Genomic DNA, 56,695 nt, shown 5'->3' on the forward strand with positions numbered 1-56,695 from the left:
CGCGCCAAGGGACGGCCTTCCGGCAAGCGCTGAGCCCCGACGCCCAAAGGAACCCCCGTGACCTCCCAGAACACCGACCTGGCCCAGCTCCTCGACAGCCGGATCAGGGACGTGCCCGACTACCCGAAGCCCGGCGTGCTGTTCAAGGACATCGCGCCGCTGCTGGCCGACGCCGAGGCCTTCGCCGCCCTCACCAGGGCGCTGGCCGAGCGGGCCCGGGAACTCGGCGCCACCAAGGTGGTCGGACTGGAGGCACGGGGGTTCGTGCTCGCGGCCCCGGCGGCGTTCGCCGCCGGGCTCGGCTTCGTGCCGATCCGCAAGAAGGGCAAGCTCCCCGGCGAGGTCTTCGCCCGCTCGTACGAGCTGGAGTACGGCTCGGCCACCCTCGAGGTGCAGTGCGACGCCTTCGCGCCGGGCGAGAAGGTGCTGGTGGTGGACGACGTGCTGGCCACCGGCGGCACCATCGCCGCCTCGCTGGACCTGGTCCAGGAGGCCGGCGCCGAACTGGTCGGCGTGGTGGTGCTGATGGAGCTGGGCTTCCTGCCCGGCCGCGAGCGACTGCTCCCGCACCTGGGCGGCGCCCCGCTGGAGACGCTGATCACGGTGTGATCCGGCGGGCGGACCGCGGTGGGCGTCGGCCGGTCACGCGGGGTGGGTCGTGGTGTCGGTACCATGAAGATTCACCCCTCTCCACTAGGAGTGTCCTTGCCCGACGAGGTTGTGCCCACGGCTGACCAGAGCCGGCCCGCGCCCACCGGTGCCGCTCCGCTGCGGCCGCCGACGACCGCGCCGCGGCCCTCTCCCGGTGGAATGCGGGCCCGGCTCGCCAGGCTCGGCGGCCAGCGCAGCAGTACGGTCAACCCGGTGCTGGAGCCGCTGTTCCGCACCATCCGGGCCAACGACCCGAAGGCCGACCCCGCGCTGCTCAAGGACATCGAGCAGGCGTACGCGGTGGCCGAGAAGTGGCACCGCGGGCAGAAGCGCAAGAGCGGCGACCCGTACATCACCCACCCGCTGGCCGTGGCGACCATCCTGGCCGAGCTGGGCATGGACGCCCCCACCCTGATGGCCGGGCTGCTGCACGACACCGTCGAGGACACCGACTACGGCCTGGACACCCTGCGCCGCGACTTCGGCGACTCGGTGGCCCTGCTGGTCGACGGCGTCACCAAGCTGGACCGGGTCAAGTTCGGCGAGGCCGCGCAGGCCGAGACCGTCCGCAAGATGGTCGTGGCGATGGCCAAGGACCCGCGGGTCCTGGTGATCAAGCTGGCCGACCGCCTGCACAACATGCGCACCATGCGCTACCTCAAGCGGGAGAAGCAGGAGAAGAAGGCCCGCGAGACCCTCGAGATCTACGCCCCGCTGGCGCACCGGCTGGGCATGAACACCATCAAGTGGGAGCTGGAGGACCTCGCCTTCGCGATCCTCTACCCCAAGATGTACGACGAGATCGTGCGGCTGGTCGCCGAGCGCGCCCCGAAGCGGGACGAGTACCTGGCGACCGTGATCGACCAGGTCCAGGGCGACCTGCGGGGCGCCCGGATCACCGCCCAGGTGACCGGCCGGCCGAAGCACTACTACTCCGTGTACCAGAAGATGATCGTGCGGGGCCGCGACTTCGCCGAGATCTACGACCTGGTGGGCATCCGGGTCCTGGTCGACACCGTCCGCGACTGCTACGCGGCGCTGGGCACCATCCACGCGCGGTGGAACCCGGTGCCGGGGCGGTTCAAGGACTACATTGCGATGCCCAAGTTCAACATGTACCAGTCGCTGCACACCACGGTGATCGGTCCCGGGGGCAAGCCCGTCGAGCTGCAGATCCGCACCTTCGACATGCACCGCCGGGCCGAGTACGGCATCGCCGCGCACTGGAAGTACAAGCAGCGCGCGGTCGCCGGCGCCTCCAAGGTGCGTACCGACACGCCGACCCACGGCCGCCAGCACGACAAGGCCGACGCGGTCAACGAGATGGCCTGGCTGCGGCAGCTGCTGGACTGGCAGAAGGAGACCGAGGACCCGAGCGAGTTCCTCGAGTCGCTGCGCTTCGACCTGTCCAGCAACGAGGTCTTCGTCTTCACCCCCAAGGGTGACGTGATAGCCCTGCCCGCGCTGGCCACCCCGGTGGACTTCGCCTTCGCCGTCCACACCGAGGTCGGCTACCGCTGCATCGGCGCCCGGGTCAACGGCCGGCTGGTGCCGCTGGAGTCCACCCTGGAGAACGGCGACACCGTCGAGGTGTTCACCTCCAAGGCGGAGAACGCCGGCCCGTCCCGCGACTGGCTGACCTTCGTCAAGTCGCCGCGGGCCCGCAACAAGATCCGCGCCTGGTTCTCCAAGGAGCGCCGCGAGGAGGCGATCGAGCAGGGCAAGGAGGCCATCGCCCGGGCGATGCGCAAGCAGGGCCTGCCGATCCAGCGCATCCTCACCGGCGACTCGCTGGTCACCCTGGCGCACGAGATGCGCTACCCCGACATCTCCTCGCTGTACGCCGCGATCGGCGAGGGTCACGTCACCGCGCAGTCGATCGTCCAGAAGCTGGTCCAGGCGATGGGCGGCGAGGAGGGCGCGGTCGAGGACCTCGCCGAGACCGCCACCCCGCCGCACCAGCCGCGCGCCATGCGCCGCCGCGCCAAGGGCGACCCGGGCGTGATCGTCAAGGGCGTGGACGACCTCTGGGTCAAGCTGTCCCGCTGCTGCACCCCGGTGCCGGGCGACCCGATCGTCGGCTTCATCACCCGCGGCAACGGCGTCTCGGTGCACCGCGCCGACTGCGTCAACGTGGAGTCCCTCCAGCAGCAGCCGGAGCGCATGATCGAGGTCGAGTGGGCCGCCACCCAGTCCTCGGTCTTCCTGGTGGCCATCCAGGTGGAGGCGCTCGACCGCTCCCGCCTGCTCTCGGACGTCACCCGGGTGCTCTCCGACCAGCACGTCAACATCCTGTCCGCGGCGGTGCAGACCTCCCGCGACCGGGTGGCGATGAGCCGCTTCACCTTCGAGATGGGCGACCCGAAGCACCTCGGGCACGTGCTCAAGGCGGTCCGCGGCGTCGAGGGCGTGTACGACGTCTACCGGGTGACCTCCGCCCGCAGCAGGTAGTTCCTCCGGGTGCGCCCCGTCCCCGTCCCGCCGACACTGACGGGGACGGGGGCGGGCGGCACCGAGGAGGGCTCGTGGAGCGCAGGCAGCTGGTCGTCACCGCACTGATCGGCACCGTCCTGACGGCCCTGGCGGGCTGTGGCGGCGACGGCTCGGCGTCCCACGCCACCGCGACCGGGAGCGCACCCGTCAGCGGCTCCGCGGCCGCCGCGGGCGGCAGCGCCAACGGTGTGGAGAACCTGCCCGCCCAGGAGATAGTCCGGCGCTCCGTCCAGGCGCTCAAGGAGGGCCGCACCGCCCACGCCGTCGGCGCCCTGACCAGCGCCGGCCAGCGGATCGCCCTCGACCTCGCGCTCGACACCGACGCCAACTGCTCCGGCACCATGAGCCTCGGCACGGAGGGCGGCTTCGCGCTGGTCAAGGTCGGCAAGGACCTGTGGATCAAGCCCGACCAGACCTTCTGGGACGCGCACGGCGCCGCCTCGGTCGGCAAGGTCGCCGGCGACCGCTACCTGAAGACCACCGAGGACGACGCCGACTTCGGCGACGTCACCTCGCTCTGCGACCTCACTCAGCTGGCCGATTCGATCGGACAGAACGCCGGCGCCGTCACCCGCGGCACCCAGACCGTGCTCGGCGGGATCCCCGCCGTCACCGTCACGGGCGTGGACGAGGAGGGCGAGCCCGGCACGCTGTTCGTCTCCACCCAGGGGCGGCCGTACCCGCTGCGGATGGAGAAGAGCAGCGGCTCCGACAGCGGCGGCATCGACTTCAAGGACTTCGGGGTGCCGGTGCCGAGCGCGACGCCCGGTCCGGACCAGAGCATCGACGTCGACCAGCTGCGGCAGCAGACGCTCCCGTCGGGGCCGACCGCCTCGGTCTGAGCCGGGTCGGCAGGCTTTTTACCGGAGCCGGCCGATCCGGTCCGCCGCCCGCCGGCCTCGCCGGGAGCGGTTGGCGGCCGCGGCCGTGGAGACCGCGTCCGGCAGCCAGGACTCCACGTCCTCCATCTCGCCGATGCAGGGACCCTCCCGGTTCGCCTTCCGCAGTGCCTCGAACAGCTTGTCCTTGTCGCTGGCGACCTCCGACTCGAGCCGGGCCGGTGAGTCGATGCCGCAGGCGACCAGCAGGCCGAGAGCGGCAGGGCAGGCGAGGTGGTCGTGCAGTTGGGTGAGCTGGGCGATCTGGACGAACCGCTCGACCAGCACCGGCGAGGCGTCGAGGTACTCGGCCAGCGTGGCGCGCTGACGGGCCGTCGTGGTGCGGAGCAGGAAGTCCGCCGGAGCGCTGAGCCCGGCCTCGACGAGCCTCAGCCGGCACGAGTCGAAGATCGGCAGGTCGAGGAAGGTCGAGGCGGTGGCGGTGAGCGCCTGGTACTCCTCGCTGTCGTGCAGCGCGCGAAGGCAGGGATCCTTGCGGGCCTCGGCCAGGGCCTCGGTCGACAGCGCGATCCGCAGGTAGTGGATGGCGGTGCTCCTGGACATGGGATGGCTCCGCCGGTCGAGGGCGGCGAGGCGGGCGTACTCGTAGGCCAGCCGCGGCGCGGGTGCGCGTTGCATGAACGAGTGACGGTCCGACCGGACGTCGGTGAGTGCGGTGATCTCGTGCTGCATGGCCAGGCCGATGGGATGGATCTGCCTGGCGAGGATCGTCAGCTCGATGTCGTTCGTCCCGGCGTTCTCGCAGACGCGTACGAGCCGGTCGACGTTCCTGCTCGCGGCAGCGAGAGCCTGCAGGTCCATGTGGCCCGACACCACGCACCTGTTGATCCACTGCGAGGCGCTGCGGTAGAGCGCCCGGATCAGCAGCGTGTCCGGGCAGAACCTTTCGATGTCGTCCAGCTGGTGGTCCACGTCCTCGGCGAGTTCGCGGTAGACGTGGCTGTCGGGCGGGGTGCCGTCCTGGAGTGCCCACAGATGGTCGACGCGGGCGAGGACGTTGCCCGGATCCTCGTCGACGGCTCGGGCCAGCAGGGCTGTCCGCCCCTCGGGGTCGTCGATGAGCGAGCGACTGGTTGCGATCACCTGCAGGGTGACGCTCCGCCAGTTGGTGGCACCGCAGAGCTGGCTCCTGAGCCGGGGGTGCGACCGGCTCAGCCGGAGCAGGGTCACGGCGGCCGCGCCGGTGAGGAGCTGGGCCTTCGCCCGCTCCCGGGCCTCCTGGCCCTTGCACAACGGGAGGAACAGCTCGGCGCGGCTGAAGACCTCGCTGCCGGCGTGACGACCGTTGCGGGTGAGCGTCACGGTGATCCGGTTGTCGTCCATGACGGCGGCCCGCACCCGCCAGGTGAGGTCCGGCCGGATGGCGAAGAAGAGGCCGGAGAGAGCCGCGGCGACCTTCCCGGACGGCAGGGCGCTGAGCTCCTCGGTGCTGATCTTGCTGAGGTGCATGGAGCTGGTGACCGCCCGCAGCCGCATCGGCGGGGTGTCGATGCCGAGGTCATGGACCCGGGCCAGCAGGTAGTCGGTGGCGACCGGGTCGTTCTCCCCGTCCGGGGACTGGACGGACACCTGGAGCCGGAGGTTCTGGCCGAAGGCCGCGGCGGTGAGCAGGATTCCGTACAGCGCGAGGACCGCGTAGGTGGCGAGCAGCCGCCCGTCGGGGTCGTGCAGGACGAGCATGCGGAGCGCGAGGCCCAGGCCGCCGATGACCACGAGCGGGACCAGCAGGCGCCACCAGTAGAAGAACGCCCCCAGGACGAGGGGCCGCCAGCTGCAGAAGAGCCGCGCCAGCGTTCTCCAGCGCGACACCCGCCCGGCGGTGAACCGGTGGCGTTCATGGGTCCAGGCCGCCGCGACGATGATCGCCGCAGGGAAGACCGCCAGCGCCGCCAGGTCGGCCGGCCAGTCGCTGACGCTGCTCGGATCGAAGGGATGGAACATCTGGTAGATCGCGAACATCAGGGCGGACCCGATCAGCAGAAGGAAGCCGGTGACGCCCAGCGACAGCCGCCAGGGCCTGGGCCAGGCGATCGAGTCGACCTTCACCACGACAGCGGTGAGCAGCCCGCTCAGCGTCAGCAGGCCGAGCAGGACGATGCCGGCTGCGGCGAACAGCTGGGTCATCGGAACGACCCAGCGCTCGTAGAACAGATCCCACTGGGAGAGTGCCAGGTTCTGCTGACGGGCCGTGATCTCGTCGAGGCCGGCCGTCGCCTCGGCGTTCTCGGCGTCGACGGCCAGGGCCTCCCGGAACTTCCGCTCGGCCGCCGCGAGGTCGCCCGCGCGGAGCAGCTCCTGTCCGGCGGCGGCGGACTGGGCGGCGACCTGACGGTGTGCGGCGACCAGGGAGAGACCGAGCGACGCGCAGTTCGACGGCGTCGAGTCGGCCGTCTGGGTGTAGAGCGCCGCGGCCTGAGCGAGGTGTCCGGCCTCCAGCGACTGCTGGGCCAGCGCGCAGAGGGCGGTCGGGTCGGGGGCCGCGTGACCGGGGGCGGCGGACGCGGCGAGGGCCGCGGCGGCGAGCAGCACGGCGGCGGCCGTCCGGCCTGGGTGTCTCGGCATCGTGCACCTCGGGTCCGCAGGGCCCCCCGTCCACGAACGATAGGGGTGCCTGCTCCGCCCCGCTGGCCGGATGCGACCGGTCGGACGAGCGCAGAAGGGGCGCGGGGAACTGCGCTTGTCGGCCACGCTCCACGTGAGTGCATGGTCGGTCGCGCAGTTCCTCGCGCCCCTGATGGTGCGCCCTCAGCGGTAAGGTCTCAGCCGCTGAACTCCTGGAGGGACTTCTGCGCCTGGTCCAGCAGTGCCTGACGGCCCGCCAGCTCGGACTCCAGCTTGGCGACCTTGCTCGCGTTGCCGGCGGCCCGGGCCTTGTCGATGTCCGCCTGGAGCTTGTCCACGGCGGCCTGGAGCAGGCCGGTCATGCCGGCGGCGCGGGCCTTGGCCTCCGGGTTGGAGCGCTGCCACTCGGCCTCCTCGGCCTCGCGGATCGCGCGCTCCACCGCGTTGAGACGGCCGTCCAGCTTCGGACGGACCTCGCGCGGCACGTGGCCGATGGCCTCCCAGCGCTCGTTGACGTCGCGCAGCGCGGCCTTGGCAGCCTTGAGGTCGGTGATCGGCAGGATCGCCTCGGCCTCGACCAGCAGCGCCTCCTTGGCGTGCTGGTTCTCGCCCTGCTCGTGGTCGCGCTCGCTGAACGCGGCGGAGCGGGCCTGGAAGAAGACGTCCTGGGCGCCGCGGAAGCGGGCCCACAGCTCCTCCTCCGCGTCCCGCTGGGCGCGGCCGGCGGCCTTCCACTGGGTCATCAGATCGCGGTACGCGGCCGCGGTCGGACCCCACTCGGTCGAGTCGGAGAGCGACTCGGCCTCGGCGACCAGCTTCTCCTTGACCAGCCGGGCCTGCTCCCGCTCGCTGTCCAGCGCGGCGAAGTGCGCCTTGCGGTGCTTGGAGAACACCGAGCGGGCGTGCGAGAAGCGGTGCCACAGCTCGTCGTCGCTCTTGCGGTCGAGGCGGGGCAGGGCCTTCCAGTTGTCCACCAGGGCGCGCAGCCGGTCGCCGGCCTCCCGCCACTGGTTGGACTCGGCCAGCTGCTCGGCCTCGGCGACCAGCGCCTCCTTGGCGGCGCGGGTCTCGTCCTGGGCCTTGGCGCGGGCGGCCCGGCGCTCGCTCTGGCGGGTCTCGATCTCGCCGCCCAGGGTGTCGAGGCGCTTGGCGAGCGCGTCGAGGTCGCCGACGGCGTGCGCCTCGACGACCTGCGCGCGCAGGTGGTCGAGCGCCGTCTGCGCCTCCTTGGCGGCCAGGTCGGTCTTGCGGACCCGGTGCTCCAGCAGGCCGATCTCGGCCTCGAGGCCCTGGTACTTGCGCTCGAAGTAGGCGAGAGCCTCCTCGGGCGACCCGGCCTGCCAGGAGCCGACCTGGCGTTCGCCCTCGGCCGTCCTGACGTAGACGTTCCCCTGCTCGTCGACACGGCCCCACGGATCGCTGCTCACAGCGCCTCCTCCACATGACGCCGCGCCCAACGGGATCGCGGACGTCGTCCACAGTTGATGTGCGGCGGACCGATGGAGCCCGCCGTCCGATCCGTCGTGTTGTTTCGCCGAGGGTGACGGCCGACGGTCAGGGCACCCTATACAACAGCAACATAGGCGACCAGCGCCGGTGCTGTCCGCATCCGGCGCCGGTCGATTTCGCGCGGCGGTCGCCCCGGGCTCAGCCCTTGGCGGTGGTCACCGCGTTGAGCACGACGTTGGCGACCGGCGGACCGTCGGGGCCACCGCCCTGGACACCGCCGGCGGCGATGTTCTGGAGCACGTCCAGGCCGCCGGTGATCTTGCCGAACGGGGTGTAGCTGGGCGGCAGCTGGGTGTCCTTGTAGACGATGAAGAACTGGCTGCCGTTGGTGTTCGGGCCGGAGTTGGCCATCGCCAGGGTGCCCGCCGGGTAGGTCGCGCCGGTCAGGTTCTCGTCGGCGAACTTGTAGCCGGGCGAGCCGGTGCCGGTGCCCTGCGGGTCGCCGCACTGGAGGACGTAGATGTTCTCGGTGGTGAGGCGGTGGCACTTGGTGTGGTCGAAATACTGCTCGCCGGACAGGAACGAGAAGGAGTTCACCGTGTGCGGGGCCTTGGCGGCGTCCAGGGTGGCGGTGATCTTGCCGCAGCTGGTGTCCAGGGTCGCGGTGTAGGCCGCCTTGGTGTCGATCGACATGGCCGGCTCGGTCTGCCACTGCTTGCCGTTCGGCTGGCCGGCGGCGGGCGCGGTGCAGCCCTTGACCGGGGTCACCGCGGCGGTCGGCGCGGCCTGGGCGCTGCTCTTGCCCTTGTCGTCGGAGCTGAAGACGCCGCCCGCCGCGGCACCGACGACGCCGAGCAGGACGACGGCCAGCGAGCCGCCGACGATCGCGTTGCGCTGCTTCCGCTTCTTCGCGGCCTCGACGCGGCGCTCCATCTGGCGCTCGTACTTCTCACGGGCGAGCTGGCGCCGCCGCTGTTCGCTGGTGACCACGGGCCGTGTCTCTCCTACTTGGCAGGTGAATCGTTGCGGTGCGGATCATCGCACCCATTGGCGGCCAAGTGTAGGGACCTCGTGCGTAAGTGCGAGATCAGCCGTGAATGAGAATGCTCCGGTCGGGCGCACCTATCTGGTTCGCTCGCGGTGCCTCGCCGCCGGTAGGCTGCGGTGAGACCACAACTGACCGCCACCGAATCGATACGAGGACTCGCGTGTTCGTCGCCGGATTCCCCGCCGGGGCCTGGGGCACCAATTGCTACCTGGTCGCGCCCGCAGCCGGTGAGGAGTGCGTGATCGTCGACCCGGGGCACGAGGCCGCCGAGGGCGTCGAGGAGCTGATCCGCGAGCACCGGCTGAAGCCGGTCGCGGTGCTTCTCACCCACGGGCACATCGACCACATCGCCTCGGTCGTGCCGGTCTGCGGCGCGCGGAACGTCCCGGCGTGGATCCACCCCGAGGACCGCTACATGATGGCCGACCCGGCCCGCGGCCTCGGACGCTCGCTCGGTCAGCAGATCATGGGCTCGATCACGGTCGGCGAGCCGGACGACGTGCGGGAGCTGAAGGACGGCAGCGTCCTGGAGCTCGCCGGTCTGGAGCTCACCGTCGACCACGCGCCCGGCCATACCAAGGGGTCGGTGACCTTCCGGACGCCCTCGAGCGACGACATCCCACCGGTGCTGTTCTCGGGCGACCTGCTGTTCGCCGGCTCCATCGGGCGTACGGACCTCCCGGGCGGGGACAGCGCGGCGATCATGCAGTCGCTGGCCCGGGTGTGCCTGCCCCTCGACGACGCGACCGTGGTCCTCTCCGGCCACGGCTCCCAGACCACCATCGGCCGAGAGCGCGCCACCAACCCCTACCTCATGCAGGCGGCAGGTGCGCAGGGCGCTCCGGCCTTCCCGCGACGAGGAATGTGACGGAAGACGAAGTTGAGCACCTTCACCGCCCCCAAGGGCACCTACGACCTGCTGCCGCCGAGCTCCGCGACCTTCCTGGCGATCCGCGAGGCGATCGCCGCCCCCGCCCGGCGGGCCGGCTACGGCTACATCGAGACCCCGGTCTTCGAGGACGTGAAGCTGTTCTCCCGCGGTGTCGGCGAGTCCACCGACATCGTCACCAAGGAGATGTACAACCTGACCACGCGCGGCGGCGACGAGCTCGCGCTGCGCCCCGAGGGCACCGCCTCCGTGCTGCGCGCCGCCCTCCAGGCCAACCTGCACAAGCAGGGCAACCTCCCGGTCAAGCTCTGGTACTCCGGTTCGTACTACCGCTACGAGCGCGCCCAGAAGGGCCGCTACCGCCAGTTCTCGCAGGTCGGCGCGGAGGCGATCGGCGCCGAGGACCCGGCGCTGGACGCCGAGCTGATCATCCTGGCCGACGACGCCTTCCGCTCGCTCGGCCTGTCGAACTACTCGCTGCTGCTCAACAGCCTCGGCGACAAGCAGTGCCGCCCGGTCTACCGCGCCGCGCTGATCGAGTTCCTGGCCGGCCTCGACCTGGACGAGGACACCCGCCGCCGCGCCGAGATCAACCCGCTGCGCGTCCTCGACGACAAGCGGGAGTCGGTGCAGGCCCAGCTCACCGACGCCCCGATGCTGCGCGACTTCCTCTGCGAGGAGTGCAAGGCGTACGACGACAAGGTGCGCGAGCTGCTCACCCTCGCCGGTGTGGCGTTCACCGACGACCCGAAGCTGGTCCGCGGCCTGGACTACTACACCCGCACCACCTTCGAGTTCGTGCACAACGGCCTCGGCGCGCAGTCCGCGATCGGCGGCGGCGGGCGGTACGACGGCCTGTCCGAGATGATCGGCGGACCGGCGCTGCCCTCGGTCGGCTGGGCGCTCGGCGTGGACCGCACCTTCCTGGCCATGGAGTCCGAGGGGGTCGCCCTCGACCTGCCCGCCGCGACCGCGGTGTACGCCGTGGCGCTCGGCGAGGAGGCCAAGAACGTCCTCTTCGCCAAGGTGGTCGAGCTGCGCCGGGCCGGCGTCGCCACCGACCTGGCCTTCGGCGTCAAGAGCATCAAGAACGCCATGAAGTCCGCCGACCGTTCCGGCGCCCGCTTCGCGGTCGTCGCCGGCGACCGGGACCTCGCCGAAGGCGTCGTCCAGCTCAAGGACATGCAGTCCGGTGAGCAGATCCCCGTCGCCCTCGAGGCGCTCGTCACCACCCTGAAGGAGAAGCAGCTGTGATCCGCACGCATGACGCGGGCACGCTCCGCGCGGAGCACGCCGGCACCACCGTCACCCTGGCCGGCTGGGTCGCCCGCCGCCGTGACCACGGCGGTGTGGCCTTCATCGATCTGCGCGACGCCTCCGGCACCGTCCAGATCGTGGTCCGCGACCTGGAGTCGGTGCACGGGCTGCGCTCCGAGTACTGCGTCAAGGTGATCGGCGAGGTCTCCGTCCGCCCCGCGGGCAACGAGAACCCGGACATCCCGACCGGTGCCGTCGAGGTCGTGGTCGAGTCCATCGAGGTGCTCTCCGAGGCCGCCCCGCTGCCGTTCCAGGTCGCCGAGTACGAGCCCGGCTCGGTCAACGAGGAGGTGCGCCTGCGCTACCGCTACCTGGACCTCCGCCGTGAGGGCCCGGCCCGCGCGCTGCGCCTGCGCTCCAAGGTCAACCACATCATCCGCACGGTGATGGAGGAGAACGACTACCTCGACATCGAGACCCCGTACCTGACCCGCTCCACCCCCGAGGGTGCACGCGACTTCCTGGTGCCGGTCCGCCTGCAGCCGGGCCACTGGTACGCCCTGCCGCAGTCGCCGCAGCTGTTCAAGCAGCTGCTGATGGTGGCCGGCATGGAGCGCTACTACCAGATCGCCCGCTGCTTCCGCGACGAGGACTTCCGCGCCGACCGCCAGCCGGAGTTCACCCAGCTGGACATCGAGGCGTCCTTCGTCGACCAGGAGGACGTCCTGGCCCTCGGCGAGAAGATCGTCGGCCGGATCTGGAAGGAGACGCACGGGTACGAGATCCCCAACCCGCTGCCCCGCCTCTCCTACGCCGACGCGATGTCCCGCTACGGCTCGGACAAGCCGGACGTGCGCTTCGGCCAGGAGCTGACCGACCTCACCGAGTACTTCAAGGGCACCGAGTTCCGCGTGTTCCAGGCCCCGTACGTCGGCGCCGTGGTCATGCCGGGCGGCGCCTCGCAGCCGCGCAAGCAGCTGGACGCCTGGCAGGACTGGGCCAAGGCGCGCGGCGCCCGCGGCCTGGCGTACGTCCTGGTGGACGCCGAGACCGGCGAGCTGCGCGGCCCGGTGGCCAAGAACCTCTCCGAGGAGCACCTGGCCGGCCTCGCCGCCGCCGCGGGTGCCAAGCCGGGCGACGCGGTGTTCTTCGCGGCCGGCAAGAAGACCGCCTCGCAGGAGCTGCTGGGCGCCGCCCGCCTGGAGATCGGCCGCCGCTGCAACCTGATCGACGAGTCGCAGTGGGCCTTCCTCTGGGTGGTCGACTTCCCGATGTTCGAGCCGATCGAGGACGACAAGGGCGAGTTCCAGGGCTGGCACGCCGTGCACCACCCCTTCACCGCCCCGACCACCGAGTCGCTGGCCACCTTCGACACCGACCCGGGCAGCGCGCTCTCCAACGCGTACGACCTGGTGCTCAACGGCTCGGAGCTGGGCGGCGGTTCGATCCGTATCCACCAGCGCGAGGTGCAGAAGCGGGCGTTCGACGCGATCGGCCTCTCCGAGGAGGAGGCGGCCTCGCAGTTCGGCTTCCTGCTGGACGCCTTCAACTACGGCCCGCCGCCGCACGGCGGCATCGCGCTCGGCCTGGACCGCGTGGTCACCCTGCTCGGCGGCTACGACACCATCCGCGACGTCATCGCCTTCCCGAAGACGTCCACCGGTGGCGACCCGCTGACCGGTGCGCCGACGCCGATCACCCCGGCCCAGCGCCGCGAGGCCGGTGTGGACGCCACGCCGAAGTCCCGCGAGGCGAAGGCCGCCGAGCCGGAGCAGTCCGCCTGACCGGCTCCGCCGCATTGTGCCCGGCCCCGGCCGGTGTGACCTGCTTCACGGTAGGCTCGCACCGCCCGGGGCCGGCGTGCTGTACAGCGTCGTACAGACCGTGAGAGGGGTAGAGGAATGAGCGTGCGCACCAGAGTCGAGCTGCCGTCGGACGCCGCCGAGACCAGACGCGTCCACATGGCGGCCTTCCCCGGCCCCGAGGAGGCCGATCTGGTCGACGCGCTGCGCCGCGACGCCGCCGCGTGGCTGCCGGACCTCTCCCTGGTCGCCGTCGACGAGCGGGACGTGGTGATCGGCCACGCCCTGCTGACCCGGCTGGCGGTCGGCGACGGCCGGGCGCTGGCCCTGGCGCCGGTCGCGGTCGCGCCCGAGTGGCAGCGCAAGGGCGTCGGCACGCTGGTGGTCCGGGCGGCGCTGGACGCCGCCGACGCCGCGGGGGAGCGGCTGGTCGTGGTGCTCGGCGACCCGGGCTACTACGGCCGGTTCGGCTTCGGCCCGGCCTCCCGGCACAAGGTCAGCGGCCCGTTCGAGGTGGCCGAGGGGTACTTCCAGACCCTGCCGCTGGCGGCGTACGACGGCAGCCCGCACGGGGTGTGCCGCTACCCGGCGCCGTTCGCCGCGGTCTGAGCCGCCACCGGCCGAGCGGCCGGGCCGGGCGCCGGCTGCTGCACCGCGATGTGCTCCCGGCAGCTGCGCACGAAGGCCGCCATCGCCGGGGTCAGCGGGCGGCCGAGCGGCCAGTACAGGCCGACCCGGCTGGGGCTCAGCCCGCGCACCGGGCGGTAGACCACGTCCGGCCGGCCGGCGATCCGACTCATCGACTGCGGGGCGAATCCGATGCCCTGCCCGCACGCCACCGCCGCCAGCCACTCGTCCGCGTTGTGCGCCACCGCGCCCACCCGCGCCGGGCGGCCCCGCCGCTCCTCCGCCCCCAGCCAGTAGTCCCGCCAGTGGCCGGCCTCCAGCGGGATCGCCACGAACTCCTCGTCCAGCAGCTCGGCGAAGTCCAACTCCGCCCGCCCGGCCAGCCGGTGGTCGGCCGCCAGCACCGCCCAGCGGTCCTCGGTGCCCAGGTCCGCGCAGTTGTACCGGTCGGTGATCGCCGCCGGCGCGTGCCACAGGGCCAGGTCGATGTCGCCGCTCAGCAGCCCCGACGTCTCGTCGAACCAGTTGTTCTGCCGCATCCGGACCTGCCAGCCCGGCATCCGGCGGGCGAAGTCCTCCACCGTCGTCCGGCCCACCAGATTGATGGTCGAACCCTCGAATCCGACCCGCAGCACCCCGCCCGCCCGGTTGGCCGCCTGCCGGACCGCCCGCACCGTCCCGTCCCAGCCGCCGAGCAGCCCCGACACCCGCGCCGCCAACTCCTCGCCCGCCGGCGTCGGCACCATCCCGGCCCGCGAACGCTCGAACAGCCGCACCCCGAGCTGCTCCTCCAGACGGCGGATCTGCTTGGTCAGCGTCGGCTGGCTGACGTACAGCCGATCGGCCGCAGCCGTCAGCTGGCCCTCCTCGCAGACCGCCGCGAAGTAGCGCAGCAGCCGGGTGTCGACGTCCATGCCCCCAGGCTATGGAAGGGGTAATTGGACCCGGCGGGCAGGGTGCACCAGAGTTGTTCGGTCAACACGGGGGAAGCCGGCACCGGCGGTACGGGGGGCTGCCGGTTCCGGTCTCCGCTGTGCTCGCTGCCGTAGCCTGAGGCATCGTCAGTGCAACGGTGAGCGGAGGGCGCACGGTGGCGGACCCCAGGAAGAGGAACCGGCTGCCCAAGCGGCTGTACGAGACCGAGCTGCTGCGCCTGCAGCACGAGCTCGTGAAGCTCCAGGAATGGGTGCGCGCCGAGGGCGTCCGGCTGGTCGTGGTCTTCGAGGGCCGGGACGCCGCCGGCAAGGGCGGGGCGATCAAGCGGGTCAGCGAGTACCTCAACCCCCGCGTCGCCCGGATCGCCGCCCTCCCCGCCCCCACCGAACGCCAGCGCGGCCAGTGGTACTTCCAGCGCTACGTCGAACACCTCCCGGCCGCCGGCGAGATCGTGCTGTTCGACCGCTCCTGGTACAACCGGGCCGGCGTCGAACGGGTCATGGGCTTCTGCACCGACGAGGAGTACCGGCAGTTCCTCCACCAGTGCCCCACCTTCGAACGGATGCTGACCGAGGCCGGGATCCTGCTGCGCAAGTACTGGTTCTCGGTCAGCGACGTGGAACAGGAACGCCGCTTCCAGGACCGCCTCCAGGACCCCATGCGGCAGTGGAAGCTCTCCCCGATGGACGTCGAGTCGCTCACCCGCTGGGAGGACTACTCCCGGGCCAAGGACGACATGTTCGTCCACACCGACATCCCCGAGGCGCCCTGGTACGTCGTCGAGAGCGACGACAAACGGCGCGCCCGGCTCAACATGATCGCCCACCTGATCGCCTCCGTCCCCTACCGCGAGGTCGCCCGCCGGGCCGTCGAACTGCCGCCCCGCCCGCCCTCCCGCGGCTACCGGCGCCCCCCGCGCGACAGCCAGACCTACGTCCCCGACCACGCGGCGACGCTGAGCGTTTGACTGCGGGTCGGGGCGGGCGTGCGATGGAAGGTGGGCGGGGCGGGTGCCGGACGCCCGCGCCGCGGCGGACCTGGACGGAGGCGTTGCCATGTACGTCCGCACCATCTACATGACCGGTGACCCGGCGCTCGCCGACAAGACGCTCGAAGGGCTCAAAGCCGAATCGGTCGCCCTGCTCTCCGGCCAGGCCGGCTACCGGGGATTCAGCATCTTCTCCGACCGGCAGCTCGGCAAGATCCTGCTCGGCTCGTGGTGGGACACCGCACAGCACGAGCGGGACAGCTACGCCGCCCTGCGCGACCAGCGGCAGGAACTGCTGGCCGTTTTCGGCGGCACCATCACCGTGGACAGCTGGGAGGCCGCGGTCGCCCGCCGCGGCGACGCACCGCCCGGGGCGGGGTTCCGGCTGGTGCGGATCGGATTCGACCCGGCGGGGGTCGACCGGCTGGTCAACGCGGTCGAGACGACCGCGATCCCCGGGCTGGAGGCGATGGACGGGTTCGTCGGCGGAGCGCTGCTCATCGACCGGACGCGCGGCATCGGGAGCGTCGGTGCGATCTTCCGTGACCGTGCCGCGCTCGACGCCTCCCGCGGACCGCAGGCGCAGCTGCGGTCGCGGGCGTCGGAGGCGGGGGGCGCGCGGGTGCTGGGCCTGGAGGAATTCGACGTCGAACTCCTCGACCGACCGCACCTCAACCTGTAGGGGCTCGGGGAACTGCGAGGCCCGAGGGCAACCCCAGGGGCTCGGGGAACTGCGAGGCCCACCCCTGGTGGGGCGAGCCGGACGGCGGGCGGACGGGAGGCTGCCGGCCCGTGCCTTCCGCTGCGCGCAGTTCCCCGCGCCCCTTGTGGCTAGGTTGCGGAGCCGGCGGCGGAGCCGGTGGCGAGGTCGGGGCCCCAGCGGTCGAGGGATTCGGTGAGGTCGAGGGGGCCGGGCTTGGCGTCGGAGTCGGCGGCGGGCCAGTCCTCGCGGGGGACGCGCCACATCAGCTCGAACTCGTTGCCGTCCGGATCCTTCGCGTAGAAGGACTTGGACACCAGGTGGTTGGTCGACCCGACAAGCGCGCCGCGCTCGGCGAGCTTGCGGCCGATCGCGGCCAGTTCGCCGAGCGTCCCGACCTCCCAGGCGAGGTGGTAGAGGCCGACCCGGCCCTGTTCGGGGCCGGGGGCGTCGGCGCCGATCGCGAAGAGCCCGAGGTCGTGGTCGTTGAGGCTGCCAGGGGCGGAGAGGAAGGCGGCGCGGCCGGGGATCAGGTGGTCGACCTGGAAGCCGAAGACGTCGGCGTAGAACTCCACCGAGCGGTCGACGTCGCGGATCCAGAGCACCGCGTGGTTGAGACGGCGTACAGACATGCCACCACCCTAACCCGATCCAGTTCAAATTCGAACTACAGCCCGGAAGTGCCCCGGAAGTCCGTCGGCGGCCTCGCATAGGCTTTGCCCGTGGACGAACCCGACCTCTTCACCGCCGCCGCCGAGGAACGCCAGGCCGCCGAGCCGGGGCGGGCGCCGCTCGCCGTACGGATGCGGCCCCGCACCCTGGACGAGGTCGCCGGCCAGCGCCAGCTGCTGAAGGACGGGTCGCCGCTGCGCCGCCTGGTGGCCGGCTCCCGCGGCCCGGCCGCGACCAGCTCGGTGATCCTCTGGGGTCCGCCCGGCACCGGGAAGACCACGCTGGCGCATGTGATCAGCCAGGCCGTCGAGGGCCGGTTCGTCGAGCTGTCGGCGATCACCCACGGCGTGAAGGAGGTCCGCGCGGTGATCGACGGGGCCCGCCGGGCGGTGGGGATGAGCGGCCGCGAGACGGTGCTGTTCCTGGACGAGATCCACCGCTTCTCCAAGGCGCAGCAGGATTCGCTGCTGCCGGCGGTGGAGAACCGCTGGGTCACCCTGATCGCGGCGACCACGGAGAACCCGTACTTCTCGGTGATCTCGCCGCTGCTGTCGCGCTCGCTGCTGCTGACCCTGGAGTCGCTGACCGACGAGGACGTCCGGGCGCTGCTGCGCCGGGCAGTGGCGGACGAGCGCGGGCTGGCCGGCAGTGTGGAGCTGACCGCGGAGGCGGAGGACCACCTGGTGCGGCTGGCGGGCGGGGACGCGCGGCGGGCGCTGACCACGCTGGAGGCGGCGGCCGGGGCGGCGATCGAGAAGGGCGAGCGGGAGCTGACCCTGGCCACCACGGAGACGGCGGTGAACCAGGCGGCGGTCCGCTACGACAAGGACGGCGACCAGCACTACGACGTTGCCAGCGCGCTGATCAAGTCGATCCGCGGCAGCGACGTGGACGCCACCCTGCACTACCTGGCCCGGATGATCGAGGCGGGGGAGGACCCGCGGTTCATCGCCCGGCGGCTGATGATCTCGGCCAGCGAGGACGTCGGACTGGCCGATCCGACGGCGCTGCAGACGGCCGTGGCGGCGGCCCAGGCGGTGGCGCTGATCGGCTTCCCGGAGGCGCGGATCATCCTGTCCCAGGCGGCGATCGCGCTGGCGCTGGCGCCCAAGTCCAACGCGGCGTACCTGGCGATCGACGCGGCGCTGGCCGACGTCCGGCAGGGCCTGGCGGGCGCGGTGCCGCCGCATCTGCGGGACGCGCACTACGGGGGTGCGGGGAAGCTCGGCCACGGCAAGGGCTACCGGTACCCGCACGACCTGCCGGAGGGCATCGCCGCCCAGCAGTACGCGCCGGACGCGGTGCACGGCAAGGAGTACTACCGGCCGACCCGGCGCGGCGGGGAGGCCAGGTACGCGGACATCGTGGAGTGGACCCGGGGCCGGCTCAGGGGCGAGTAGACCACCTGTAGACTGTCAGGCGAGTGTCCCGGGTTCGGCGGGCGGACGTGAGTCCGGCCGACCGGCCGCACCAGCGGGGCACCGGTCCGAGGGGCCGTCGCAGGACGGCGCCTCCAGGAGCGTCGCGCACCGGTCATTCGGTGTCGCGGGCAGCCCACCACCTCTGCGGTCGGTGGGCCGTTCGTGTGCAAGCACATAGTGCCCGGCCTCGGAGAGCGGCTGACCACCCGGTGACGGGCGGTTTTTCTCCGGGTCGCGAGAAGCGGCCTCCGTCAACACCTGGTGAAGCCGTATTCGCAAAACCGAAAGAGGTAATGGTTCCATGGCGAACCAGAAGCGCCCCAAGGTCAAGATCGCTCGCGCCCTTGGCGTTCCGCTGACCCCGAAGTCCGTCAAGTACTTCGAGGCCCGCCCGTACCCGCCCGGCCAGCACGGCCGTGGCCGCAAGCAGAACTCTGACTACAAGGTCCGTCTGACCGAGAAGCAGCGTCTGCGCGCCCAGTACGACCTCAGCGAGAAGCAGATGGCTCGCGCGTTCGAGGCCGCCAAGAAGGTCGAAGGCAAGACCGGTGAGGCGCTCGTCGGCCTGCTCGAGGTCCGCCTCGACTCGCTGGTCCTGCGTTCGGGCATCGCCCGCACGATCTACCAGGCCCGCCAGATGGTCGTGCACGGTCACATCGAGGTCAACGGCAGCAAGGTCAACAAGCCGTCGTTCCAGATGAAGCCGGGCTACGTCGTCACGGTCAAGGAGAAGTCGAAGGAGAAGGTTCCCTTCCAGGTGGCTCGCGAGGGCGGCAACGCCGGCGAGGGCCAGACCCCGAAGTACCTCGAGGTCAACCTGAAGGCCCTGGCCTTCCGTCTGGACCGCGCGCCGCAGCGTCGCGAGGTTCCGGTCGTCTGCGACGAGCAGCTGGTCGTCGAGTACTACTCGCGCTGACCCGCGAGCGGAAGCCCCCGTACGGCCCTCGGGCCGTACGGGGGCTTCCCCGTTCCCGGGGTCCGGCGGGTCAGCGGGCCGGGACGGGGGAGGGCCGGGCCGGGGGCCGCGGGCCCGAGCGGCCCTCGCCGCCGGCGCCGGGCGGTCCGGGCAGTTCGCCGCCGAGCGCCCGGCGGACGGCCGCGTCCAGGCCGAGCCCGGTGCCCAGCCGGAAGGCGTCGGTGAACTCCTGGGCGGTCAGCCCCGCGCGGGCCCGCTGCTCGCACTCGCGGTGCGGCCCGCCGAAGGTGCGCGAGCCGAAGAACGGGGTGCCGACCGCCTGCCACAGCCGGTGCGCCGCGCCCTGCAGCACCCGGGCCTCGACCAGGTCGGCGTCCGGCCCCTCGGTCTCCAGCAGGGCCAGCACGTCCATGGCCAGCACGATCCCGAGCAGGTCGCGGAAGAGGTGGTTGAGCCGGACGCACTCCCGGGCGAAGGCGCGGGCCAGCCGGATCTCGCCGCCCGCCCACTTCGAGTACGCCATCGCGTAGAGCCCGTAGGCGTACGCCCACTGCTCCCCGTGCTCCTCGCAGATCTCCCGCACCCGGTCGATCCAGAGGTCGCCGCGCTCGGTGTCGCCGAGGAACAGGTACGCGACGCCCAGCTCGAACATCGCCATCAGGACGTTGCTGTTGAGCTCGCCGATGGTGTTGTAGTGCCAGAGCGCCTCCTCGAACAGCTCGGCCGCCCGCTGCGGCTCGTCGCCGATCAGCGCCGCGCAGCCCTGGCGGTGCACCGCGTAGGCCAGCGCCCGGTCGTCGCCGGTGTCCAGGGCCTGGCGGCGGCACTCCTCGAGGGCGGGCCGGGCCCGGACCAGGTCGCCCTGGAGGGTGGCCATGTACCCGGTGACCCAGAGCGCCTTGGCCCGCGCCCCGGTGGGTTCGGGGGCCAGCGCGAGGGCCCGGTCGAGCCAGTGCCGGCCCTCGCCGAGGTGGCCGGAGCCGACCCAGTAGAACCAGAGGGTGCCGGCCAGGACCAGGGCGAGCTGCTCCTCGCCCGGTTCGGTGAGGCAGAACTCCAGGGCGGCGCGCAGGTTGGCGTGGGCGAGCCGGGTGCGTTCGGCGGTCTCGGCCTGGCGCGGGCCGAACCACTCGACCTCGCCCCAGGTGGCCACCCCGAGGTACCAGTCGCGGTGGCGGCAGAGCAGCCGGTGCTCGTCGCCGCCGGCCCGCAGCCACTGGGCGCCGTACTCGCGGAGGGTGTCGAGCATCCGGAACCGGACCGCGGACGGGTCGCCGTCGCGCAGCAGGACGGACTTGTCGACCAGGGAGTCGACGAGGTCGAGGACCTCGTCGGCCTCCAGGCCCTCGCCGGCGCAGACGTACTCGGCGGCGTCCAGGTCGAAGCCGCCCGCGAAGACCGAGAGGCGGGCCCAGATTAAACGTTCCTGCATCGAGCAGAGCTCGTGACTCCAGCCGATCGTGGTGCGCAGCGTCTGGTGCCGCGGGGGAGCGGTCCGCCAGCCGCCGGTGAGCACCCGGAAGCGGTCGTCCAGCCGGGCCGTGATCTGCTCGACGGAGAGCGCGCGCAGCCGTCCGGCGGCCAGCTCGACGGCCAGCGGGATGCCGTCCAGCCGGCGGCAGAGCAGTGAGACCTCGGCGCGGTTGGCGGCGGTGATCCGGAAGTCCGGCAGCACGGCCGCGGCCCGGTCGGCGAACAGCGCCACCGCCTCCGCCTCGGTGCCCGGCGCGGCCGGCTCGGCGGAGAGCGGGGCCAGCAGTACCAGGTGCTCGCCCGGCACCCGCAGCGACTGCCGGCTGGTGGCCAGCACCTTCAGGCCGGGCACCGCGCGCAGCAGGACGTCCACCAGCTCGGCGCACGCCTCGACCAGGTGCTCGCAGCCGTCCAGCACCAGCAGCAGGCGGCGGTCGGCGAGCTGCTCGACCAGCACGTCCAGCGGCGGGCGGGCGGTGTGGTCGGTCAGCCGCAGGGCCTCCAGCACCGCGTGGCCCAGCAGCAGCGGGTCCTGCACCGCGCCGACCTCGGCCAGCCAGGCGCCGTCCGCGTGCCCGGCGGCCGCGGCGGCGGCCGCCCGCAGCGCCAGCCTGCTCTTGCCGACCCCGCCCGGGCCGGTCACCGTGACCAGCCGGGACTCCTCCAACAGGCCGTCCACCGCTCGGAGTTCGGCCTCGCGACCGATGAAGCGGGAGACCTCGGCAGGCAATCTGCCCCGGCCGGGCACCCCCGGCGACCCACTCGACATGACGCCCCCGTCACTGGGAAATGGAAACCGCAGGCCCGCGGTGCCGCGAGCCCCTCCCCCCAACGAGGTGACCGGGCGGAGGGTTACGCACCGTGTTCGCACGCGTTCGGACGCCGGGCCGGGCGTCGTTACCGACGTCGGGGCGCTCCGCGACTGGCCGTATCCGATAGGGTTCGGTTCCGAGGAGAAGAAGAGGCGAGGGAGCGCGCAAGGTGTCCGTGGGTGAGCTGGCCGGGCTGCTGGTGGCCGTCTTCTGGGCGGTGCTGGTGACCCTGCTCGCCGTGGTCCTGGTGCGGCTCTCCAAGGTCCTCCGCGAAGCCACCGTGCTGGTCTCCGCCGTCACCGAGCAGGCCGTGCCGCTGCTGACCGACGCCTCCGCCGCCGTGCGCAGCGCCAACGAGCAGCTCGAGCGGGTCGACGAGATCACCGCCAACGTCCAGGACGCGGCGGCCAACGCCAACGCCCTGTCCTCCACCGTCGCCGCCACCCTGGGCGGCCCGCTGGTGAAGATGGCCGCGTTCAGCTACGGCGTCCGCAAGGCCGTCTCCAAGCAGCAGGCCGGGGTGACGCTCCCGCAGCAGCCCGCCGAGCGCGACGCACTGGCCCGGATGATCCGCGCCGAGGTGCGCGCGGCGACCGCGCCCCGCGGCGGCCTGGTGTCCCGCATCCGGCGAGCCGTGAGGGGCTGACGACCGTGGTACGACGCATCTTCTGGATGGCGGTCGGCGCCGGCGCCGCCGTGTGGGCCATGAACAAGGCCAACGAGGCCGTGCACCGGATGACCCCTGACAGCCTGTCGGGCACCGCCGCCCGCGGCGCGCTCCAGCTCGGCGACGCCGCCAAGCGCTTCGCGCACGACGTCCGCGCCGGCATGGCCGAGCGCGAGGCCGAGCTGCGCTCCGACCTCGGCCTGGACGGCACCGCCGTGGTCGAGCCCCCGTCCCGCCGGCGAGCTCTGCGTGGCGAGCCCACCTACCGAGCTATCTCGGCGGCCCCGGGCTCCCCGGCGGCCGCCGTCCCCCAGACGCGAAACACCCCCCAAGCCATCGATGCGAAGACCCCGCGGCGCCAGGCGCTGCCGGGCAGCACGAACAACCGGAAGGACCACCACTGATGGAGTCGGCAGAGATCCGCCGCCGCTGGCTGCGCTTCTTCGAGGAGCGCGGCCACACCGTCGTACCGTCGGCCTCGCTGGTCGCCGACGACCCGACCCTCCTGCTGGTCAACGCCGGCATGGTGCCGTTCAAGCCCTACTTCCTGGGCGAGGTCAAGCCGCAGTACTCCCGCGCCACCTCGGTGCAGAAGTGCGTGCGCACCCTGGACATCGAAGAGGTCGGCAAGACCACCCGCCACGGGTCCTTCTTCCAGATGTGCGGCAACTTCTCCTTCGGCGACTACTTCAAGGAAGGCGCCATCAGGTTCGCGTGGGAGCTGCTCACCACGCCCGTCGCCGACGGCGGCTACGGACTTGAGAAGGAGAAGCTCTGGATCACCGTCTACAAGGACGACGACGAGGCCGAGCAGATCTGGCGCGACGTCATCGGCGTCCCGTCCGAGCGCATCCAGCGCCTCGGCATGAAGGACAACTTCTGGTCGATGGGCGTCCCCGGCCCGTGCGGCCCGTGCTCGGAGATCAACTACGACCGCGGCCCCGCGTACGGCGAGGAGGGCGGCCCGGCGGTCAACGGCGAGCGCTACCTGGAGATCTGGAACCTGGTCTTCATGCAGTACGAGCGCGGCCACGGCGACGGCAAGGACGGCTTCGAGATCCTCGGCGACCTGCCGAGCAAGAACATCGACACCGGCCTCGGCCTGGAGCGCCTCGCCGCCATCCTGCAGGACGTCGACAACCTCTTCGAGATCGACACCAGCCGGATGATCCTCGACCGCGCCGCCGAGCTCACCGGCCACACCTACGGCCGCGACCACAAGTCGGACGTCTCGCTGCGCGTGGTCACCGACCACTTCCGCACCGCGCTGATGCTGGTCGGCGACGGCGTCACCCCCGGCAACGAGGGCCGCGGCTACGTGCTGCGCCGCATCCTGCGCCGCGCGATCCGCAACATGCGCATGCTGGGTGCCACGGAGCCGGTGGCCAAGGAGCTCATCGACATCTCCATCAAGGCGATGGCTCCGCAGTACCCGGAGCTGGAGACCGACCGCAAGCGCATCGAGACGGTCGTGGTCGCCGAGGAGAACGCCTTCCTGCAGACCCTGAAGTCCGGCACCAGCCTGCTGGACGCGGCCATCACCGAGACCAAGCAGTCCGGCGGCGCGGTGCTCTCCGGCGACCAGGCGTTCAAGCTGCACGACACCTACGGCTTCCCGATCGACCTGACCCTGGAGATGGCCGAGGAGCAGGGCCTCCAGGTCGACGAGACCGGCTTCCGCCGCCTGATGCAGGCGCAGCGGGACGCCGCCAAGGCGGACGCCAAGAAGAAGAAGATGGGCCACGCGGACGTCGCCGCGTACCGCGAGGTGGCCGACAAGTCCGGCGCGTCCGTCTTCACCGGCTACACCGCCACCGAGGGCGAGGCCACCGTGGTCGGCCTGCTGGTGAACGGCGTCCCGGCGCCGGCCGCCACCGAGGGCGACGAGGTCGAGATCATCCTCGACCGCACCCCGTTCTACGCCGAGGGCGGCGGCCAGCTCGCCGACCACGGCCGGATCCGGCTGGACTCCGGCGCGGTCGTGGAGATCCGCGACGTGCAGCAGCCGGTCCCGGGCGTCACCGTGCACTCCGGCGGCGTGCTGTTCGGCGAGGTCGTGCTCGGCGCGTCCGCGTACGCGACGATCGACATCGACCGCCGCCGCGCGGTCTCCCGCGCCCACTCGGCCACCCACCTGACCCACCAGGCACTGCGCGACGCGCTCGGCCCGACGGCCGCCCAGGCCGGCTCCGAGAACGCGCCGGGCCGCTTCCGCTTCGACTTCGGCTCGCCGACCGCCGTTCCCGGCTCGGTGCTGACCGACGTGGAGCAGAAGATCAACGAGGTGCTGGTCCGCGAGCTGGACGTCACCGCCGAGGTCATGACGATGGACCAGGCCCGCAAGCAGGGCGCCATCGCGATGTTCGGCGAGAAGTACGGCGACTCGGTCCGCGTGGTCACCATCGGCGACTTCTCCAAGGAGCTGTGCGGCGGCACGCACGTCGGCAACACCGCCCAGCTGGGCCTGGTGAAGCTGCTCGGCGAGTCCTCGATCGGCTCCGGCGTGCGCCGCGTCGAGGCGCTGGTCGGCGTGGACGCGTACAAGTTCCTGGCCCGTGAGCACACCGTGGTCGCCCAGCTCACCGAGCTGGTCAAGGGCCGCCCGGAGGAGCTGCCGGAGAAGATCTCGGGCATGCTCACCAAGCTCAAGGACGCCGAGAAGGAGATCGAGCGCTTCCGCGCCGAGAAGGTCCTCGCGGCGGCCGCCGGTCTCGCCGAAGGCGCCGAGGACGTCCGCGGCGTGGCGCTGGTCGCCGCCCGGGTCGCCGACGGCGTGGGCGCGGACGAGCTGCGCAAGCTGGTGCTGGACGTGCGCGGCCGGCTGGGCTCCCGCCCGGCCGTGGTCGCCGCCTTCACCGTGGCGAACGACCGCCCGCTGACCGTGATCGCCACCAACGAGGACGCCCGCGGCCGCGGTGTGAAGGCCGGCGAGCTGGTCCGGGTGGCGGCGAAGACCCTCGGCGGCGGCGGTGGCGGCAAGGACGACGTCGCCCAGGGCGGCGGCACCGACGCGGGTGCGGTCGCCGCGGCGATCGAGGCCGTGCGGGCGCTGGTCGCGGAGCGCGCGAGCTGATGAGCGACGCGTTCGAGGAGAAGGTCTTCCGGCGGGGCCGACGGATCGCCGTCGACGTGGGTGACGCCCGGATCGGGGTCGCGTCCTGCGACCCCGACGGGCTGATCGCCACGCCGGTGGAGACCGTCCCGGCCGGGGGCCGCTCCCAGGCGCGGCTCAAGGAGATCGTCGAGGAGTACGACGCCATCGAGGTGGTGGTCGGCCTGCCCCGCTCGCTGAGCGGCAAGGAGGGGCCGGCCGCCGCCAAGGTCCGGGCGTACGCGGGGCGGCTGGCCGCGCTGATCGCCCCGGTCGCGGTGCGGCTGGTCGACGAGCGGATGACCACGGTGACCGCCGCCCAGGGCCTGCGGGCCTCCGGACGGTCGAGCAAGAAGGGCCGCTCGGTGATCGACCAGGCGGCCGCGGTGGTGATCCTGCAGAGCGCGCTTGAGACCGAACGGGTGAGCGGCCGCGCGCCCGGCGAGAGTGTCGAGCCGGTCGTCTGACCGGTCGGGGTTAGCTTCCCTCTGGGGGCCCGTGCGGACGCGTTCGCACGGGCCCCCGACCGTTGTCGGCCGCGGAGGGCTGCGTTGACCGATCCGTACACCACGCCCGGACTCACCCCCGGCCACCTCGGCGCGCCGGCGGCGGAGCCCGACGGCGCGCCGCCCGGACGGCCGTACGGGGTGGACGCGCCGGACCTCGGCCGAGCCCGTACCGGCGCGGCCTGCTGCCTGAGCGTGCTGGGCGTGCTCGGGGTCGCCGGACTCTTCGCCCTCGTGGTGCTGCTGCTCTGGCCCGCCGACACGCCGCCGGCCGCGGACTTCGCCGGGAACGGCACCGGCAGCGTCCAGGTCTCGGTCGCCCAGGGCGCCACCATCACCCAGATCGGCCGGACCCTGGAGAGCAACGGTGTGGTGGCCAGCATCCGGGCCTTCACCCTGGCCGCCGCCAGCAGCCCGGCGGGCGACCGGATCCAGCCCGGGACCTACACCCTCAAGCAGAAGATGTCCGCCGTCTCCGCGCTCAACGTGCTGCTCGACCCGAGCAACGCCAACGCGCTGACCATCCCCGAGGGCTGGCGCGCCACCCAGGTCTACGCCGCCGTCGACGACCGGCTGAAACTCGCCGCCGGCACCACCAAGGCCACCGCCGAGCAGCACCTGGCCGACCTCGGCCTGCCGGCCGCCGCCGGCGGCCACGTCGAAGGGTTCCTGTTCCCCGCCACGTATCCCGTCACCGGTGAGACCACGCCGCTCGCCCTGCTGCAGCAGATGGTCAAGGAGGCGAGTAGCCGCTACGGGGTCGACGACATGAACAGCGCCGCGCAGGCCAACGGTGTCACTCCCTACGGAGTGTTCGCCGTCGCCAGCCTCGCCCAGGCCGAGGCCGACAATCCGGACGACATGGCCCGGGTCGCCCGGGTGATCTACAACCGGCTGCGCCGCTCCATGCCGCTGCAGCTCGACTCGACCATCAACTACGCGCTCGGCCGGGCCACCCTCACCACCACCGACGCCGACACCAGGACCGACTCGCCCTTCAACACCTACCTGCACGGCGGGCTGCCGCCGACCCCGATCGGCAATCCGGGCCGTGACGCACTGCGCGCCGCCATGCATCCCGCGGACGGCGACTGGCTCTATTTCGTCACCGTCAAACCCGGCGACACCCGGTTCACCGACAGCGCGGAACAGCAGGCCAAGAACGTCGCGGAGTTCAACGCCTACCGCGCCCAGCAGAGTTCCTCACCCAGCGCACCGGGCCGCTGACGTCGGGTGGGCTGGGCTTTTTGCCATGCTGCGGTACGGTAACGTCTCCCACCGAGTGCTGCCGTAGCACGCCGGTTCGACACGTGGCCGGGACTCTGTAAGGGGATCGATGACCGATCAGAGCGGGCGCTTCGCAGCCCAGGGCGACCAGCCGTGGTACCCGGAACAGCAGCAGTACGGCTACCAGGAGCAGCACACCGGCTCCTGGCAGGTTCCGGCCGACGGCACCTACGCGCAGCAGCAGTACGGCCAGCAGGGCTACCCGCAGCAGGGCGGCTACGGCGGCGGACAGCAGCAGTACGCCCAGCAGCAGTACGGTCAGCAGGGCTACCCGCAGCAGCAGGGCGGCTACCCGCAGCAGGGCTTCAACCAGCAGCACCAGCAGCAGGGCTACCAGCAGCCGGTGCAGCAGCAGATGCCGCAGCAGCCGATGCAGGGCCAGGGCCAGGGCCAGGGCCAGCCCGGCCAGGGCCGGCCGATGCCGGGCCAGGGCATGCCGCAGCAGATGCAGCCGATGCAGCAGACCGGTCAGCAGCCGGTGGTCCAGCCGCAGCAGGGTGTACGGCAGCAGCCGCCGATGCGTCCGCAGGCGGCGCGCCAGCAGCCCGCCGCCCCTGCCGCCCCCGCCGGTCCCGGTCCGGACGGCATCGACTGGGAGGCCGAGGCCGCCGCGCTCGACTCCCCGGCCGAGGAGGCGGAGCTCTGGGAGGACGAGGAGTTCGCCGACGGCGTGGACGACGAGGTCGCCGCCGAGGAGGGTGAGGACGCCTCCTTCTTCGGCGGCGAGGAGGACACCTCCCGCGAGGCCGAGCGCAAGCGCAAGGAGAAGGGCAAGAAGGCCGGCCGCCGCAACGGCGGCGCCTGCCTGGTGGTCGCGCTCGTCCTGCTCGGCGGCGTGGCCGGCGCCGGCTGGTGGGGCTACGGCATCTACCAGAGCCACTTCGGCCCGCCGCCGGACTACTCCGGCGAGGGCAGCGGCTCGGTCAACATCATCATCAAGGAGGGCGCCACCGGTGAGGCGATGGCCCTCGCGCTGAAGAACGCCGACGTGATCAAGAGCGTCAAGGCCTTCACCAACGCGTACGGCAAGAACCCCAAGGCCAACACCATCCAGCCCGGCACGTACACGATGCACCACCAGATGTCCGGACAGGCGGCGGTGCAGGAGCTCGTCGAGTCCAACGGCGGCAACGTGCTGATCATCTCCGAGGGCAAGAAGGCCACCGACATCTACGCGGCCATCGACGCCAAGCTGAAGCTGCAGAAGGGCGCCACGGCGACCATCGCCAAGGACCAGGTGGCCAACCTCGGCCTCCCGGCGTACGCGCAGGGCAACCTGGAGGGCTTCCTCTACCCGACCCGGTACTCGATCACCGAGGGCATGAAGCCCGAGGACCTGCTCAAGCAGATGGTCGCCAACGCCACCCAGCACTACCAGGACCTCAAGCTCGACGAGGGCGCCCAGAAGATCGGCCTGAAGAACGGCTACGAGGTCATCATCGAGGCCAGCATCCTCCAGGCCGAGGGCAACAACTCGGCCGACTTCGGGAAGATGGCGCGGGCGATGTACAACCGCCTCAACACCAACGCCGGGCCGCCCAAGGGCACCTGGGGCCGGCTGGAGCTGGACACCACCCTGCAGTACGAGCTGGGGCGCACCAACTTCACGCAGGCGGAGCACGACAAGGACACCCCGTACAACACGTACAAGCGCAAGGGCCTGCCGCCGACCCCGATCTCCAACCCCGGCGACGAGGCGATCAAGGCCGTCCTGAACCCGACCCCGGGCGACTGGGTCTACTGGATCGCGATGAACCCGCAGGAGACCCGGTTCGCCGCCACCTGGGACGACCACCTGAAGAACGTCCAGGAGTGGTGCACCGGCCAGGGCAAGGGCTTCGACCAGAAGGCCGGTCAGTGCAGCAAGTGAGGACCGACGTGACCGCACCGCACCGGGCCGCCGTGCTCGGCTCGCCGATCGCCCACTCGCTGTCGCCCACCCTGCACCGGGCCGGGTACGCCGCGCTCGGCCTGGCGGCGTGGCGCTACGACCGCTTCGAGGTGGACGAGGCGGCGCTGCCCGGGTTCGTCGAGGGGCTGGACCGGGCGGAGTGGGCCGGCCTGTCGCTGACCATGCCGTTGAAGCGGGCGATCATCCCGATGCTCGACGGGATCACCGACACGGCCCGGTCCGTGGACGCGGTCAACACGGTGGTGTTCACCGCCGACGGTGGCCGTCGCGGTGACAACACCGACGTCCCCGGTCTGGTCAACGCGCTGCGCGAGCGCGGCATCGAACGAGTGGCGGAGGCGGCGGTGCTGGGTGCCGGCGCCACCGCGTCGTCCGCGCTGGCCGCGCTGGCGGTGGTGTGCGCCGGACCGGTCACGGTGTACGTGCGCAGTGCGGAGCGGGCGGCGGAGATGCGGGAACTCGGGGAGCGCCTGGGCCTCCAGTTGCGGACGGCGGCCTGGGAGCAGGGGGCGCAGGCGCTGGCCGCGCCGCTGACCATCTCGACCACCCCGGCCGGCGCCACCGACGGCTTCGCCGACGCCGTGCCCGAGGAGCCGGGCGCGCTGTTCGACGTGCTGTACCACCCGTGGCCGACGAAGCTGGTGGCGGCGGTCGCCGAGCGCGGCGCCACGGTGCTGGGCGGGCTGGACCTGCTGGTGCACCAGGCGGTGCTGCAGTTCGAGCAGTTCACCGGCGTGCCCGCCGGGCCGCTGGCGGCGATGCGGGCGGCGGGCGAGACGGCGCTCGCGGAGGGCTGAGCCCACCTGACAGAGTGCACCCGATTTCACGGACGGTCGATGTCCGCAACGCGGACCGTGCCGCCTCACAAGGGTCGGACGTGAAAGGATCGGAGCAGATGAGACGCCCGGCCGGCCGTGGACGCGGACCAGGCCGATGACGAAGGAGCTCCGTTGGGTAGGTTGCGCTGGCTGACGGCGGGGGAGTCGCACGGCCCCGCTCTGGTCGCGACGCTGGAGGGCCTGCCGGCCGGTGTGCCCGTCACCACGGCGATGGTGGCCGACGCGCTGGCCCGGCGCCGGCTCGGGTACGGTCGTGGCGCGCGGATGAAGTTCGAGCAGGACGAGGTGACCTTCCTCGGCGGCGTGCGGCACGGCGAGACGATGGGCTCCCCGGTCGCGGTCATGGTGGGCAACACCGAGTGGCCGAAGTGGGAGCAGGTCATGTCGGCCGACCCGGTCGACCCGGAGATCCTGGCCGGGCTGGCCCGCAACGAGCCGCTGACCCGTCCCCGTCCGGGCCACGCCGACCTGGCCGGCATGCAGAAGTACTCGATCGAGGAGGCCCGGCCGATCCTGGAGCGCGCCAGCGCCCGCGAGACGGCGGCCCGGGTGGCGCTCGGCGCGGTCGCCCGCTCGTACCTCAAGGAGACCTGCGGGATCGAGATCGTCAGCCACGTGGTGGAGCTGGCCGCGGCCAAGGCGCCGGCCGGCGTGCTGCCGCTGCCGGCCGACGAGGCGAAGCTGGACGCCGACCCGGTGCGCTGCCTGGACGCGGACGCGTCGAAGCGGATGGTCGCCGAGATCGACCAGGCCCACAAGGACGGCGACACCCTCGGCGGCGTGGTCGAGGTGCTGGCGTACGGCGTGCCGGTGGGCCTCGGCTCGCACGTGCACTGGGACCGCCGGCTGGACGCGCGGCTCGCCGCGGCCCTGATGGGCATCCAGGCGATCAAGGGCGTCGAGGTCGGCGACGGCTTCGAGCTGGCCCGGATCCCCGGCTCGAAGGCGCACGACGAGATCGTGCCGACCGCCGAGGGCGTCAAGCGCACCTCCGGCCGCTCCGGCGGCACCGAGGGCGGCCTGACCACCGGTGAGCTGCTGCGGGTGCGCGCCGCGATGAAGCCGATCGCGACCGTCCCGCGCGCGCTGCAGACCCTGGACGTGCGGACCGGCGAGCCGGCCAAGGCGCACCACCAGCGCTCGGACGTCTGCGCCGTGCCGGCCGCGGGCATCGTCGCCGAGGCGATGGTCGCCCTGGTGCTGGCGGACGCGGTGGCGGAGAAGTTCGGCGGCGACAACGTCTCCGAGACCCGCCGCAACGTGCAGAGCTACCTCGAGCACCTGATCATCCGATGACGGCTCCCGTCGTGGTGCTGGTCGGCCCGCCCGGCAGCGGCAAGTCCACGGTCGGGCGGGTGCTGGCCGACCGGCTCGGCCTGGCGTTCCGGGACACCGACGCCGACATCGAGCAGCTGGCCGGCAAGCCGATCCCGGAGATCTTCGTCGACGAGGGCGAGCCGCACTTCCGCGAGCTGGAGGTGCGGGCCGTCCGCGCGGCCGCCGAGACCCACCCGGGCGTGCTGGCGCTCGGCGGCGGCGCGGTGATGGCCGAGGCCACCCGCGAGCTGCTGCACGGGCTGCCGGTGGTCTTCCTGGAGGTGGCGCTCGCCGACGCGGTCAAGCGGGTCGGCCTGGACGCGCCGCGCCCGCTGCTGGCGATCAACCCCCGGGCCCGCTGGCGGGAGCTGATGGACGCCCGCCGCCCCCTCTACCTGGAGGTGGCGACCGCCGTGGTCGACACCCAGGGCCGCACCCCCGAGCAGGTCGCGGACGCCGTACTGGAAGCACTGGAACTGAAGGCATCGCATGAGTGACATCGTCCGGATCCACGTCGGCGGCAGTGCCGGGCACGACCCCTACGACGTGCTGGTCGGGGAGCAGCTGCTCGGCGAGCTGGCGCCGCTGATCGGGCCGCGGGCCAAGCGCGTCGCGATCATCCACCCGGAGGCGCTGTCGGCCACCGGGGACGCCATCCGCGAGGACCTGGCCGCCGAGGGCTACGAGGCGATCGCCCTGCAGGTGCCCAACGCCGAGGAGGCGAAGAGCGCCGAGGTGGCCGCGTACTGCTGGTCGGTGCTGGGCCAGACCGGCTTCACCCGCTCCGACGTGATCGTCGGCCTGGGCGGCGGCGCCACCACCGACCTGGCCGGCTTCGTCGCCGCCACCTGGCTGCGCGGGGTGCGCTGGATCTCGATGCCGACCACCCTGCTCGGCATGGTGGACGCCGCGGTCGGCGGCAAGACCGGCATCAACATCGCCGAGGGCAAGAACATGGTCGGCGCCTTCCACCCGCCCGCGGGCGTGCTGGCCGACCTGGCCACCCTGGAGACGCTCGGCAAGCACGACTACGTCTCCGGCCTGGCCGAGGTGATCAAGGCCGGCTTCATCGCCGACCCGGTGATCCTCGACCTGATCGAGCAGGACCCGCAGGCCGCCACCACCCCGGCCGGCCCGCACACCCTGGAGCTGATCCGGCGGGCCGTCCAGGTCAAGGCCGACGTGGTCTCCGGCGACCTCAAGGAGGCCGGCCGCCGCGAGATCCTCAACTACGGCCACACCCTCGGCCACGCCATCGAGCGCAACGAGCGCTACAAGTGGCGGCACGGCGCCGCGATCTCCATCGGCATGGTGTTCGCCGCGGAACTCGGCCGGCTCGCGGGTAGGCTGGACGACGAGACGGCCGACCGGCACAAGTCGGTGCTCGCCTCGGTGGGCCTGCCGCTGACCTACCGGGCCGATGCCTGGCCGAAGCTGCTGGACGCCATGAAGATCGACAAGAAGTCCCGCGGCGACCTGCTGCGCTTCGTCGTCCTGGACGGCCTCGGCAAGACCTCCATCCTGGAGGGACCCGACCCGTCCCTGCTGGTCGCCGCCTACGCGGAGGTCTCCGGATGACCACTCGGGTGATGGTGCTCAACGGCCCCAACCTCGGCCGCCTCGGCAGCCGGGAACCGGACGTCTACGGCTCCACCTCGTACACCGGCCTGGTCGAGCGCTGCACCCGGCTCGGCGAGGAGCTCGGCCTCGCGGTCGAGGTGCACGAGACCAACTCCGAGCTGCAGATGGTGCAGTGGCTGCACCAGGCAGCCGACGAGCGGATCCCGGTGGTGATCAACCCCGGCGCCTTCACGCACTACTCGTACGCGATGCGGGACGCCGCGGCGCAGCGCACCGCCCCGCTGATCGAGGTGCACATCTCCAACCCGTACGCCCGCGAGGCCTTCCGGCACACCTCGGTGATCGCCGCGATCGCCTCCGGCACCATCGCCGGATTCGGCCTCGGATCGTACGAGTTGGCGCTGCGCGCACTCGCGGAACAGCTGGTCAGGGGCTGACGGCGGATCAACGCACCCGGTGGCGGGCTGTGCCTGCCGCCGGGACGGCGTGTAGATTCGCCGTCGGGAGGTGACCGTGACGCAGCAGTACGCAGGGGGAGGGCCGGTGCCTCCGCGGCCGATGACGCCCCCGTACCCGACCGGTGCCCAGCCGGTGCACCCGGCCGCCCCGCAGCCGTACCCGCCGGTGCGGCGAGACCGGCCGACCATGCCGCTGAAGGCCGTGCCCTCCGGTCCTGCGGGCGCCACCGGACACTTCGTCCTGCCGTCCGGAGCGCCGGTGCAACTGCCCGCCCACCCGCCGCAGCTGCCGGCGCCGACCGGGCCGATCGCGGTCCTGCTGATCGGGCCGGCGGGCGCCGGTAAGACCACGGTCGCCCGGTACTGGGCGGAGCGGCGGCCCACGCCGACCGCGCACATCAGCCTGGACGACGTCCGGGAGTGGGTGCAGTCCGGCTTCGCCAACCCGCAGTCCGGATGGAACACCGCCTCCGAGGCGCAGTACCGGCTGGCCCGCCGCACCTGCGGCTTCGCCTGCCGCAACTACCTGGCCAACGGCATCTCCTGCATCATCGACGACGCCGTCTTCCCGGACCGGCCGGCGATCGGCCTCGGCGGCTGGAAGCGGCACATCGGACCGGGGATGCTCCCGGTGGTGCTGCTGCCCGGCCTGGACCGGGTGCTGGCCCGCAACGCCGAACGCAGCGGAAACCGGCGGCTCAGCGACGAGGAGGTCGCCCGGATCCACGGGCGGATGGCGGGCTGGCGCACCTCGGGCCTGCCGATCGTCGACAACTCCCAGCTGAGCGTCCCCGAGACGGCGGCCGCCCTCGACCGCGCGATACTCTCCCGCCTCGGCGGACGCTGAGGCGTCCCGGCGCCGCGGCTTCTCGGCTTCCCGGCCTGTCGGTACCGGCTGGGATGATGGAGGGGTCGCAACGGACCTCCCGAGGAGCTGACGCCCGTGCCCGAGGGCCACATCATCCACCGCCTGGCCGGCCAGAACTTCCGGACCTTCGGCGGCCGACCGGTCCGCGTCTCCAGCCCGCAGGGCCGGTTCGCGGACGGCGCCGCGCTGATCGACGGCCGCACCCTCGACGAGGCGGAGGCCCACGGCAAGCACCTGTTCCTCGGCTTCGGCGACGCCTGGCTCCACATCCACCTCGGCCTCTACGGCGGCTTCACCTTCGGCGCCGGCCCGGCCCCCGCACCGGTCGGCCTGGTCCGGCTGCGGCTCGCCACCGACGACGCGTACGCCGACCTGCGCGGCCCCACCACCTGCGAGCTGCTCACCCCCGCCGAGAAGGACGCCGTCCATCTGCGCCTCGGCCCCGACCCGCTGCGCGCCGACGCCGACGCCGGGTTCGCGTGGCGGCGGATATCGCGCAGCTCCACCACCGTCGCCGCGCTGCTGATGGACCAGAAGGTGCTGGCCGGCGTCGGCAACGTCTACCGCGCCGAGGTGCTGTTCCGGCTCGGCATCGACCCGCACCGGGCCGGCCGCGAGCTGACCCGTCCGCAGTGGGACGCCATCTGGGCCGACCTGGTCGCCCTGATGCACGACGGCGTCGGCGCCGGCCGGATCGACACCGTCCGCCCCGAGCACACCCCCGAGGCCATGGGCCGGCCGCCCAGGGTCGACGACCACGGCGGCGAGGTGTACGTCTACCGGCGCACCGACCAGCCCTGCCTGGTCTGCGAGACCCCGGTGCGGACGGAGGAGCACGCCGCCCGCAACCTCTTCTGGTGCCCGAGCTGCCAGCGGAGGTGATCCCAGGACGGGAGAAGTCCGTGGTCTTGGTGAGGAAAGCCGTGGTCTTGGTGAGGAGAGGGAGAGGACAGGCATGGACGAAGCCGGTTTCTGGGGGCTGATCGAGGAGTCCCGGGTCGGTGCCGCGAGCGTCCGGATGCGGTCGCAACGGCTCATCGGGCTGCTGGAACGGCTGCCGGAGCAGGACGTCGTCGACTTCCAGCGGCACAAGGACCGGCTGCTGCGGCGCGCCGACACCGTCGACCTGCTCGCCGCCCACCACCTCCTCACCGGCGGACGCGGCGGCGGGGACGCCTACTTCTACTTCCTGCACTGGCTGATCGGGCTGGGGCGGCCGACCTACGAGCGCGTCACCGACCGCCCCGACGCCCTGGTCGACGTTCCGCAGTTGCCCCGGCCGGTCGGCGACCGCCACGGCTGGCCGGACGAGCTCTGGCCGGACTGGGAGGACCTGATCAGCATCGCGGCCCGCGCCCATGCCACGGTGGCCGGAGTCGAGTTCGGTGGGTGGATCGACGTCCGGGACATCACCGGCAGCCTCTCGACCCGGACACTCACGGCGATCCGTGGGACCTGGACGACCGGCGCGAACTCGCCCAGAGGCTGCCGAGGCTGTACCAGGAGGCACTGCCCCACCTGGACGGCTGGCCGAACTGACCCGGCAGCGGCCGGCGTGCTACCGGGCGAGGCGCCAGGCCGCGGTGGCGGCCGCGAGGCAGAGCGGGGTGTAGACGACGGCGTTGAGCAGGTAGAAGGTCGATCCGGGGGCGGCGCCCAGGCCGGTGAGCCAGACCAGACCGGCCAGGGCCCGGAGCGAGAGTCCGGCTGCCACGGCGCGGGTGCCCCAGCGGGCGGCGGCCGGCGCCAGCGGGAGGCGCAGCAGCCCGCCTCGGGCGAGCAGTGTCGCCGCCCCGGCTGCCAGGACGGCGGCCAGCGGCACCAGCACGGGCGGGGTGAACGGCACGTCCGCGTTGAGCACCGCACGGGACAGGCTCGCCGAGTCGGTGGCCGGCCAGGTGGAGCCGGTGGCCCAGTACAGGTGGATGGCGCCGTCGACGGCCAGGACGGCGGCCAGGGCGGCGGCGGTGCGGGGCTTGTTCATCGGTGCGTCCCTCCGGAGCTGACGGTGTGACACCCCGAGGAGCCGTCGCGGTGCCGGTCCGTTCCTGTGACGACCGTCACGGAATCCGTCCGGAACGTTCCGGCCTCCGGCCCCCTCCTGTGGGTGAACCGGAAGGAGACCGCCGTGGAACCGACGCCCACTCAGGCCGTCGAGCCGGCCCGGATCGTCGCGCTGGTACGGGCCGCCCAGCGCGGCGACCGGCTGGCGGTCAGCGGGCTGCTGGAACTGGTCACCCCGTACGTGCGGCGCCTGTGCGGCCCGATCGCCCTCGACGACGGCCCGGACGCCACCCAGGAGGCGCTGATCGCCGTCTTCCGGCGGCTGCGGCAGCTGGAGGAGCCCGCTGCGCTGTTCGGGTGGGTGCGGGCGATCGCCGTCCGCGAGGCGGTCCGGCACGCGCAGCGGGCCGGACGGTACGCCCCCGCCGAACTCACCGAGGTCCCCGCCCCGGGCGACCCGCAGCTCGCCGCCGACATCCGCGACGTGCTCGACCGCCTCACCCCGGAGCACCGCGCCGTCCTGGTGCTGCGCGACCTGGAGGGGATGGACGAACGGCAGACCGCCGAACTCCTCGGGGTGGCCACCGGCACCGTCAAGTCGCGGCTCTCCCGGGCCCGGCTCAGCTTCCGAAGGGCGTGGCAGCAGTGACCGAACAGACCGCCCCCGCCTCCTGGCCGGTCGCCGACTTCGACCCGGTACGGCGCCTCGCCGTGCTCGCCGCGACCGTGCCCGGCGCAGCCCTCCACCAGGCCGTGGTCGACGCCCCCTTCGACCGGGTCTGGGCGGTCGCCGCCGACCTGGAGGGCGCCCTGCCGCACTGGCTCCCCGACATCCGCACCGTCCGCCCCTCGGCCGACGGCACCGAGGCCCTGGTCGTCGGCCACTCCCGGCTGCGGGCCCGCTTCGACATCGAGCTGCGGCCGGGCTGGTGCCTGATGCAGAGCCGCTTCGTCCTCGGCGGCATGGCCGCCCACCCCGAGGACGACGGGACCACCCGGTTCGCCTTCCTCGGCGCCTTCCGCTTCCCCGCCATCGGCCTGCTCGCCACCGTCCTGCGCCCCGCCACCGCGCCCCTGGGCGAGCGCTCCCTGCGCCGCTTCGAGGCCCTGGTACGGGAGGCGCACGGCTGAACGGAGGCGGCCGTCCGTCCGGGCAGTCCGGCGGTGGAAGGCTGTTGACGATGGCATGCCAGCGGCGGGAGGATGCCGCGCGACCGTCCGATCGGCAGGAAGGCCCGTCGTGGAGTTACGCTCCCTCGCCCATCGCGCGTCCCGCATCCTCGGGGCCGCCGCGCTCGCCCTCACCGCCGCGCTGGCCGGCGCGGCGCCCGCGCACGCCGACTTCGGCACCGACTACCACGACCCGCTCACCGCGGCGAAGCCGCTGACCCGGCCGGACACCCGCTCCTGCACGGTCGAGGTGATGTATGACCAGCCGTTCCGCAACGGCTACGGCAACCCGGCGGACACCCCGTACAACGCCACCCTCACTCCGCCCGCGGCCTGCGCCGGGCCGTGGTCGATGGTGGTGCTCGACCTGCACGGGGCGGTGGCCGGGCGGCAGTTCGACCGGCTGTTCAGCGCGAGGATCGGCGGGGTGGAGGTGCTGCTCTCCTCGACGCCCGAGCCCTCCAAGGACGGCATCGAGTGGCGGGTGGAGCACGATGTGACCCGCTACGCCCCGCTGCTGGGCGGCCCGCAGCCGTTCTCCTTCGACCTGGCCAACGTGGTCGACGACACCTACACCGGCGTCTTCACCGTCTCGGCCAGCCTGACCTTCTACACCGCCTCCGCCCGCTGGCCGGCCGCCCGCACCGCCGACCGGGTGCTCACCACCGGCGCGTTCGGCCTCACCCAGGCCGCGCCCGCGAGCAGCGCGGAGCTGAGCTTCCCGGCCAACCTGGAGCGGCTCACCGCCGAGGTGTACGCGCGCGGCGGCGGCGCCTGCGAGGAGTTCGCCTACGCCTCGGCGCCCGACGCCTTCGTGGCGGGCAATCCGGGTCTGGGCCTCTGCGGCAAGGGCCCGTTCCGTGAGCTGACACTGAGCATCGACGGCCGCACCGCCGGCGCGGTCTGGCCGTACCCGGTGATCTACACGGGCGGCTGGGACCCGCTGCTGTGGCGGCCCACCCCCGGCATCTTCGCCTTCGACCTGCCCGCGTACACGCTCGACCTGACCCCGTACGTGGGGCTGCTGGTGGACGGCCGCCCGCACACCGTGGGCATCGCGGTGAACGAGGCCGAGAAGCAGAGCAACGACCTGTGGAGCGGCCAGGTCAACCTGTTCGCCACCGTCGACCGGGGCAGCGCCCGTACCAGCGGCGCGCTGACCGACCGGGCGGTCGCCGACCACGCCGCCGTCACCACCGCCCTCGCCGACCACGGCGCCGGCAGCGGCGACTGGCAGGTCACCGCGGCCCGCCACGACCTCGCCCGCGGCTGGGTGCAGACCTCGCACGGCCGGATCACCACCGAGGTCCGCGCGGACCTCGCCTTCGGCTCCGGGCAGCAGCTGCGCGACAGCGGCAACGACCTGACCCTGCACAACACCGCCGACCTCACCCGTACCGTGGCCACCTGGGGCGGCGGCCCGCACCGCACCACCACCACGCACGAGAGCGAGCCGCTGGACGTGCGCTACCTGGTCACCCACGACGCGGCCGGCTCCACCGACCAGCGCACCACCATGGACCTCGGCTACCACCGGGACACCACCGAGGCGACCGGCGCCCACGTCACCGCCCGCTCCACCGTGGACCACGTGCTGCGGCCGACCGCGCACCGCGTGGACGGGGCCGCGACGGTGCGCAGCGGCGGCTCGTACGAGGACTACCGGGCCGGCGGATCCGACGGTCCGTCGTACCACCGCACCATCACCACGCTGGACGGTTGGCCGACCTCGGACAATTTGACCCAGGGTTGACCCGTTCTTGGGAGAGCCGTGGGGCATGCGGCTCCTATCGTCAGCCGCATGCCCCCTCAGCAGCGTCAGAGCCCCGCGCTCCCCGTCCTCCCGTACCGAAAGCCGACCCGCGGCCGCGACTACTGGGTGCTGGACGACGTCATGCCCAACATCGACGAGATCCGGGCCCGCTGCCTCGCCAAGGAGCACTGGGACGAGGGCTACCCGCACAAGCCCGAGGCCTGGCCGGGCATCCGCGCCATGCCCGCGCTGGAGGCGGACGAGCTCGCCGCTCTGGAGGCGCTGGTCGCCAGGACCGTCGGGGTGGACCGGGTCTGGGCGCTGAGCGAGGCCGAGGGCGGCACCTTCAACCACAACTGCGTGCAGGTGGTGGGCGAGGGGGAGTGCGAGCCGCGTCCGCACACCGACTCGCGTTCGCTCTGCCGGTACGCCGCCGTGCTCTACCTCAACCCCGGTGTGCCCAAGCAGGCCGGCACCAGCTTCTACCGGCAGAGCCTGCCGGGCGGCCGGCTCGGCGGCAACATGGTCGTCGCCCCGCACAACAACCTGGTGGACGCGCTCGGCACCCGCTACGTGCCCGCCGACTCCTTCACCGAGGACCTCTCGGTGCCGCACCGCTACAACCGGCTGCTGCTCTACACCGCCAACATGATGCACACCGCCACCGGCTACTGGGGCAGCACGCTGGAGGACAAGCGGATGACCGCGGTCTTCTTCTGGATGGCCTGAGCCTGCCGGATGCGCTCGGCCCGGGTACCGGCACCTGCCGGTACCCGGGCCGACCCGTTTCAGCCGCGGGGGAGGACCAGCGACTGGACGGCCGGCAGGTGGCGCCAGTCGCTGGAGACGATGGTGGCGTGGGCGGCGGCCAACTGGTGGGCCCGGGCGGTGGCCTGGTCGGCGGTCGGGTCGGTGCCGCTGATGGCCGGGGCGACGTTCTGGGCGTCGGTCATGGTCACCAGGTAGTGGCGGGTGTCGTACCAGGAGGTGTCGATGCCGCCGACGTACGCGGAGGCGTCGCCGTCGAAGACCACGAACCAGGGCCGGATGGTCGCCTCGTACGCGCTGCGCGGGTCGCCGGCCGCGGCGCCGTGGTAGGCCGGGAAGACCTGGGCCTGGCCGACCTTGCCGGCGCCGGCCAGGTCGCGCAGGTGGCGGCCGTACTCGACGTCGGTGTGCAGGGTGTCGAAGGGGTTGCTCTCCTCCACGGTGCCGGGGATGACGTAGAGCAGCACCTTGCCGGCCAGCGCCGAGCGGCTCGGCCAGTTGCCGGCGCGGGCGGCGTCGTCGACCGAGGCGTACGCGCCGCCGCCGGGCTTGGCGAGCAGGTCGGCCGGGCGGAAGACGGCGCTGCCGAGGTGGGCGGCGATCAGCGAGTCCAACTGGGCGGGGCCCATGCCGCGGTTGGCGGCGAAGCCGCCCTTGAGCTCCAGCTTGACGACCAGCGGGCCGCTCGCGGGGTGGGCGCCGAGCCAGACCCGGACGTCGTCCAGGCAGGTCTCCAGGTTCTTGTTGGCGCCGCCGGTGTAGAGCTGCGCGGGGGTGGAGGCGCTGACGCAGTTGTTGGAGTTGCCGAGCGGGTTGGAGTGGCTGACCTTCCACTCCTTGGTGACGGTGTCCGTCCAGGCGTCGAGCTCGATCATGCTCGTGCCGGTGTCGAGGCCCTGGGCGAGGTAGCCGAACGCCGAGGGGTCGTAGGTGTTGTGCAGGCCGATGGTGGTGGCCGAGCCGAACGGCAGCTCGCCGGTCCCGGCGGCGTCCGCCCCGCCGGGAAGCAGGGTGAGCGTCGCCGCGGTCGCGGCGAGCAGTCCGGCGGCGATGGTGCGGCGTACGGTCACGGTGTCTCCTCGTCAGATGCCATGGGGCGCGGGCGGATCCGCCCACGGCAGCATGGGGCATCCAGGCATCCTTCGGATGACATGACAAGAAAACTTGGCCGAAGACCGTCGGCCGCGGAAGGGGCCGGGCTCAGTCGGGCAGGCCGAGCACGCCGTGCGCCAGCACCTCGGCGATCGCCGGGTCGACCAGTCGGTAGCGGACCACCCGGCCGTCCCGCTCGCCGCTGACCAGGTGGGCGGCGCGCAGCAGGCGCAGCGCCTGGGAGACCGCCGGGTCGCGCATGCCGGTCGCGACGGCCAGGTCGGTGACGGCGAGCGGTCCGGCCCGGTGGAGGGCGAGCAGCAGGGAGAGCCGGCCGGGGTCGGCGAGCAGGGCGAAGCGCTCGGCCCAGGCCCGGACGTGTCCGGGGTCGCCGATCGCGGCGATCGCCTCGCAGACCCGGTGCCCGTCGATGGTCCGGTGGTCGGCGCGGTCGGGCGGTACGAGGTGCATGCGGAGCATTGTCGCAGCCCGGCCGGATCGCCTCGGCGGCCGGCGGGTGGACGGTCCGGGCGCGGCCGTACGTGATCTTGAACACCTGCACGGGTGCGCAGCCTTGCGGCTGTGCAGGTGTCGGCTACGGTGGGCGGGCCGTGGTGTTCGGGAAGACCGGTGACGGACCCTCAGGGGTCCCAGGCCGGAGCGGCCCTCGCCACTGTGATCGGGGAGTCGTCCCCACCCGGATGCCACCGGGCGCGCCGCGCCCGGGAAGGCGGGTGCGGACGCGGAACACCCCGTCAGCCAGGAGACCGGCCACGGCGACTCACGAAGTGATCCACGAGGTGTTGGAGCGTGACCCGCAGATGAGCCTGCCCGAATCCGTCGTCCCCCCGGCGGTCCTGCCGTCCTTCCGCTGGCGCCGGGAGGACACCCTGCGCACGGCCGGTCTGATGGCGGTGATCGTCGCCATGCACCTGGTGGGGTTCGGCGTCCTGATGCTCCTGGTGGTGCCGCACCACTACGAGGTCGGCACCCAGGTGTTCGGGGTCGGGCTCGGCGTCACCGCGTACACCCTGGGCATGCGGCACGCCTTCGACGCCGACCACATCGCGGTGATCGACAACACCACCCGCAAGCTGATGGCGGACGGCAAGCGGCCGGTGTCGGTCGGCTTCTGGTTTGCGCTGGGGCACTCCTCGATGGTGGTGGTGATGGCCGCCCTGGTGGCGGGCGGGGCGCAGCTGGCCGGGGCGCTGATGGACGACGGGTCGACCACCCATCAGGTGCTGGGCACGATCGGGACGACCTGCTCGGGCGTGTTCCTCTACCTGATCGCGGCGCTGAACCTGGTCGCGCTGGCGGGCATCGTGCGGGTGTTCCGGGCGATGCGGGCCGGCACCTTCGACGAGGCGGAGCTGGAGCGGCACCTCGCCTCGCGCGGGCTGATGAACCGGATCCTCGGCCGGGCGACCCGCTCGATCACCCGGCCCGGCCAGATGTTCCCGGTCGGCATGGTGCTGGGCCTGGGCTTCGACACGGCGACCGAGGTCACCCTGATGGTGATGGCGGGCTCCGGCGCGGCGGCCGGGCTGCCCTGGTACGCGATCGTCTGCCTGCCGCTGCTGTTCGCGGCCGGGATGAGCCTGTTCGACACGCTGGACGGCACCTTCATGAACTTCGCCTACCAGTGGGCGTTCTCCAACCCGGTCCGCAAGGTGTTCTACAACCTGACCATCACCGGGCTGTCGATCGCGGTGGCGTTCGTGATCGGCACCATCGAGCTGGTCGGCGTGCTGCACGACAAGCTGGACCTGAGCGACCCGGTGACCGGGTGGGTCTCCGGGCTGAGCCTGGACAACGTGGGCTTCGTGATCGTCGGCCTGTTCGTGGTGGTCTGGGCGGCGGCGATCGGGTACTGGCGCCTCGCCGGGGTCGAGAAGCGCTGGAGCCGTACCGGCTGACGCCCGGTCAGCCCGCAGCGAGCAGCAGGGTGCCGGCCACCGCGAGGCCGGCGCCCACCACCTGCACCCGGCGCAGCCGCTCCTTCAGCAGGCCGCGCGCCATCAGCGCGGTGACCACCGGGTAGAGCGAGGCGAGGACGGCCGCGACCGCCGCCGAGCCGACGTGAGAGGCGGCCGAGAAGGCGCCGTTGGCCGCCACGTCCGCGACGCCCACCGCGGCCAGCGCGGGCAGGCCGCGGCGCGCCTCGGCGAGGCGCAGCGGCTCCCGGCGGGCGGCGACGGCGAGCATGCCGACGCCCACCAGCGCGTTGCACACCCGCTGCACGCACAGGGTGAGCAGCAGGCCGCCGCCGTCGGAGCCGTGCGCGATCAGGGCCAGGACGGCGCCGAAGGCCATCGCCGCGCCCAGGGTGAGCAGCAGGGCCCGGCGGCCGATCCCGCCGCCGCCGCGCTGCGGTCCGCCGGCCAGCACCACGCCGGCCAGCGCCACCGCGATGCCCAGCACCTGCGCCGGGCCGGGCCGCTCGCCGAGCGCGAGGCCGGCGCCGATCGGCACCACCACTCCGACGGTGGCCAGCGGGGAGACCACGCCCATCGGCCCGAGGGCGAGCGCCCGGTAGAAGGCGAGCAGCGCGAACGGGCCGATCACCCCGGCCGCCACCGCGTACCAGAGGGCCGGTGAGGCGTCCCCGAGCGCCCCGGTGGCCAGCACCGCGGCGACGAGCAGGACGGCGGCGGCGGTCTGCGAGACCACCACCACGGTCAGCGCGGGCAGTCGGCGGGTCAGGCTGCCGCCGCCGTAGTCGGCGACGCCCCAGAGCAGGCTGGCGGTGAGGGCCAGGGCGGCGCTCATGACGGGAGGGCGATTCGGGACGGCATGGTGCACTCCGCAGTACAGTCGAGTGGACTAGGTCGGCAGTGGCCAGCCTAGTCCAGTTGAGTGAACTTTCCGAATCAAAATATTGGACTGAACCGTGCCGGATCCCGACCTGGTCACCCAGGCCCTCGCACGCAACCTCAAGCGCCTGCGCACCGACCGCGGCCACACCCTGGACGCGCTCGCCGCCCGCTCCGGCGTCAGCCGCGGCATGGTGGTGCAGATCGAGCAGGGCCGCACCAACCCCAGCGTCGGCACCGTGGTGCGGCTCGCGGACGCGCTCGGCGTCTCGATCGCCCGGCTGCTCGACTACGACGAGACCTCGGTGGTGCGGATCGTCCCCGCCGACGAGGCGGTACGGCTCTGGTCGGGGCCGGACGGCGGCAGCGGCGTGCTGCTGAACGGGATCGAGGCCCCGGGCCCGCTGGAACTCTGGTCCTGGCTGATGCACCCGGGGGAGGGCCACAGCTCCGACCCCCACCCGCCGGGCACCGTGGAGATCGCCCGGGTCGACGAGGGCGAGCTGACCCTCACGCTGGACGGCCGCGACCACCGGGTGCCGGCCGGCTCCACCGCCTCCTACGAGGCCGCGACCGCCCACGGCTACCGCAACGACGGCGACACGCCCCTGCGACTCACCCTGGTCGTCTCGGTCCCGCCGCCGCAGCCCTGAGTCCCGTTCGGGTTTCGTTCGACCGGTCGGAATCTGTTCTAGCATCCGGTCCATGACTGACCGTACGGAACAGCCGCCCGGACCGGGGCCGGACCCGATGCAGGCCCCGGACGGGTACTGGCGGCAGCCCCCGCCGGTGCCCGGCTTCGGGGCACAGCCCGCCGAGCCGGACTGGCAGGCGCTCGCCGACCGGCACGAGGAACAGGGCCGCCGCCGCAAGCGCCGCCAACTACTGGCCGGCGGCGCGGCGCTGGTCGCGGTGGTCGGCGTGGCGGCGGGCACCGTGGCGCTGAAGGGGCACAGCGGCGGCGGTACCGCCACGGACACGCCGTCCGCGGTGGCGCCGGCCGGCGGCGGGGGCGGAGCGGACGCCTCCGCCGTGCCCTCGGCCTCCGGCAGTGCCAAGCCGTCCGCCTCGGCGAGCGCGTCCCGAAAGCCCGTCACCACCCCGACCGTCCCGGGGAAGTCGAACCTGGTGGCCGACCACACCGGGGAGAACAACCTGACCATGGGCCCGGACACGGCGGTGAAGCAGATCCCCGGCGGCTGGGTGCTGGCGGCCAAGGGCACCGCCGGCTCGTACGCCCAGGCGCCGGCCGCGGTGGTGGACGTGACCAGGAGCTTCACGGTCTCGGCCTGGGTGGTCAACGACGCGGCCGCCGGCACCCGTACGGCGATCAGCCAGGGCGACGGCGCCGTCTCCTCCTTCGAACTGGGCCGGGAGGACGCGGGCGGTCAGAAGGCCTGGGCGTTCCGGGTGCAGACCGGCGTGGGCGCCGCCGACACGGCCGTGGCGCGGGCCGCCGTGCCGGGCGCGGCGGCGACCGGGACCTTCACCCTGCTCACCGGCGTGTACGACGCCGAGCAGCACACCCTGACGCTGTATGTGGACGGCAAGTCCGCCGGGACGGCCAAGGCCCCTGCGGTGGTGGCCGGGGCGGGGGAGCTGCAGCTCGGCCGCGGGCGGCACGCCGGCGCCTGGTCGGCCCCGTGGACCGGGGTGATCGGCCACGTCCAGGTGTACGACCGCGCGCTGACGGCCGCCGAGGCGGCGAGGATCAAGTCCAAGGGCGGTGCGGGCTTCCCGGCCGTCGCCGACTGGCTGGTCTGAGCCGCGGCCTGGCTGAGCCGCGGCTCCCCGGGGCGCTCGGCGGCGCCCCAGGGAGCCGATGGGTCAGCGGGCCTCGCGGAACTCCACGTGGCGGCCGGCGACCGGGTCGTACTTGCGCAGTGCGATCCGGTCGGGGTCGTTGCGGCGGCTCTTGCGGGTCACGTACGTGTAGCCGGTGCCGGCCGTCGACCGCAGCGTGACGACGGGTCGCAGCTCGTTGCGGGCCATGGCCTCTCCTTCTGTCGAGGGTCAGGAAACGGTTATCGTTTCCACACCGTCCACAACGCCGGCCGGTCCCGTCCCATTCCCGGCCCGCAGTCGACCGCCGGTGAGCACCGCCAGCCCGGCCAGCGCGGCCAGCGCCGCGCACACCGGCCACAGCAGCTGCGGCGCCGCCTGGTACAGCGCCGCGCCGAGCGGCGGCGCGAGCACGGTGCCGCTCACCGAGGCGCCCGCGTACAGGCTCTGGAACCGCCCCTGGAACCCGTCCGGCGCGCAGTCGGCGACGTAGGCGGTGGCCGGGGTCTTGTAGAGGATCTCCCCGGCGGTGACCAGCAGCATCATCACCGCCGCACCGGCCACCGCGGCCCCGCCGGCCAGCACCGCGAAGCCCGCGCCGACCAGCAGCAGCCCGGTGCCGACGATCCGCAGCGGCGCCAGGCGGCGCAGCGCCACGGTGGCGGGCAGCTCCAGGCAGAGGATGACGCCGCCGTTGATCGCCAGCAGTGCGCCGTACACGCCGGTGGACAGGCCGTGGTCGGCGAGGAAGACCGGCAGGGTGGAGTACTGCTGCCGGTAGACGGTGTCCACCACGACGATCGCCGGCAGCAGCACCAGCAGGGCCGGCCGCGCCCGCAGCTGCGCCCACACGCCGGGCCCCCGCCGCTGCTCGGCCGCCTTCGCGCGCGGCGGGGCGTCGGCGCTCAGCACCCGGGCCGCGTAGCCGGCGAACAGCAGGGTGCCGAGGCCGTCGGCCCGGAACAGCCAGGGGTAGGAGAAGTGGGCGGCGACCAGGGCGCCGAGCGGCGGGCCCAGGGTGAAGCCGGCGTTGGCCGCGAACCGCATCACCGCCACGCCCTGCCGGCGGGCGCCCGGCGGCATCGCCACCGCGACCAGGGCGGCGTTGGCGGCCCGGATCGTGCCCGAGGCGTACTGGCACAGCGGCAGCACCACCGGGAGCGCCCAGGTCGGCAGGGCGGGCAGCAGCACCAGGCCCGCGCCGGAGACCACCGAGCCGGCCAGCAGGGTGCGCCGGTGCCCGTACCGGTCGCCGAACCAGCCGCCGGTGAAGTTGCCCGCCACCAGCCCGAGCCCGCCCACACCCGCGATGGCGCCCGCGGTGGTGACGGCCAGGCCGCGGCCCTGGGTCAGGTAGACGAACAGGTAGACGAAGGTGAAGGCCACCAGCATGTTGACGAAGATCCCCGCCGACAGCAGCCAGACCGGTCTCGGTACCGCGCGCATCCGTCGCCCCTCCCAGTGAGTTCCCTTGAGGAACTGACTATGGCAACGTGGTAGGACAGTGGTCAACACGGACGGGGGTGACACGGATGGTGCGGGGCGAGCCGGACGACGCCGCCTGCGCGATCGCCCAGGCCCTCGACGTGGTCGGCGACACCTGGACCCTGCTGGTGGTCCGGGACGTGGCCCGCGGCCTGACCCGCTTCGACCGCCTCCAGCAGGAGCTCGGCCTCAGCCGCAAGGTGCTGGCCGAACGGCTGCGCCTGCTGGTCGACTCCGGCGTCCTGGTCCGCGAGCCCTACCAGGAGCGCCCGGTCCGGTACGACTACCGGCTGACCCCGCGCGGCCGGGCGCTGCTGCCGGTGCTGGTCGCCCTCCAGGACTGGGGGGATGCCTGGCTGCTCGGCGACGGCGAGACCACCGCCACCACGGCGGAGGCCTCCCGGGAGGCGGCCCGGGTGCACGCGCTGCGCGGCACCCGGGTGCCGGTGCTGGACCTCCCGGACACCGCCGGCGCCCGGCGCGACCCGGTCGCCGCCGGCAGCTGGACGGTCCTGTACTGCTTCCCCGGCGCCTTCGCCCGGCCCGAGGCCTACCCGCCGGGCTGGGGCGCGGTGCCCGGCGCGCCCGGCTGCACCCTGGAGTCCTGCACCTTCCGGGACCGGCTGGCCGAGTTCACCGCCGCCGGCGCGGCCGTGCACGGCGTCTCCACCCAGCGCCCGGACGAGCAGCTGGCCTTCGCCGAGGCCGAGCGGCTGACCTTCCCGCTGCTCTCCGACACCGCCCTGGAGCTCACCGCCGCCCTGCGCCTGCCCACCCTGCGCGCGGCCGGCACCGCCCGGCTGAAGCGCCTGACCCTGGTGGTCGACCCGGAGCGGGTGGTACGCGAGGTGTTCTACCCGGTCAGCGACATCGCAGGCAGCGTGGACGCCGCCCTGCGCGCGGTCCGGACGGGGCGCGCCGGGGAGCGCAGGTAACGAATCGTGCGGATCAGGCACGGTTGTTAGCTTGATCACGTGTCTGTCGTGGCCATGCTGGTTATAGTCGCCCTGTCTCACCGGAGCGGCGGCCTGGTCTGGGGCCGTTCGGCGCTTTCCCTTGCCCGCCGCCGCACCCCGAGTCCCCGTGCGCTCCATGCCAACCTCACGGGGAGAAGTACGACATGGCACGCTCGACCGGTCGGGTACGCACCGCCGTCACCGCCGCCGTCACCGGAACGCTGCTGCTGAGCGCCTGCTCGGCCGTCGGGGGTTCCAAGGAGAAGCTGCACGACCAGCTGCCGGACGCGATCCGCAAGGCCGGCGTGATCAAGGTCGGTGGCTCCTTCACCGCCGCACCGGTGATCTTCCGCAACCCCGACGGCAAGGCCGACGGCCTCGACCCGGACCTCGCCGCCGCCCTGGAGAAGGTGCTCGGGGTGCGCCTGGACTTCCAGGACGTCGGCCCGTTCGCCAACGTGCTGCCCGGGCTGATGGACAAGAAGTACGACATCGCGATGTCCGGCATCACCGACACCCGCGAGCGCGAGCAGGGCGTCGACAAGGACGGCAAGCAGGTCAACGACGGCGTGGACTTCGTCGACTACTTCATGGCCGGTATCGGCACCGTGGTCCGCAAGGGCAACCCGGCCAAGGTCAGCCAGATCGACGACCTGTGCGGCCACGGCGTCGCGGTCAAGAAGGGCACCACCCACGACGACCTCGCCACCCGCCAGGTGAAGGCCTGCGAGCACGTCGGCAAGACCATGAAGCTGATCGAGGCCGACACCGACAACGCGGCGCTGGACGCGGTGCGGGCCGGCCAGGCCGACGCCTACATCACCGACTACCCGAAGGCGCTCTACAACGCGCAGACCGTCGACGGCGGCCGGACCTTCGACATCGCCGGCCAGCAGCTCCAGCCCCGCCCGTTCGGCATCGCCCTGCGCAAGAGCGACCGCCAGCTGCGCGACGTGCTGACCAGGGCGGTGAACACCCTGGTCACCGACGGCACCTACGACCAGATCCTGTCCAAGCGGCAGCTGACCGTCGGCGCCATCCAGAACTCCGTGGTCAACGGGAGCAGCTGAGCCGGGCCCGGCCCACGTCCGGCGTGCCCGACGGGCGGGCGGGCGGCAGGGTTCGTACGCTCGTTGCATGTCCGATGCGCACGCGGCCCGCAGGGAACGCCTCAGGGAGTACTGCAGCGCCTCCGGGGCCGATGCGGCGCTGGTCACCCGCGCCGCCAACATCCGCTACCTCACCGGCTGCCCGCCCTGCGGGGCGGCGCTGCTGGTGACCCGCGAGCGGACGCTGCTCGCCCTGCCGGACGACCTGCCGCCCGACGACACCGGCGAACACCTGATCGCCGAGGACGTCACCCAGCTCCCGGTCGCCGGCGAGCTGGACGCCGCCCTGGCCCTGGCCGAGGCGGCGGGCCGGCTGCGGGTCCAGGACCTGGCGGTCGAGGAGCACGACCTCACGGTCGCCCGGCACCGGTCGATCGCCGCGCTGGCCGAGGGCGTCCGGCTCGCCGACCTGGACCACGCGGTCGAGCGGCTGCGGGTGGTCAAGGACGAGCACGAGATCGCCGACCTGCGGATCGCCGCCGAGATCGCCGACCAGGCGCTCGGCGAACTGCTGGAGTCGATCCTGGTCGGCCGGACCGAGCGGCACCTGGCGATGGAGCTGGAGCGCCGCATGATCGACCACGGCGCCGACAAGGCCGCCTTCCCGGTCTCCGTCGGCACCGGCAGCCACTCCGGCCTGGAGCACCACCAGCCGACCGACCGCCGGGTCGAGGAGGGCGACTTCCTCACCGTGGTGCTCGGCGCCCAGTACCGCGGCTACGGGGTCTCCACCGCCCGCACCTTCGTGATCGGCGCCGCCCCCGCGCCCTGGCAGGTGGAACTGCACCGGCTGGTCTTCCGCGCCCAGCGGGCCGGCCGGGAGGCGCTCAGCCCGGGCGTCGAGCAGCACGTCCCGGACGACGCGGCGCGCTCGATCCTGCAGGCCGCCGGGCACACCGAGCACTCGGTCCACCCGCTCGGGCACGGCATCGGCCTGGAGATCCGGGAGGCTCCGCGCCTCGGGCCCGCCGACATGGGTAAACTGGACAGTCGCGTGCCGGTCACCGTCGGTCCGGGGGTCCACCTCCCGGGCAGGGGCGGGGTCCGGATCGAGGACACGCTCGTGGTGCGCCCCCTCGAAGAGGGCGGGCCCGAGCTGCTCACCATCACGACCAAGGAGCTCCTCGCCCTGTAGCCCACTCGTGGGCGGTGGACGCGATCCCTTGGTTCCTTGACAGCTATATCAGGAGTTAGTGCGCTCGTGGCTTCTACGAACGATCTCAAGAACGGCATGGTCCTCAAGCTGGAGGGCGGCAAGCTCTGGTCCGTCGTCGAGTTCCAGCACGTGAAGCCCGGCAAGGGCCCCGCCTTCGTCCGCACCAAGCTGAAGGAGGTCCTCACCGGCAAGGTGGTGGACAAGACCTTCAACGCGGGCGTCAAGGTCGAGACCGCCAACGTCGACAAGCGCACCATGCAGTACTCGTACCGCGATGGCGACGCGTTCATCTTCATGGACATGGACACCTACGACCAGGTCCCGGTCGAGTCCGCCACCGTCGGCGACGCCGCCAAGTACCTGCTCGAGGGCTTCGAGGCCCTGGTCGCCCAGAACGACGGCGTTCCGCTGTACGTCGAGCTCCCGGCCGCCGTCGAGCTGGTCATCGCCGAGACCGAGCCGGGCGTCCAGGGCGACCGCTCCACCGGCGGCACCAAGCCGGCCACCCTGGAGACCGGCGCCGAGATCCAGGTTCCGCTCTTCATCACCACCGGTGAGAAGGTCAAGGTCGACACCCGCGACGGCAGCTACCTCGGCCGGGTCAAGTAATCGTGGCCGCTGCTCGTAGCAAGGCCCGCACCCGGGCCTTCCAGATCCTGTTCGAGGCCGACCACCGCGGTGTGTCGCCCGAGCGGGTGCTCGCCGACTGGGTCGCCCGTGCGCGCGACCCCAAGCCGGACGAGGGCATTCCCCAGGTCGCCGAGTACACCATGCAGCTGGTCGAGGGTTACTCGCAGCACGCGCGGAAGATCGACGACCTGATCGCCACCTACGCGGTGGGCTGGACGCTCGACCGGATGCCGATCGCGGACCGCAACGTCCTGCGCCTCGGTGCCTACGAGCTGATCTGGGAGGACGGCGTCCCGGACGCGGTTGTCCTGGACGAGGCCGTCGAGATCGCCAAGGAGTACTCCACGGACGAGTCGCCGGCCTTCGTGAACGGCCTGCTCGCCCGCTTCCTGGAGCTCAAGCCGACCATCCGTCGCGACTGAGCGCCCGTCGTCGCGCGACGCCTTCGAAGGCCGTCGGACCTTACGGTCCGGCGGCCTTCGCGCGTAAGCTACTGGCGAGTAACGTCGCGTAGGAAGGGCCGGAGAGCCATGAGCGAGTTCGACCGGGGCACAGCACTCACCCGCCACGTCGAGGAGGCCGGCCGCTACGACGGCGAACTCGGCGCCGGATGGCAGATCGGCGGCGGCGTCAACGGCGGGCTGCTGCTCGCCTTCGCCGCCCGCGCGCTCTCCCTGGAGAGCGGCCGGCATCCCCATCCGCTGACCATCAGCGGCCACTACCTCTCCGCCTCCCGGCCCGGCCCCGCCACCGTGCGGACCGACGTCGTCAGACGCGGCCGCTCGCTCACCACCGGCACCGCCGTGCTCAGCCAGGACGGCGAGGAGCGGCTGCGGGTGCTCGCCTCCTACGGCGACCTGGGGGCGCTCGACGGCGAGGTGCACACCAGCGCGCAGCCGCCGCTGATGCCGCCGCCGGAGCAGTGCATCGGCGTCGAGCACGCGCCGAAGGAGATGATCGCCGAGGCCGCCCTGCTGGCCCGCTTCGACCTGCGGCTCGACCCGGCGACCGTGGGGTGGGCGCTCGGGCAGCCCTCCAAGGAGGGACGGATCCAGGGCTGGTTCCGGTTCGCGGACGGGCGGCAGCCCGACCCGCTGGCGCTGCTGCTGGTCGCCGACGCGCTGCCGCCGGTCACCTTCGACCTCGGGATGCCGGGGTGGGCGCCGACGATCGAGCTGACCGTCCACGTCCGGGCGGTTCCGGCGGCGGGCTGGCTCCGCGTCGTCCACGCCACCCGGAACCTGGCGGGCGGGTACTTCGAGGAGGACGCCGAGATCTGGGACGAGGACGGCCGCCTGGTCGCCCAGTCCCGCCAGCTGGCGCGAGCTCCGCGGTAACCACTGCCCCTCGGTGGCCGGCGCCAACAGTTGGTTACCTGCTCGTGACACTCCGTAGGTGTGCAACGGTTCGCGCGGGGGAGGAAGAGGGGCGAGTGGTCACGCCCCGCAGTCCTTTCGTCGCACTCAGGAGTACCCGATGCCCAGGAACCGCCGCCGGTCGAACCGTTGCACGTCCGCCGCTCCCCGTACCGAGGAGGCGTTCGTGACCGGCATCCTGACCAGCGCGGAGGACTTCGAGCGGGCCCGCGCCTGGCATCTGACGGACGCTCCGGACTTCGACGCCTACCTGCTGGACACGGCGGTGCTGCTGGCGGACGCGCTGCGGGTGTTCGGCAGCGTGCAGGCACGGATGTTCCACCCGGAGGACTTCGCCGACTTCTGCCTGCTGCACGGGCTGGACCCGGCGGAGTCGGCGTCGCGCGACCGGTACCTGGTCAATCCGCCGCTGCAGACGCAGCTGCTGCCTTACCAGGGCGAGGAGTTGGGCGGCGATTTCGTCCCGCGCCTGGTCCGGGCACGGGAGGACGGGCTGACGCTGTGCCATGCCGACCTGCTGCTGGACGGTGCGCTGTGCGGCACGGTCGGGGCGGAGGGCGCCGAGCCGGACCCGGGGGTGCGGGTGCTGTACGAGCGGGCGTCCGAGCTGTTCCGGCGGATGCTGGTCGGCGCGGGCTGCGGGGCGTACGAGCTGCGGTGCGCGGTGGAGGGGCCGGGCGGGCGGCTGGAGGCCCAGGCGCGGATCCTGCACTGGGAGGACGGCGTGGTGCGGATCAACGACGAGGAGCTGGACCTGGTCCGCGCGGTGCTGTGCGCCGGGCTGTACCGCGAGCTGCCGGGTGCGGCGCTGCTGCACGGGATCCAGGGCTCGGCGGCGTCCTGCGGCGAGTACCGGCCGGTGGCGTGGGGGTGGCGTTCGACCGGGTGGGACTGGACGCCGTCGGCGCTGCACCTGGACGAGGTCGAGGCGGCGCCGGGCTTCAGCCTCGGCAGTGTGTGCTGAGCCCGTGACGGCGGGGTGCGCGAGCTTCCTCGCCCACCCCGCCGTGACGTTTCTTCAAGGAACGAGCCTCAGCTCGCGTCCTCCTCGCGCACCGCGCGGCGGGCGTCCGGGTTGAGGACGCCCCAGCTGATCAGCTGCTCGGTGAGGATGGAGGGGGACTGGTCGTAGATGACGGCCAGCGTGCGCAGGTCGTCCTGGCGGATCGAGAGGACCTTGCCGTTGTAGTCACCGCGCTGCGACTGGATGGTCGCCGCGTAGCGCTGCAGCGGGCCGGCCTTCTCGGACGGGACCTGGGTCAGTCTCTCCAGGTCGAGAACCAGGCGCGGCGGCGGCTCGGCCGCGCCGCCGGGAGTGCCGCCGGGCAGCAGCTCCTGCACCGGAACGCCGTAGAACTCGGCCAGTTCGGCAAGGCGCTGTACGGTCACCGCACGGTCGCCACGCTCGTACGAACCGACGACGACGGCCTTCCAGCGACCCTGGGACTTCTCCTCGACGCCGTGCAGGGAGAGCCCCTGCTGAGTGCGGATCGCCCGGAGCTTGGCCCCGAGCTGCTTCGCGTAGTCGCTGGACATTGATCTCCCCGGACGAGATTGCTTCGCGTACTGATGCGAGCCACCAAGGCCCGGCTGGTGACCGCGGCCACCGGCCGCCCCGTACCGGTGGGTACGGCGGCCGTGTCGTAACTCACTGTGAGGTTACGTAGAGTGAGGGTTGCGCGTCAAGCCGAATGGGGCAGTCGTGCGAACGGGGGCTGAACAGCGCACTGCTACCATGGGCAAGGCTCCGGCTGCGGTCGGAGACCATCCCAGACATCCTTTAAGACCCGTCCCGTGAGGCGGGGAAGGAGGTCCGCTTCGGCATGACCACACACGCATCATCGGCACCGCGCCCGCCCCACCAGGTGCTGGACGCCACCGACGTCGCCCGGGTCGTCACCCGGATCGCCCACGAGATCGTGGAGCGCGCCAAGGGCGCGGAGGACGTCGTGCTGCTCGGCATCCACACCCGCGGCGTCCATCTGGCGCGCCGCCTGCAGACGAAGCTCACCCAGATCACCGGGCGAGAGATCCCGTTCGGCACGCTCGACATCACGATGTACCGGGACGACCTGCGGCTGAAGCCCGCGCGGGCCCTGGAGCACACCGAGATCCCGGCCGACGGCATCGACGGCAAGCTCGTCATCCTGGTCGACGACGTGCTCTTCTCCGGCCGGACCATCCGGGCCGCGCTCGACGCGCTCAGCGACATCGGCCGCCCGCGCGCGGTCCAGCTCGCCGTCCTGGTCGACCGCGGCCACCGCGAGCTCCCCATCCGCGCCGACTACGTGGGCAAGAACCTGCCCACCTCGCTGCGCGAGGCCGTCCAGGTCCAGCTCGCCGACACCGACGGCCGCGACGGCGTCCTGGTCGGCGACCGCGACTACACGGCCCGTTCCTCGCAGGCACTCGCTGCCGACCCGCACCTCCCGGAGTAATCGCGTGAAGCGCCACCTCGTCTCCACCGCCGACCTCACCCGTGACGACGCGCTGCTGATCCTGGACACCGCCGAGGAGCTGGCCCAGCTCTCCGGACGGGCCGTCAAGAAGCTGCCCACGCTGCGCGGCCGCACCGTCGTCAACCTCTTCTTCGAGGACTCGACCCGTACCAAGACCTCCTTCGAGGTCGCCGAGAAGCGGCTCTCCGCCGATGTCATCAACTTCTCCGCCAAGGGCTCCTCGGTCTCCAAGGGCGAGAGCCTCAAGGACACCGCGCTCACCCTGCAGGCGATGGGCGCCGACGCGGTGGTCATCCGCCACCACGCCTCCGGCGCGCCGGCCCGCCTGGCCCAGTCCGACTGGCTGCACGGCAGCGTGATCAACGCCGGCGACGGCACCCACGAGCACCCCACCCAGGCGCTGCTCGACGCCTTCACCATGCGGCGCCACCTCAACCCGGGTGCGGGCAAGGACCTGGCCGGGCGCCGGATCACCATCGTCGGCGACGTGCTGCACAGCCGGGTGGCCCGCTCCAACGTCCACCTGCTGAACACCCTGGGCGCCGAGGTCACCTTCGTGGCCCCGCCGACCCTGGTGCCGATCGGCATCGACACCTGGCCCTGCCAGGTCAGCTACGACCTGGACGCCGTGCTGCCGAAGACCGACGCGCTGATGATGCTGCGGGTGCAGCGCGAGCGGATGAACGCCGCGTTCTTCCCCACCGAGCGCGAGTACTCCCGCCGCTACGGCATGGACGGCCTGCGGATGGCGCAGCTGCCCGAGCACGCCATCGTGATGCACCCCGGCCCGATGGTCCGCGGCATGGAGATCACCGCCGAGGTCGCCGACTCCCCGCGCTGCACCGCGGTGGAGCAGGTCGCCAACGGCGTCTCCATCCGGATGGCCGTGCTGTACCTCCTCCTCGGCGGGGCCACCCTCGCTGACGCACCTCGTACCACCGACTCCTCGGAGGCCGCTCAGTGACCACCTACCTGATCCGCAACGCCCAGATCCTCGGCGGGGCCCCGAAGGACATCTACATCGCCGACGGCCTGTTCGCCGAGATCGGCGAGAACCTCGGCCACGAGGCGGACGTCGACATCGACGCGCACGGTCTGATCGCCCTGCCGGGCCTGGTCGACCTGCACACCCACCTGCGCGAGCCCGGCCGCGAGGACGCCGAGACCGTGCTGACCGGCACCCAGGCCGCCGCGATGGGCGGCTACACCGCCGTCCACGCGATGGCCAACACCTTCCCGGTGGCCGACACCGCCGGTGTGGTGGAGCAGGTCTGGCGGCTCGGCCAGGAGCACGGCTACTGCGACGTGCAGCCGGTCGGCGCCGTCACCGTCGGCCTGGAGGGCAAGAAGCTCGCCGAGCTCGGCGCCATGCACGACTCGGCCGCCGGCGTGCGGGTCTTCTCCGACGACGGCAAGTGCGTGGACGACGCGGTGATCATGCGCCGCGCGCTGGAGTACGTGAAGGCGTTCGACGGCGTCGTCGCCCAGCACGCCCAGGAGCCGCGGCTGACCGACGGCGCCCAGATGAACGAGGGCCAGGTCTCCGGCGAGCTCGGGCTGACCGGCTGGCCGGCCGTCGCCGAGGAGTCGATCATCGCCCGCGACGTGCTGCTCGCCGCGCACGTCGGCTCCCGGGTGCACATCTGCCACCTGTCCACCGCCGGCTCGGTGGAGATCGTCCGCTGGGCCAAGCAGAAGGGCTGGGACGTCACCGCCGAGGTGACCCCGCACCACCTGCTGCTCACCGACGAGCTGGTCCGCTCCTACGACCCGGTCTACAAGGTCAACCCGCCGCTGCGCACCGCCGCCGACGTGGAGGCGCTGCGCGCCGCGCTGGCCGACGGCACCATCGACGCCGTCGCCACCGACCACGCCCCGCACCCGGCGGAGGACAAGGACTGCGAGTGGGCGGTCGCCGCGATGGGCATGGTCGGCCTGGAGACCGCGCTGTCGGTGGTCCAGCAGACCATGGTCGACACCGGCCTGCTGAACTGGGAGGGCGTCGCGGACCGGATGTC

55 protein-coding genes, 1 pseudogene and 1 riboswitch (2 of these 57 only partly in view) are annotated in these 56,695 nt (G+C 72.6%); of the genes and pseudogenes, 43 read left to right on the plus strand and 13 right to left on the minus strand.

Annotated elements, in window-relative coordinates; translation table 11 throughout:
• The 4 genes from secF to FHR36_RS10045 all read left to right on the plus strand — a co-directional run.
• Positions 1-33, plus strand: the 3' end of a protein-coding gene (secF, locus tag FHR36_RS10030) for a protein translocase subunit SecF (RefSeq protein WP_253795766.1). It extends 1,080 nt beyond the left edge of the window; 33 of the gene's 1,113 nt are visible here — the last part of the coding sequence; its start codon lies beyond the left edge, outside the window; it ends in the stop codon at positions 31-33.
• Between the two features lie 24 nt (positions 34-57).
• On the plus strand, positions 58-609 hold the full coding sequence (locus FHR36_RS10035; RefSeq protein ID WP_253795768.1) for an adenine phosphoribosyltransferase: 552 nt from the start codon (positions 58-60) through the stop codon (positions 607-609).
• 63 nt (positions 610-672) lie between these two features.
• Positions 673-3,102 carry a RelA/SpoT family protein gene (locus tag FHR36_RS10040; protein WP_253795770.1) on the plus strand — a complete coding sequence of 810 codons (2,430 nt, stop codon included), beginning with the start codon at positions 673-675 and terminating at the stop codon, positions 3,100-3,102.
• Between the two features lie 74 nt (positions 3,103-3,176).
• Complete coding sequence (locus FHR36_RS10045) at positions 3,177-3,986, plus strand: hypothetical protein (protein ID WP_253795772.1); 810 nt, start codon at positions 3,177-3,179, stop codon at positions 3,984-3,986.
• A gap of 18 nt (positions 3,987-4,004) precedes the next feature.
• Here the strand turns inward: FHR36_RS10045 and FHR36_RS10050 are convergent, their stop codons facing one another.
• The 3 genes from FHR36_RS10050 to FHR36_RS10060 form a co-directional block, all read right to left on the minus strand.
• Positions 4,005-6,605 (minus strand): DUF4332 domain-containing protein, encoded by a 2,601-nt coding sequence (locus FHR36_RS10050; RefSeq protein WP_253795773.1) that lies wholly within the window; start codon positions 6,603-6,605, stop codon positions 4,005-4,007.
• 197 nt (positions 6,606-6,802) lie between these two features.
• A complete protein-coding gene (locus FHR36_RS10055) occupies positions 6,803-8,032 on the minus strand; it encodes a DUF349 domain-containing protein (RefSeq protein ID WP_253795774.1) in 1,230 nt (409 codons plus the stop codon).
• Positions 8,033-8,252: 220 nt separating this feature from the next.
• The gene (locus FHR36_RS10060; RefSeq protein ID WP_253795775.1) at positions 8,253-9,044 is read right to left on the minus strand and encodes a peptidylprolyl isomerase; all 792 of its coding nucleotides are present in this window, start codon (positions 9,042-9,044) and stop codon (positions 8,253-8,255) included.
• Positions 9,045-9,262: 218 nt separating this feature from the next.
• Between FHR36_RS10060 and FHR36_RS10065 the strand changes: the two genes are divergently transcribed.
• The 4 genes from FHR36_RS10065 to FHR36_RS10080 all read left to right on the plus strand — a co-directional run bounded on the left by FHR36_RS10065 (position 9,263) and on the right by FHR36_RS10080 (position 13,659).
• Complete coding sequence (locus tag FHR36_RS10065; RefSeq protein WP_253795776.1) at positions 9,263-9,970, plus strand: MBL fold metallo-hydrolase; 708 nt, start codon at positions 9,263-9,265, stop codon at positions 9,968-9,970.
• A 12-nt stretch (positions 9,971-9,982) separates the two neighbouring features.
• Positions 9,983-11,245, plus strand: coding sequence for a histidine--tRNA ligase (gene hisS / locus FHR36_RS10070; protein WP_253795777.1), 1,263 nt, complete (start codon positions 9,983-9,985; stop codon positions 11,243-11,245).
• Positions 11,242-13,032 carry an aspartate--tRNA ligase gene (gene aspS, locus FHR36_RS10075; protein ID WP_253795778.1) on the plus strand — a complete coding sequence of 597 codons (1,791 nt, stop codon included), beginning with the start codon at positions 11,242-11,244 and terminating at the stop codon, positions 13,030-13,032. Before hisS ends, aspS begins: the two co-directional genes overlap by 4 nt.
• A 117-nt stretch (positions 13,033-13,149) precedes the next feature.
• A complete protein-coding gene (locus FHR36_RS10080) occupies positions 13,150-13,659 on the plus strand; it encodes a GNAT family N-acetyltransferase (protein WP_253795779.1) in 510 nt (169 codons plus the stop codon).
• Here FHR36_RS10080 and FHR36_RS10085 read toward each other — a convergent pair.
• Complete coding sequence (locus FHR36_RS10085; protein WP_253795780.1) at positions 13,632-14,591, minus strand: LysR family transcriptional regulator; 960 nt, start codon at positions 14,589-14,591, stop codon at positions 13,632-13,634. The genes FHR36_RS10080 and FHR36_RS10085 overlap by 28 nt on opposite strands.
• Positions 14,592-14,767: 176 nt before the next feature.
• Here FHR36_RS10085 and ppk2 point away from each other — a divergent pair, with 176 nt between their 5' ends.
• Positions 14,768-15,580, plus strand: coding sequence for a polyphosphate kinase 2 (gene ppk2, locus FHR36_RS10090; RefSeq protein WP_253795781.1), 813 nt, complete (start codon positions 14,768-14,770; stop codon positions 15,578-15,580).
• Between the two features lie 43 nt (positions 15,581-15,623).
• Positions 15,624-16,283: a hypothetical protein gene (locus tag FHR36_RS10095; protein ID WP_253795782.1), complete on the plus strand. Its 660-nt coding sequence runs from the start codon at positions 15,624-15,626 to the stop codon at positions 16,281-16,283.
• 149 nt (positions 16,284-16,432) lie between these two features.
• Here the strand turns inward: FHR36_RS10095 and FHR36_RS10100 are convergent, their stop codons facing one another.
• On the minus strand, positions 16,433-16,933 hold the full coding sequence (locus tag FHR36_RS10100) for a VOC family protein (RefSeq protein ID WP_253795783.1): 501 nt from the start codon (positions 16,931-16,933) through the stop codon (positions 16,433-16,435).
• 90 nt (positions 16,934-17,023) lie between these two features.
• Here FHR36_RS10100 and FHR36_RS10105 point away from each other — a divergent pair, with 90 nt between their 5' ends.
• The gene (locus tag FHR36_RS10105; protein WP_253795784.1) at positions 17,024-18,373 is read left to right on the plus strand and encodes a replication-associated recombination protein A; all 1,350 of its coding nucleotides are present in this window, start codon (positions 17,024-17,026) and stop codon (positions 18,371-18,373) included.
• A 322-nt stretch (positions 18,374-18,695) separates the two neighbouring features.
• A complete protein-coding gene (gene rpsD / locus FHR36_RS10110; protein ID WP_253795786.1) occupies positions 18,696-19,310 on the plus strand; it encodes a 30S ribosomal protein S4 in 615 nt (204 codons plus the stop codon).
• Positions 19,311-19,380: 70 nt separating this feature from the next.
• Here rpsD and FHR36_RS10115 read toward each other — a convergent pair whose 3' ends face one another.
• The gene (locus FHR36_RS10115) at positions 19,381-21,513 is read right to left on the minus strand and encodes an ATP-binding protein (protein ID WP_253795788.1); all 2,133 of its coding nucleotides are present in this window, start codon (positions 21,511-21,513) and stop codon (positions 19,381-19,383) included.
• Between the two features lie 251 nt (positions 21,514-21,764).
• Between FHR36_RS10115 and FHR36_RS10120 the strand changes: the two genes are divergently transcribed.
• From FHR36_RS10120 to FHR36_RS40265, 14 genes and pseudogenes are all read left to right on the plus strand, one after another.
• On the plus strand, positions 21,765-22,241 hold the full coding sequence (locus FHR36_RS10120) for a DUF948 domain-containing protein (RefSeq protein WP_253795790.1): 477 nt from the start codon (positions 21,765-21,767) through the stop codon (positions 22,239-22,241).
• Positions 22,242-22,246: 5 nt separating this feature from the next.
• Entirely contained in the window at positions 22,247-22,666 is a 420-nt protein-coding gene (locus FHR36_RS10125; RefSeq protein WP_253795792.1) for a DUF6167 family protein, read from the plus strand.
• Positions 22,666-25,335 carry an alanine--tRNA ligase gene (gene alaS / locus FHR36_RS10130; protein ID WP_253795794.1) on the plus strand — a complete coding sequence of 890 codons (2,670 nt, stop codon included), beginning with the start codon at positions 22,666-22,668 and terminating at the stop codon, positions 25,333-25,335. The genes FHR36_RS10125 and alaS overlap by 1 nt, the downstream gene beginning before the upstream one ends.
• Positions 25,335-25,820, plus strand: a complete 486-nt coding sequence (gene ruvX / locus FHR36_RS10135; protein ID WP_253795796.1) for a Holliday junction resolvase RuvX — start codon at positions 25,335-25,337, stop codon at positions 25,818-25,820. The genes alaS and ruvX overlap by 1 nt, the downstream gene beginning before the upstream one ends.
• An 84-nt stretch (positions 25,821-25,904) precedes the next feature.
• A complete protein-coding gene (gene mltG / locus FHR36_RS10140; RefSeq protein WP_253795798.1) occupies positions 25,905-27,086 on the plus strand; it encodes an endolytic transglycosylase MltG in 1,182 nt (393 codons plus the stop codon).
• Positions 27,087-27,195: 109 nt separating this feature from the next.
• Positions 27,196-29,016, plus strand: coding sequence for an endolytic transglycosylase MltG (gene mltG, locus FHR36_RS10145; protein ID WP_253795800.1), 1,821 nt, complete (start codon positions 27,196-27,198; stop codon positions 29,014-29,016).
• An 8-nt stretch (positions 29,017-29,024) separates the two neighbouring features.
• Entirely contained in the window at positions 29,025-29,855 is an 831-nt protein-coding gene (locus tag FHR36_RS10150; RefSeq protein ID WP_253795802.1) for a shikimate dehydrogenase, read from the plus strand.
• A gap of 153 nt (positions 29,856-30,008) precedes the next feature.
• Positions 30,009-31,193 carry a chorismate synthase gene (gene aroC, locus FHR36_RS10155; protein WP_253795804.1) on the plus strand — a complete coding sequence of 395 codons (1,185 nt, stop codon included), beginning with the start codon at positions 30,009-30,011 and terminating at the stop codon, positions 31,191-31,193.
• On the plus strand, positions 31,190-31,711 hold the full coding sequence (locus FHR36_RS10160) for a shikimate kinase (protein ID WP_253795805.1): 522 nt from the start codon (positions 31,190-31,192) through the stop codon (positions 31,709-31,711). Before aroC ends, FHR36_RS10160 begins: the two co-directional genes overlap by 4 nt.
• Positions 31,704-32,792, plus strand: coding sequence for a 3-dehydroquinate synthase (gene aroB, locus FHR36_RS10165; RefSeq protein ID WP_253795808.1), 1,089 nt, complete (start codon positions 31,704-31,706; stop codon positions 32,790-32,792). Before FHR36_RS10160 ends, aroB begins: the two co-directional genes overlap by 8 nt.
• Positions 32,789-33,232 (plus strand): type II 3-dehydroquinate dehydratase, encoded by a 444-nt coding sequence (aroQ, locus tag FHR36_RS10170; protein ID WP_253795809.1) that lies wholly within the window; start codon positions 32,789-32,791, stop codon positions 33,230-33,232. Before aroB ends, aroQ begins: the two co-directional genes overlap by 4 nt.
• A gap of 121 nt (positions 33,233-33,353) precedes the next feature.
• Positions 33,354-34,100 carry an AAA family ATPase gene (locus FHR36_RS10175; protein ID WP_380230469.1) on the plus strand — a complete coding sequence of 249 codons (747 nt, stop codon included), beginning with the start codon at positions 33,354-33,356 and terminating at the stop codon, positions 34,098-34,100.
• Positions 34,101-34,196: 96 nt separating this feature from the next.
• A complete protein-coding gene (locus FHR36_RS10180; RefSeq protein ID WP_253795811.1) occupies positions 34,197-35,003 on the plus strand; it encodes an Fpg/Nei family DNA glycosylase in 807 nt (268 codons plus the stop codon).
• A 73-nt stretch (positions 35,004-35,076) separates the two neighbouring features.
• Positions 35,077-35,469: pseudogene (locus tag FHR36_RS40265) on the plus strand (DUF4240 domain-containing protein); the annotation flags it as partial.
• A 210-nt stretch (positions 35,470-35,679) separates the two neighbouring features.
• Here the strand turns inward: FHR36_RS40265 and FHR36_RS10185 are convergent.
• Entirely contained in the window at positions 35,680-36,105 is a 426-nt protein-coding gene (locus tag FHR36_RS10185) for a DUF3995 domain-containing protein (protein WP_253795813.1), read from the minus strand.
• A gap of 144 nt (positions 36,106-36,249) precedes the next feature.
• Here FHR36_RS10185 and FHR36_RS10190 point away from each other — a divergent pair, with 144 nt between their 5' ends.
• The 4 genes from FHR36_RS10190 to FHR36_RS10205 all read left to right on the plus strand — a co-directional run bounded on the left by FHR36_RS10190 (position 36,250) and on the right by FHR36_RS10205 (position 39,777).
• Positions 36,250-36,774 carry an RNA polymerase sigma factor gene (locus tag FHR36_RS10190; RefSeq protein ID WP_253795815.1) on the plus strand — a complete coding sequence of 175 codons (525 nt, stop codon included), beginning with the start codon at positions 36,250-36,252 and terminating at the stop codon, positions 36,772-36,774.
• Positions 36,771-37,256 carry an SRPBCC family protein gene (locus tag FHR36_RS10195; RefSeq protein WP_253795817.1) on the plus strand — a complete coding sequence of 162 codons (486 nt, stop codon included), beginning with the start codon at positions 36,771-36,773 and terminating at the stop codon, positions 37,254-37,256. The genes FHR36_RS10190 and FHR36_RS10195 overlap by 4 nt, the downstream gene beginning before the upstream one ends.
• A 109-nt stretch (positions 37,257-37,365) precedes the next feature.
• Complete coding sequence (locus tag FHR36_RS10200; protein WP_253795819.1) at positions 37,366-39,048, plus strand: peptide-N4-asparagine amidase; 1,683 nt, start codon at positions 37,366-37,368, stop codon at positions 39,046-39,048.
• A 48-nt stretch (positions 39,049-39,096) separates the two neighbouring features.
• On the plus strand, positions 39,097-39,777 hold the full coding sequence (locus FHR36_RS10205; protein ID WP_253795821.1) for a DUF6445 family protein: 681 nt from the start codon (positions 39,097-39,099) through the stop codon (positions 39,775-39,777).
• A 59-nt stretch (positions 39,778-39,836) separates the two neighbouring features.
• Here the strand turns inward: FHR36_RS10205 and FHR36_RS10210 are convergent, their stop codons facing one another.
• Both FHR36_RS10210 and FHR36_RS10215 read right to left on the minus strand, forming a co-directional pair.
• Positions 39,837-40,886: a phosphatidylinositol-specific phospholipase C domain-containing protein gene (locus tag FHR36_RS10210; RefSeq protein ID WP_253795823.1), complete on the minus strand. Its 1,050-nt coding sequence runs from the start codon at positions 40,884-40,886 to the stop codon at positions 39,837-39,839.
• Positions 40,887-41,016: 130 nt separating this feature from the next.
• The gene (locus tag FHR36_RS10215; RefSeq protein WP_253795825.1) at positions 41,017-41,379 is read right to left on the minus strand and encodes an ArsR/SmtB family transcription factor; all 363 of its coding nucleotides are present in this window, start codon (positions 41,377-41,379) and stop codon (positions 41,017-41,019) included.
• A gap of 124 nt (positions 41,380-41,503) precedes the next feature.
• Positions 41,504-41,698: riboswitch (cobalamin riboswitch) on the plus strand.
• Positions 41,699-41,729: 31 nt separating this feature from the next.
• On the opposite strand from FHR36_RS10215, the gene nicT reads away from it, so the two are divergent.
• A complete protein-coding gene (gene nicT / locus FHR36_RS10220) occupies positions 41,730-42,827 on the plus strand; it encodes a Nickel transporter NicT (protein WP_253795827.1) in 1,098 nt (365 codons plus the stop codon).
• Between the two features lie 7 nt (positions 42,828-42,834).
• On the opposite strand, the gene FHR36_RS10225 is transcribed toward nicT, so the two are convergent.
• The gene (locus tag FHR36_RS10225; protein ID WP_253795829.1) at positions 42,835-43,680 is read right to left on the minus strand and encodes a DMT family transporter; all 846 of its coding nucleotides are present in this window, start codon (positions 43,678-43,680) and stop codon (positions 42,835-42,837) included.
• A 121-nt stretch (positions 43,681-43,801) separates the two neighbouring features.
• Here FHR36_RS10225 and FHR36_RS10230 point away from each other — a divergent pair, with 121 nt between their 5' ends.
• Both FHR36_RS10230 and FHR36_RS10235 read left to right on the plus strand, forming a co-directional pair.
• Positions 43,802-44,377, plus strand: a complete 576-nt coding sequence (locus FHR36_RS10230; RefSeq protein ID WP_253795831.1) for a helix-turn-helix domain-containing protein — start codon at positions 43,802-43,804, stop codon at positions 44,375-44,377.
• A 52-nt stretch (positions 44,378-44,429) separates the two neighbouring features.
• Positions 44,430-45,488, plus strand: a complete 1,059-nt coding sequence (locus FHR36_RS10235) for a LamG domain-containing protein (RefSeq protein WP_253795833.1) — start codon at positions 44,430-44,432, stop codon at positions 45,486-45,488.
• A gap of 63 nt (positions 45,489-45,551) precedes the next feature.
• On the opposite strand, the gene rpmG is transcribed toward FHR36_RS10235, so the two are convergent.
• Complete coding sequence (rpmG, locus tag FHR36_RS10240; protein ID WP_253795835.1) at positions 45,552-45,716, minus strand: 50S ribosomal protein L33; 165 nt, start codon at positions 45,714-45,716, stop codon at positions 45,552-45,554.
• A 21-nt stretch (positions 45,717-45,737) separates the two neighbouring features.
• A complete protein-coding gene (locus tag FHR36_RS10245; RefSeq protein WP_253795837.1) occupies positions 45,738-46,952 on the minus strand; it encodes an MFS transporter in 1,215 nt (404 codons plus the stop codon).
• 86 nt (positions 46,953-47,038) lie between these two features.
• On the opposite strand from FHR36_RS10245, the gene FHR36_RS10250 reads away from it, so the two are divergent.
• The 7 genes from FHR36_RS10250 (at position 47,039) to FHR36_RS10280 (ending at position 53,182) form a co-directional block, all read left to right on the plus strand.
• Entirely contained in the window at positions 47,039-47,926 is an 888-nt protein-coding gene (locus tag FHR36_RS10250) for a winged helix-turn-helix transcriptional regulator (RefSeq protein ID WP_253795840.1), read from the plus strand.
• Between the two features lie 185 nt (positions 47,927-48,111).
• The gene (locus tag FHR36_RS10255) at positions 48,112-49,017 is read left to right on the plus strand and encodes an ABC transporter substrate-binding protein (RefSeq protein ID WP_253795842.1); all 906 of its coding nucleotides are present in this window, start codon (positions 48,112-48,114) and stop codon (positions 49,015-49,017) included.
• A gap of 67 nt (positions 49,018-49,084) precedes the next feature.
• Positions 49,085-50,191: a M24 family metallopeptidase gene (locus tag FHR36_RS10260; RefSeq protein WP_253795844.1), complete on the plus strand. Its 1,107-nt coding sequence runs from the start codon at positions 49,085-49,087 to the stop codon at positions 50,189-50,191.
• Between the two features lie 66 nt (positions 50,192-50,257).
• The gene (efp, locus tag FHR36_RS10265) at positions 50,258-50,821 is read left to right on the plus strand and encodes an elongation factor P (RefSeq protein ID WP_253795846.1); all 564 of its coding nucleotides are present in this window, start codon (positions 50,258-50,260) and stop codon (positions 50,819-50,821) included.
• Positions 50,822-50,823: 2 nt separating this feature from the next.
• Positions 50,824-51,264, plus strand: coding sequence for a transcription antitermination factor NusB (gene nusB, locus FHR36_RS10270; RefSeq protein WP_253795848.1), 441 nt, complete (start codon positions 50,824-50,826; stop codon positions 51,262-51,264).
• A gap of 108 nt (positions 51,265-51,372) precedes the next feature.
• Positions 51,373-52,179 carry a thioesterase family protein gene (locus tag FHR36_RS10275; protein WP_253795849.1) on the plus strand — a complete coding sequence of 269 codons (807 nt, stop codon included), beginning with the start codon at positions 51,373-51,375 and terminating at the stop codon, positions 52,177-52,179.
• A 205-nt stretch (positions 52,180-52,384) separates the two neighbouring features.
• On the plus strand, positions 52,385-53,182 hold the full coding sequence (locus tag FHR36_RS10280) for a DUF8829 domain-containing protein (RefSeq protein WP_253795850.1): 798 nt from the start codon (positions 52,385-52,387) through the stop codon (positions 53,180-53,182).
• 68 nt (positions 53,183-53,250) lie between these two features.
• On the opposite strand, the gene bldD is transcribed toward FHR36_RS10280, so the two are convergent.
• On the minus strand, positions 53,251-53,754 hold the full coding sequence (bldD, locus tag FHR36_RS10285) for a transcriptional regulator BldD (RefSeq protein WP_030459171.1): 504 nt from the start codon (positions 53,752-53,754) through the stop codon (positions 53,251-53,253).
• Positions 53,755-54,041: 287 nt separating this feature from the next.
• Between bldD and pyrR the strand changes: the two genes are divergently transcribed.
• The 3 genes in view from pyrR to FHR36_RS10300 are tightly spaced (at most 4 nt apart) and all read left to right on the plus strand, a layout consistent with a single transcriptional unit that may run on beyond the window.
• Complete coding sequence (pyrR, locus tag FHR36_RS10290; protein ID WP_253795851.1) at positions 54,042-54,656, plus strand: bifunctional pyr operon transcriptional regulator/uracil phosphoribosyltransferase PyrR; 615 nt, start codon at positions 54,042-54,044, stop codon at positions 54,654-54,656.
• 4 nt (positions 54,657-54,660) lie between these two features.
• Positions 54,661-55,641 (plus strand): aspartate carbamoyltransferase catalytic subunit, encoded by a 981-nt coding sequence (locus tag FHR36_RS10295; protein WP_253795852.1) that lies wholly within the window; start codon positions 54,661-54,663, stop codon positions 55,639-55,641.
• Positions 55,638-56,695 carry the 5' portion of a dihydroorotase gene (locus FHR36_RS10300; RefSeq protein ID WP_253795853.1) on the plus strand. Its footprint extends 235 nt past the window's final position, so only the first 1,058 of its 1,293 coding nucleotides appear in the window; it begins with the start codon at positions 55,638-55,640; its stop codon lies beyond the right edge, outside the window. Before FHR36_RS10295 ends, FHR36_RS10300 begins: the two co-directional genes overlap by 4 nt.

It is taken from the genome of Kitasatospora cinereorecta (assembly GCF_024172095.1).
Taxonomy (GTDB): domain Bacteria; phylum Actinomycetota; class Actinomycetes; order Streptomycetales; family Streptomycetaceae; genus Kitasatospora; species Kitasatospora cinereorecta.

Bases quoted from the DNA above. Each gene is read 5' to 3' on its own strand.
- FHR36_RS10040 (WP_253795770.1), top strand. From the start codon at position 673: ATGAAGATTCACCCCTCTCCACTAGGAGTGTCCTTGCCCGACGAGGTT.
- FHR36_RS10050 (WP_253795773.1), bottom strand. From the start codon at position 6,605: ATGCCGAGACACCCAGGCCGGACGGCCGCCGCCGTGCTGCTCGCCGCC.
- FHR36_RS10080 (WP_253795779.1), top strand. From the start codon at position 13,150: ATGAGCGTGCGCACCAGAGTCGAGCTGCCGTCGGACGCCGCCGAGACC.
- FHR36_RS10085 (WP_253795780.1), bottom strand. From the start codon at position 14,591: ATGGACGTCGACACCCGGCTGCTGCGCTACTTCGCGGCGGTCTGCGAG.
- FHR36_RS10100 (WP_253795783.1), bottom strand. From the start codon at position 16,933: ATGTCTGTACGCCGTCTCAACCACGCGGTGCTCTGGATCCGCGACGTC.
- rpsD (WP_253795786.1), top strand. From the start codon at position 18,696: ATGGCGAACCAGAAGCGCCCCAAGGTCAAGATCGCTCGCGCCCTTGGC.
- alaS (WP_253795794.1), top strand. From the start codon at position 22,666: ATGGAGTCGGCAGAGATCCGCCGCCGCTGGCTGCGCTTCTTCGAGGAG.
- ruvX (WP_253795796.1), top strand. From the start codon at position 25,335: ATGAGCGACGCGTTCGAGGAGAAGGTCTTCCGGCGGGGCCGACGGATC.
- mltG (WP_253795800.1), top strand. From the start codon at position 27,196: ATGACCGATCAGAGCGGGCGCTTCGCAGCCCAGGGCGACCAGCCGTGG.
- FHR36_RS10160 (WP_253795805.1), top strand. From the start codon at position 31,190: ATGACGGCTCCCGTCGTGGTGCTGGTCGGCCCGCCCGGCAGCGGCAAG.
- aroB (WP_253795808.1), top strand. From the start codon at position 31,704: ATGAGTGACATCGTCCGGATCCACGTCGGCGGCAGTGCCGGGCACGAC.
- aroQ (WP_253795809.1), top strand. From the start codon at position 32,789: ATGACCACTCGGGTGATGGTGCTCAACGGCCCCAACCTCGGCCGCCTC.
- FHR36_RS10175 (WP_380230469.1), top strand. From the start codon at position 33,354: ATGACGCCCCCGTACCCGACCGGTGCCCAGCCGGTGCACCCGGCCGCC.
- FHR36_RS10185 (WP_253795813.1), bottom strand. From the start codon at position 36,105: ATGAACAAGCCCCGCACCGCCGCCGCCCTGGCCGCCGTCCTGGCCGTC.
- FHR36_RS10205 (WP_253795821.1), top strand. From the start codon at position 39,097: ATGCCCCCTCAGCAGCGTCAGAGCCCCGCGCTCCCCGTCCTCCCGTAC.
- FHR36_RS10215 (WP_253795825.1), bottom strand. From the start codon at position 41,379: ATGCACCTCGTACCGCCCGACCGCGCCGACCACCGGACCATCGACGGG.
- nicT (WP_253795827.1), top strand. From the start codon at position 41,730: ATGAGCCTGCCCGAATCCGTCGTCCCCCCGGCGGTCCTGCCGTCCTTC.
- FHR36_RS10225 (WP_253795829.1), bottom strand. From the start codon at position 43,680: ATGAGCGCCGCCCTGGCCCTCACCGCCAGCCTGCTCTGGGGCGTCGCC.
- FHR36_RS10235 (WP_253795833.1), top strand. From the start codon at position 44,430: ATGACTGACCGTACGGAACAGCCGCCCGGACCGGGGCCGGACCCGATG.
- rpmG (WP_253795835.1), bottom strand. From the start codon at position 45,716: ATGGCCCGCAACGAGCTGCGACCCGTCGTCACGCTGCGGTCGACGGCC.
- FHR36_RS10245 (WP_253795837.1), bottom strand. From the start codon at position 46,952: ATGCGCGCGGTACCGAGACCGGTCTGGCTGCTGTCGGCGGGGATCTTC.
- FHR36_RS10250 (WP_253795840.1), top strand. From the start codon at position 47,039: ATGGTGCGGGGCGAGCCGGACGACGCCGCCTGCGCGATCGCCCAGGCC.
- FHR36_RS10255 (WP_253795842.1), top strand. From the start codon at position 48,112: ATGGCACGCTCGACCGGTCGGGTACGCACCGCCGTCACCGCCGCCGTC.
- FHR36_RS10260 (WP_253795844.1), top strand. From the start codon at position 49,085: ATGTCCGATGCGCACGCGGCCCGCAGGGAACGCCTCAGGGAGTACTGC.
- FHR36_RS10275 (WP_253795849.1), top strand. From the start codon at position 51,373: ATGAGCGAGTTCGACCGGGGCACAGCACTCACCCGCCACGTCGAGGAG.
- bldD (WP_030459171.1), bottom strand. From the start codon at position 53,754: ATGTCCAGCGACTACGCGAAGCAGCTCGGGGCCAAGCTCCGGGCGATC.
- pyrR (WP_253795851.1), top strand. From the start codon at position 54,042: ATGACCACACACGCATCATCGGCACCGCGCCCGCCCCACCAGGTGCTG.